This is a genomic window from Klebsiella pneumoniae subsp. pneumoniae HS11286, assembly GCF_000240185.1.
Taxonomy (GTDB): Bacteria; Pseudomonadota; Gammaproteobacteria; order Enterobacterales; family Enterobacteriaceae; genus Klebsiella; species Klebsiella pneumoniae.
The window spans coordinates 5,269,824-5,326,802 of sequence record NC_016845.1 but is presented as its reverse complement, the minus strand read 5'-3'; the positions used below and the strand labels follow the sequence as shown (position 1 = coordinate 5,326,802).

Here is a 56,979-nt window from a genome sequence, read left to right as displayed (position 1 = left end):
TCGCGCAGCAGTCTCTGGTTCTGTTCGCAGCAGAACGTGGTTACCTGGCTGATGTAGAACTGGCGAAAATCGGTAGCTTCGAAGCCGCTCTGCTGGCTTACGTCGACCGTGATTACGCTCCGCTGATGCAAGAGATTAACCAGTCCGGTGGCTATAACGACGAAATCGAAGGCAAGCTGAAAGGCATCCTCGATTCCTTCAAAGCAACCCAGTCCTGGTAACGTCTGGCGGTCTGTCTTAGGGCAGGCCGCAAGGCATTGAGGAGAAGCTCATGGCCGGCGCAAAAGAGATACGTAGTAAGATCGCAAGCGTCCAGAACACGCAAAAGATCACTAAAGCGATGGAGATGGTCGCCGCTTCCAAAATGCGTAAATCGCAGGAGCGCATGGCGGCCAGCCGTCCTTACGCAGATACTATGCGCAAAGTGATTGGTCACCTTGCGAACGGTAATCTGGAATATAAGCACCCTTACCTGGAAGAACGCGACGTTAAGCGCGTGGGCTACCTGGTGGTGTCGACCGACCGTGGTCTGTGCGGCGGCTTGAACATTAACCTGTTCAAGAAACTGCTGGCGGAAATGAAAGCATGGTCCGATAAAGGCGTTCAGTGCGACCTCGCAATGATCGGCTCTAAGGGCGTTTCTTTCTTTAACTCCGTGGGCGGCAACGTGGTTGCACAGGTGACCGGTATGGGGGATAACCCATCCCTGTCCGAACTGATCGGCCCGGTAAAAGTGATGTTGCAGGCCTATGATGAAGGCCGTCTGGACAAGCTGTACGTTGTCAGCAACAAATTTATTAACACCATGTCTCAGGTTCCGACGATCACTCAGCTGCTGCCGTTACCGGCATCAGAAGATGCTGATCTGAAACGTAAATCCTGGGATTACCTGTATGAGCCCGATCCGAAAGCGCTGCTGGATACCCTCCTGCGCCGCTACGTCGAATCTCAGGTTTATCAGGGCGTGGTTGAAAACCTGGCCAGCGAGCAGGCCGCCCGTATGGTGGCGATGAAAGCCGCGACCGATAATGGCGGCAGCCTGATTAAAGAGCTGCAGTTGGTATACAACAAAGCTCGTCAGGCCAGCATTACTCAGGAACTCACCGAGATCGTCTCGGGGGCCGCCGCGGTTTAACCAGGTTATTTCGTAGAGGATTTAAGATGGCTACTGGAAAGATTGTCCAGGTAATCGGCGCCGTGGTCGACGTCGAGTTCCCTCAGGATGCCGTACCACGCGTGTACGAAGCCCTTGAGGTACAGAATGGTAATGAAGTTCTGGTGCTGGAAGTTCAGCAGCAGCTGGGCGGCGGTATCGTACGTACCATCGCCATGGGTTCTTCTGATGGTCTGCGCCGCGGTCTGGATGTAAAAGACCTCGAGCACCCGATCGAAGTCCCGGTAGGTAAAGCAACGCTGGGTCGTATCATGAACGTACTGGGTCAACCGGTTGACATGAAAGGCGACATCGGCGAAGAAGAGCGTTGGGCTATCCACCGCGCGGCACCGTCCTATGAAGAGCTGTCCAGCTCTCAGGAACTGCTGGAAACCGGCATCAAAGTTATCGACCTGATGTGTCCGTTCGCGAAGGGCGGTAAAGTTGGTCTGTTCGGCGGTGCGGGTGTAGGTAAAACTGTAAACATGATGGAGCTGATCCGTAACATCGCGATCGAGCACTCCGGTTACTCTGTGTTTGCGGGCGTAGGTGAGCGTACTCGTGAGGGTAACGACTTCTACCACGAAATGACCGACTCCAACGTTATCGATAAAGTATCCCTGGTGTACGGCCAGATGAACGAGCCGCCGGGAAACCGTCTGCGCGTTGCGCTGACCGGCCTGACCATGGCTGAGAAATTCCGTGACGAAGGTCGTGACGTACTGCTGTTCGTCGATAACATCTATCGTTACACCCTGGCCGGTACTGAAGTATCCGCGCTGCTGGGTCGTATGCCTTCAGCGGTAGGTTATCAGCCGACCCTGGCGGAAGAGATGGGCGTTCTGCAGGAACGTATCACCTCCACCAAAACCGGTTCTATCACCTCCGTACAGGCGGTATACGTACCGGCGGATGACTTAACTGACCCATCCCCAGCCACTACCTTTGCTCACTTAGATGCAACCGTAGTACTGAGCCGTCAGATCGCATCCCTGGGTATCTACCCGGCCGTTGACCCGCTGGATTCCACCAGCCGTCAGCTGGATCCGCTGGTTGTTGGTCAGGAACACTACGACACCGCGCGTGGCGTTCAGTCCATCCTGCAGCGTTATCAGGAACTGAAAGACATTATCGCCATCCTCGGTATGGACGAACTGTCTGAAGAAGACAAACTGGTGGTAGCTCGCGCGCGTAAGATCCAGCGCTTCCTGTCCCAGCCGTTCTTCGTGGCAGAAGTCTTTACCGGTTCTCCGGGCAAATACGTGGCGCTGAAAGACACCATCCGTGGCTTTAAAGGCATCATGGAAGGCGAATACGATCACCTGCCAGAGCAGGCGTTCTACATGGTCGGTTCCATCGACGAAGCCGTGGAAAAAGCCAAAAAACTTTAACGCCTTAATCGGAGGGTGATATGGCAATGACTTACCACCTGGACGTCGTCAGCGCAGAGCAACAAATGTTCTCTGGTCTGGTCGAAAAAATCCAGGTAACGGGTAGCGAAGGTGAACTGGGTATTTACCCGGGCCACGCGCCGCTGCTCACCGCCATTAAGCCTGGTATGATTCGCATCGTTAAACAGCACGGTCATGAAGAGTTTATCTATCTGTCCGGCGGCATTCTTGAAGTGCAGCCTGGCAGCGTGACCGTCCTGGCGGATACCGCAATTCGCGGTCAGGACCTCGACGAAGCGCGAGCGCTGGAAGCGAAACGCAAAGCGGAAGAGCACATTAAGAGCTCTCACGGCGATGTGGATTACGCTCAGGCGTCTGCGGAACTGGCCAAAGCGATCGCTAAACTGCGCGTTATCGAGTTGACCAAAAAAGCGATGTAACACCGGCTTGAACGTAAAAAGCCAGTCTGGGTTCCAGGCTGGCTTTTTTTATTGCCCGCTGCTGACGAGCGGATGAAGTGAAAACAGTATTCACCCTTAATTGTTATTGATTAGTTAAATGATGAGGCGTAAACTCTTTTTATGTGATGTATATCACAAAAAGAGCGTTATAAACTGCACCTGCGTCAGGAAATCATCATGAAACTGTTCCATAAAATCATCGCTAAATTTAGCGTCCTGAGCTTCTAAGCTCCGCGCTATCTCGCCCGCTGACACGACGTATCGCCCATCAAAACGACAACACTGGCGATGTGAAACCGGGAAAAGAAGGTCACCTGATAGGTGGCCTTTCGTTTTTTATGGATAGCATCAATCACTTTACCGCCCTCCCCCGCCAGCGACTGGCGAATATTTATCCTGGTTCTTCCCGCTGTGGGTGCTGATAAACGTCTGCCGCTGCGGCTTTATTCAGGTGGCGAAAAAACAGCAAAAGCAGTGAGATAGTTAATGATTCTCCACCCCGCCCTCCTTTTTCAGCGTTAAACTGATTTGCAGTGGTTAAAAATAGCGTCATAAAATGGGGTAAAACAGTGAGCCTGGACGTTTTCTCCACGTCTCGTTTTATGATGAAAAATATGTAGAAATTTCAACGTGAAAGGCTTTTACTTTTCGTTCTAACTACCGTCAGGATGAGTATGTCAAATAGTGCGATGAGCGTGGTTATCCTTGCTGCAGGCAAAGGGACCCGCATGTATTCCGATCTTCCTAAGGTGCTGCATACCCTGGCCGGGAAGCCAATGGTGCAGCATGTCATTGATGCCGCTAACGATTTAGGCGCATGTGCGGTACACCTGGTATACGGCCACGGCGGCGATCTGCTGCGTCAGACTCTGCATGAAGACAACCTGAACTGGGTGCTGCAGGCCGAGCAGCTCGGAACCGGGCACGCTATGCAGCAGGCGGCGCCATTCTTCAATGATGATGAAGACATCCTGATGCTCTATGGCGACGTGCCGCTGATCTCCGTTGAGACGCTACAGCGCCTGCGCGCCGCGAAACCACAGGGTGGGATTGGTCTGTTAACGGTGAAGCTGGATGACCCAACCGGCTATGGCCGCATTACCCGTGAAAATGGCCAGGTGACGGGCATCGTTGAGCACAAAGATGCCAGCGAGGCCCAGCGCCAGATCCAGGAAATCAACACCGGGATCCTGATCGCCGGCGGAGCGGATCTAAAGCGCTGGCTGGCGAAACTCACCAATAACAACGCTCAGGGTGAATACTACATCACCGATATCATCGCCATGGCGCACCAGGAAGGACACCAGATCGTCGCAGTGCATCCGCAGCGCCTGAGCGAAGTCGAAGGCGTCAACAACCGCCTGCAGCTTGCGCGCCTGGAGCGCGTCTACCAGGCGGAGCAGGCGGAAAAGCTGCTGCTGGCGGGCGTGATGCTGCGCGATCCGGCGCGTTTCGATCTGCGCGGTACGCTGCAGCACGGGCGCGATGTAGAGATCGATACTAACGTTATTCTGGAAGGCAACGTGGTGCTGGGCGATCGAGTGAAAATCGGCGCCGGCTGCGTGATCAAAAACAGCACCATCGGCGATGACTGCGAAATTAGCCCCTACAGCGTGGTGGAAGATGCCCAGCTGCAGGCGGCCTGCACCATCGGTCCATTTGCCCGTCTGCGCCCGGGCGCCGAACTGCTGGCAGGCGCCCACGTTGGTAACTTCGTGGAAATGAAAAAAGCGCGTCTCGGGAAAGGCTCCAAGGCGGGTCATCTGACCTATCTGGGCGATGCGGAGATTGGCGATAACGTCAATATCGGCGCGGGCACCATCACCTGCAACTACGATGGTGCGAACAAGCATAAAACGATTATTGGCGATGATGTCTTTGTCGGCTCGGATACCCAGCTGGTGGCCCCGGTCACGGTAGGCAACGGCGTCACGATCGCCGCCGGCACCACCGTCACGCGCAATATCGCCGATAACGAACTGGTGTTGAGCCGCGTACCGCAGGTCCACAAACAGGGCTGGCAGCGTCCGGTGAAGAAGAAATAATTTGGATTATCGCCGGGGAAATTTTCCCGGCGAACTAGGATGAGAGGGTCAACATAGATCCCCGTCCGCAGGCAGTACCATAACAATAACCCCACTCTCTACAAGGCTCGGGGCGCCCGGAAAACGGGCAAATACAGGTCAGCGACAACGCATGGCATATCGCCATTATCAGGAAATTTAACTATGTGTGGAATTGTTGGCGCAGTCGCGCAGCGTGATATTGCTGAAATCCTTCTCGAAGGTTTACGTCGTCTGGAATACCGTGGCTATGACTCTGCCGGTCTGGCAGTGGTCGACAGCGAAGGTCATATGACCCGCGTGCGTCGCCTGGGTAAAGTTCAGATGCTGGCTCAGGCGGTAGAAGAGCAACCGTTACACGGTGGTACCGGGATCGCCCATACTCGTTGGGCGACGCACGGCGAACCGTCTGAGAGCAATGCGCATCCGCATGTTTCTGAACACATTGTGGTGGTCCATAACGGGATCATCGAAAACCATGAGCCGCTGCGCGCCCTGCTGCAGTCTCGCGGCTATGTCTTCGTCACCGAGACCGATACCGAAGTTATTGCCCATCTGGTGCACTGGGAGCTGGAACAAGGCGGTACCTTGCGTGAAGCCGTCCTGCGCGCTATCCCGCAGCTGCGCGGCGCTTACGGTACGGTGATCATGGATACCCGTGACCCGGGAACTCTGCTGGCGGCCCGCTCCGGTAGCCCGCTGGTAATTGGCCTGGGGATGGGTGAAAACTTTATCGCCTCCGACCAGCTGGCATTGCTGCCGGTTACCCGCCGCTTCATCTTCCTCGAAGAAGGCGATATCGCGGAAGTGACTCGCCGTTCGGTGGTGATTTTTGATAAGTCCGCTGCGCAAGTGAAGCGCCAGGAGATCGAATCCAATCTGCAGTATGACGCTGGCGATAAAGGTATCTACCGCCACTATATGCAGAAAGAGATTTTCGAGCAGCCGAACGCGATTAAGAACACCCTGACCGGGCGCATCAGCCATGGCGAAGTGGATCTCAGCGAACTGGGGCCGAACGCCAATGAAATGCTGGCTCAGGTTGAACATATTCAGATAGTTGCCTGCGGGACTTCCTATAACTCCGGGATGGTTTCCCGCTACTGGTTCGAAGCGTTAGCCGGCGTCCCGTGCGATGTGGAAATCGCCTCCGAATTCCGCTATCGCAAGTCCGCAGTGCGTCGCAATAGCCTGATGATCACCCTCTCCCAGTCCGGTGAAACTGCCGATACCCTGGCGGCGCTGCGTCTGTCGAAAGAGCTGGGCTATCTCGGCTCGCTGGCCATCTGCAACGTGCCGGGCTCGTCGCTGGTGCGCGAGTCCGATCTGGCGCTGATGACCAAAGCCGGAACGGAAATCGGCGTGGCCTCGACCAAAGCCTTTACCACTCAGCTAACCGTGCTGTTGATGCTGGTGGCGAAACTGGCGCGACTGAAAGGTCAGGATGCGTCTATCGAGCATGATATCGTGCACGGCCTTCAGGCTCTGCCGAACCGTATCGAGCAAATGCTCTCCCAGGACAAGCGTATTGAGCAGCTGGCAGAGCGCTTCTCTGATAAGCACCATGCGCTGTTCCTTGGCCGTGGCGATCAGTATCCGATCGCTATGGAAGGGGCGCTGAAGCTGAAAGAGATCTCCTACATTCACGCGGAAGCCTATGCGGCGGGCGAGCTTAAGCACGGCCCACTGGCGCTGATTGATGCGGAAATGCCGGTGATCGTGGTGGCGCCGAACAACGAACTGCTGGAAAAACTGAAATCCAACATCGAAGAGGTTCGTGCCCGCGGCGGTGAACTATACGTCTTCGCCCACGGTGAAGCCGGCTTCAACGGTAGCGATAACATGCACATCATTGAGATGCCGCATGTGGAAGAGACCATCGCCCCTATCTTCTATACGGTTCCGCTGCAGCTGTTGGCTTATCACGTCGCGCTGATCAAAGGCACTGACGTTGACCAGCCGCGTAACCTGGCGAAATCGGTAACGGTTGAGTAAAGCATCCTATCCTGCAAAGGGCTGCCGACGGCGGCCCTTTTTATTTGCACCTGCTGTTTTCCATCGATTACGTGCGCAATATTTTGGCTGGCGGTAGATGACAAACGATCGTTTTACGGTCCGATTTCGCCGTCATAAAAAGAAAATTATTTTGTCATTGCACGGTCATGATTAAAGATAACCATCTGAGTTATAAGCGTATTATTTGGCGTAAAATCCACTCTCCCGGCCTGTCATAAAACTGTCATAATTCGTACATTTTACTGTCACCTCTTTGACCTATTTTGCTCACCATAGCCTCGAAACAATGATTTACGAATCCCAGCAGGAGACATTATGAACGTTATGCGTACCACCGTCGCAACAGTTGTCGCCGCGACCTTATCGATGAGCGCTTTCTCTGCCTTCGCAGCAGCAAGCCTGACTGGCGCAGGCGCAACTTTCCCTGCGCCGGTGTATGCCAAATGGGCTGATACCTATCAGAAAGAAACCGGCAATAAAGTGAACTACCAGGGTATTGGTTCCTCTGGTGGCGTTAAGCAGATTATTGCCAACACCGTTGATTTCGGTGCTTCTGATGCTCCGCTGGCTGATGACAAACTGACCCAGGAAGGTCTGTTCCAGTTCCCCACCGTGATTGGCGGCGTGGTACTGGCGGTTAACCTGCCTGGCGTGAAATCCGGCGAACTGGTGCTGGATGGCAAAACCCTCGGTGATATCTACCTGGGTAAAATTAAAAAATGGGATGACGAAGCGATCGCTAAGCTCAACCCGGGCCTGAAGCTGCCGTCGCAGAACATCGCCGTGGTCCGCCGCGCCGATGGTTCAGGTACCTCCTTCGTTTTCACCAGCTACCTGTCCAAAGTGAATGAAGAGTGGAAATCGAAAATCGGCGCCGGCTCTACCGTAAACTGGCCAACCGGTCTGGGCGGTAAAGGCAACGATGGTATCGCCGCCTTTGTTCAGCGTCTGCCTGGCTCGATTGGTTACGTCGAATACGCTTACGCTAAGCAAAACAACCTGGCCTACACCAAACTGGTCTCTGCCGACGGCAAGCCGGTTAGCCCGACTGAAGACAACTTCGCTAACGCCGCAAAAGGCGTTGACTGGAGCAAGTCTTTCGCTCAGGACCTGACCAACCAGAAAGGCGAGAATGCATGGCCGATCACCTCAACCACCTTCATCCTGGTGCATAAGGCGACGAACAAGCCGGAACAGACCGCTGAAGTGCTGAAGTTCTTCGACTGGGCGTATAAAAACGGCGGGAAAGAAGCGAATGCGCTGGATTACGCGACGCTGCCGGAAAGCGTGGTAGAGCAGGTTCGCGCGGCATGGAAAACCAACGTCAAAGACAGCAGCGGTAAAGCGCTGTACTAACAGTAGATTTTTGACGAAGATGGCGGGGGCGTTCAGGCGCTGCCCGCCCTACGGTTCAGACTGTAGGCCCGGGAGCCAACGCCACCGGGCATTTATTCGAACAAGTTTTAATACGTAAAGAGTAATCTATGGCTGCAACCAAGCCTGCATTTACCCCTCCGGGGAAAAAGGGTGACATGATTTTCAGTGCGCTGGTAAAACTGGCTGCGCTGATTGTGCTATTGATGCTGGGCGGCATCATCGTTTCCCTGATCATCTCTTCCTGGCCGAGCATTCAAAAGTTTGGCTTTGCCTTTTTGTGGACCAAAGAGTGGGATGCGCCTAACGAGATCTTCGGCGCGCTGGTCCCGATTTACGGAACCCTGGTCACCTCTTTTATCGCGCTGCTGATCGCCGTTCCGGTGAGCTTCGGCATCGCGCTGTTTCTGACAGAATTGTCCCCCGCCTGGCTCAAGCGTCCGCTGGGCATTGCGATTGAGCTGCTGGCGGCAATCCCGAGCATCGTGTACGGCATGTGGGGCCTGTTTATTTTCGCCCCGCTGTTTGCGACTTACTTCCAGGAGCCGGTCGGCAACGTTCTGTCGACCATCCCGTTCGTCGGCGCGCTGTTTGCCGGCCCGGCGTTTGGTATCGGTATTCTCGCCGCTGGCGTCATTCTGGCCATCATGATCATCCCTTACATCGCCGCGGTCATGCGCGATGTTTTCGAACAGACCCCGGTGATGATGAAAGAGTCGGCCTATGGCATCGGCTGCACCACCTGGGAGGTGATCTGGCGCATTGTCTTACCGTTCACCAAGAATGGGGTGATCGGCGGGGTGATGCTCGGTCTGGGCCGCGCGCTGGGTGAAACCATGGCGGTCACCTTTATCATCGGCAACACCTACCAGCTCGACAGCATCTCGTTGTATATGCCGGGGAACAGTATTACCTCCGCGCTGGCTAATGAGTTCGCCGAAGCGGAAACCGGCCTGCACGTGGCGGCGCTGATGGAGCTGGGCCTGATCCTGTTCGTTATCACCTTTATCGTTCTGGCCGCGTCGAAGTTTATGATTATGCGCCTCGCGAAGAATGAGGGGGCACGCTAATGGCGACCATTGAATTGCAAACTACCGCCGAACTGGCGGAGTCCCGTCGCAAGATGCAGGCCAAACGCCGCATGAAGAACCGTATCGCTCTGGCGCTGTCGATGGCGACCATGGCGTTTGGTTTGTTCTGGCTTATCTGGATCCTGATGGCGACGATAACCCGCGGTTTCGACGGCATGAGTCTGGCGCTGTTCACCGAAATGACGCCGCCGCCGAATACGGCGGGCGGTGGACTGGCTAACGCCCTCGCCGGCAGCGGCCTGCTGATCCTGTGGGCAACCGTATTTGGTACGCCGCTGGGTATCCTCGCCGGAATTTATCTGGCGGAGTATGGCCGCAAGTCGGTGCTGGCGGAAATCATCCGCTTTATCAACGACATTCTGCTTTCCGCGCCGTCTATCGTGGTGGGTCTGTTCGTCTACACCATTGTGGTGGCGCAGATGCAGCACTTCTCGGGCTGGGCGGGCGTTATCGCGCTGGCGCTGCTGCAGGTGCCTATCGTTATTCGTACCACCGAAAACATGCTGAAGCTGGTGCCGGATAGCCTGCGTGAAGCGGCCTATGCGCTGGGGACGCCGAAGTGGAAGATGATCTCGGCGATCACCCTGAAAGCCTCCGTCTCAGGGATTATGACCGGGATCCTGCTGGCTATTGCCCGTATCGCCGGGGAAACGGCGCCGCTGCTGTTCACCGCGCTGTCCAACCAGTTCTGGAGCACCGACATGATGCAGCCGATTGCCAACCTGCCGGTGACCATTTTCAAATTTGCCATGAGTCCGTTTGCGGAGTGGCAGCAACTGGCATGGGCCGGGGTATTGATTATCACCCTGTGCGTCTTGCTGCTGAACATCCTGGCGCGCGTTATCTTCGCCAAGAAGAAACACGGTTAATTTTTTGCGGCGCAGCAACTGCTGCGCTGAATGAGGAAGAGATTGAGATGAGTATGGTGAATACAGCTCCGGGTAAGATTTCAGTTCGTAACCTGAACTTCTACTACGGCAAATTCCATGCCCTGAAGAACATCAACCTGGATATCACCAAAAACCAGGTGACGGCGTTTATCGGTCCGTCAGGCTGTGGTAAATCCACCCTGCTGCGCACGTTCAACAAGATGTTTGAACTGTATCCGGAGCAGCGCGCGGAAGGTGAGATCCTGCTGGATGGCGACAACATTCTGACTAACACCCAGGATATCGCCCTGCTGCGCGCTAAGGTTGGCATGGTGTTCCAGAAACCAACGCCGTTCCCGATGTCCATATACGACAATATCGCCTTCGGCGTGCGCCTGTTTGAAAAGCTGTCCCGTGCCGATATGGACGAGCGCGTGCAGTGGGCGCTGACCAAAGCCGCATTATGGAACGAAACCAAAGATAAACTGCACCAGAGCGGGTATTCTCTCTCCGGTGGTCAGCAGCAGCGTCTGTGCATTGCCCGCGGTATCGCGATCCGCCCGGAAGTGCTGCTGCTTGATGAGCCGTGCTCCGCGCTGGACCCGATCTCCACCGGGCGTATCGAAGAGCTGATCACCGAGCTGAAACAGGACTACACCGTCGTTATCGTGACTCACAACATGCAGCAGGCTGCGCGTTGCTCCGACCATACGGCATTTATGTATCTTGGCGAGCTGATTGAGTTCAGCAACACGGATGACCTGTTCACTAAGCCCGCGAAGAAACAAACTGAAGATTATATTACTGGCCGCTACGGTTGATTTGCCCTTGTGCTTTCAGGCTCTCACCAGTTGGGCAATCAGGAGACACCATGGACAACCTAAATCTTAACAAACATATTTCCGGCCAGTTCAACGCTGAACTGGAGTATATCCGCACCCAGGTGATGACCATGGGTGGGCTGGTGGAACAGCAGCTCTCTGATGCCATCACCGCCATGCATAACCAGGACAGCGATCTGGCGAAACGCGTCATCGACGGCGACAAGCAGGTCAACATGATGGAAGTGGCTATCGATGAAGCGTGCGTGCGCATCATCGCCAAGCGCCAGCCGACCGCCAGCGACCTGCGCCTGGTGATGGCGATCATCAAGACTATCGCTGAGCTGGAACGCATTGGCGACGTGGCGGATAAAATCTGCCGCACCGCGCTGGAGAAGTTTTCCCAGCAGCACCAGCCGCTGCTGGTGAGCCTCGAATCGCTGGGCCGCCACACGGTGCAGATGCTGCATGACGTACTGGATGCGTTTGCGCGTATGGATCTCGACGAAGCGGTACGTATCTATCGCGAAGATAAGAAAGTCGACCAGGAGTATGAAGGCATCGTGCGTCAGCTGATGACCTACATGATGGAAGACTCGCGCACTATCCCCAGCGTCCTGACCGCGCTGTTCTGTGCGCGCTCCATCGAGCGTATCGGCGACCGCTGCCAGAATATCTGCGAATATATTTTCTACTTCGTCAAAGGTCAGGATTTCCGTCACGTTGGCGGCGATGAGCTGGATAAACTGCTCGCTGGCAAAGATCCGAAAGAGTAATAATCATTCTGTCTAATTCTGGTAAATGGATTTATCAGAATTAGATATGTTTTACCCCGCGGCAGCGAGATTGCTGAGATTATCGTCACAATTAACAATCTGCCCGTTTGAGTTATTCATTTTATCGCGTAACAATCAGCTGCCACTCACTGAGTTTTAACGCTCAGGATGGTTTAAACGGATTGTGACTGCGACAGCAGGCAAAACCTGATATTGCTCCTGGGGGCGATATCAGGTTTTTTGTTTTATGCGGGCCAATAATGGCTGAATGAGGGTTGCTACCGCGATGCGCGGGCAAAACCTGAAGAGGATTATCTGCCAAGGCAGATGGTCTTCTTCAGGTTTTTTTGTTTTTGTCTAACCGCAAAAATAACAGCCGCCGCGACGTCAAACGGTATGGATACGGCTATTAGCACCGGCACGGAATAGGGTTGTTGTCGTGTTTTATTTACGCCAATGATTATATAAGGGAATATTATGATGAGAAAAAACAGGATCGCTTCGGCGATAGTCTTGCTGGCGCCACTTTGTTATTCAACTAATCTGCTAGCGAGCCAGTTGACGGTGGAACAACGGCTTGAGCTGCTGGAAAAAGCGCTCAAAGACACGCAAAAAGAGCTCAAAAAATATCAGGACCAGGAAAGAAAAAGAGACCAGATTTGGGCCTCATGGTCTCCTCCTGCGGAAGGTCAGAAGCGCAAGACCGGGGGGGCGACCGCCGGGCCGAAAACGGCGGTTAAACCGGATGCGGTGCTGGTTAAAAATCAACAACCTGTCACCGATGGCGCGCCAGCCTACAGCGCGATGACGCTGAAAGACTTTAGCAAGTTCGTGAAAGATGAAATTGGCTTTAGCTATAACGGCTACTTCCGTTCCGGCTGGGGGACCGCCTCGCACGGCTCGCCAAAATCATGGGCGATCGGTTCGCTTGGCCGCCTGGGCAATGAATATTCCGGCTGGTTCGATCTGCAGCTGAAGCAGCGGGTGTTTCAGGAAGGCGATAAACGCGTCGACGCCATCGTGATGCTCGACGGGAACGTCGGCCAGCAGTATTCCACTGGCTGGTTTGGTGACAATGCCGGCGGCGAAAACTACATTCAATTCTCGGATATGTATGTTAACACCAAAGGGTTCCTGCCGTTTGCGCCGGAAGCCGATTTCTGGGTCGGCAAACACGGGGCGCCAAAAATTGAAATCCAGATGCTGGACTGGAAAACGCAGAGAACCGATGCGGCGGCCGGCGTAGGGCTGGAAAACTGGCAGGTGGGCGCCGGGAAATTCGATATCGCGTTGATTCGCGAAGATGTCGATGATTATGACCGTTCTTTAAGCAATAAGCAGCAAATTAACACCAACACCCTGGACGTTCGTTACAAAGAGATTCCGCTGTGGGATAAAGCCAGCCTGATGGTTAGCGGACGCTATGTCGCCGCCAACCAAAGTTCCTCTGAGAAATATAAAGAGGGCAATGAAGGTTATTATCCGTGGAAAGATACCTGGATGGCTGGTACCTCGTTAACGCAGAAATTTGCTAACGGCGGCTTTAACGAATTCTCTTTCTTACTGGCCAATAACTCTATTGCCAGCAGCTTCTCACGCTATGCCGGATCCAGCCCCTATACCACCTTTAATGGCCGCTATTATGGCGATCATACCAATGGCACCGCCGTGCGCTTAACCTCGCAGGGGGAAACCTATTTACGCGATGACGTTATTATGGCGAATGCCATCGTCTACTCTTTTGGTAACGACGTCTATAGCTACGAAACCGGAGCCCACTCCGATTTTGAATCTATCCGTACGGTTCTGCGACCGGCTTATATCTGGGATAAATATAACCAGACCGGCGTCGAGCTGGGGTACTTCAAACAGCAAAACAAAGATGTTACCGGCAAGAAATATAACGAGTCCGGCTACAAGACCACGCTGTTCCATACCTTCAAAGTCAATACCAGTATGCTGACCTCGCGCCCGGAAATTCGTTTCTATGCCACCTATATTAAAGCGAAGGATATTGACCTGGATAAGGCCGTGAATAATACCACCAGCATTTTTGAAGACGGGAAGAACGATCAGTTTGCCGTGGGGGCGCAGGCGGAAATCTGGTGGTGAGACGATAACTGAACGGACACAACGAAAGAGGAACAACGATGAAACGACATGCAATTTATTTCGCCCTGGCGCTGGCGGGCGCGGCGTTTACCCTCCAGGCGGCGCCATTACCCGCGATGCCGGACCCAAGCCTGCCGGTGAGCCACTTTATCACCCAGGTTAACGCGGATAAGAGTATCACTTACCGCTTGTTTGCCCCTGATGCCCGGCGGGTCTCGATAGTGACTGGCGCCACGCCGGACTCCTTTGTCTCGCACGACATGACCAAAGCAGCGGACGGAGTCTGGACATGGAAAAGCGAGCCGATGAAGCCCAATCTCTATGAATACTATTTCGATGTGGATGGGTAGATACCGGCAGCCGCTATCAGAAGCCGCAGCGCCAGGTGAACACCAGTTTGATTCTGGTGCCGGGCAGTATTCTTGACGATCGGGAGGTTGCGCATGGCGATCTGCGCACCCTCACCTATCACTCGAAGGCTCTGAACGCCGAACGTCGTCTCTATGTCTGGACGCCGCCGGGCTATAGCGGAACCGGCGATCCGCTGCCGGTGCTCTATTTCTATCATGGCTTTGGCGACAGCGGCCTGTCGGCCATCGATCAGGGGCGGATCCCGCAAATCATGGATAACCTGCTGGCGGAGGGCAAGATTAAGCCGATGCTGGTGGTGGTCCCGGATACCGAAACCGATATCCCGGAAGCGGTCGCGGAAAACTTCCCGCCGCAGGAGCGGCGCAAAACCTTCTATCCACTTAATGCGCAGGCGGCGGATAAAGAGCTCATGCAGGATATTATTCCGCTGATCGATGCCCGATTTAACGTGCGTAAAGATGCCGACGGTCGGGCGCTGGCGGGCCTCTCGCAGGGCGGTTATCAGGCGCTGGTTTCCGGAATGAATCATCTGGAGAGCTTTGGCTGGCTCGCCACCTTTAGCGGCGTTACGACTACCACGGTGCCGAATGCCGGCGTGGAAGCGCAGCTGAAGCAGCCTGACGCGATCAATAAGCAGCTGCGTAACTTTACCGTGGTCGTCGGGGAAAAAGATTCTGTGACCGGTAAAGACATTGCTGGTCTGAAAAGCGAGCTGGAAAAACAGCAGATTAAATTTGATTACCACCAGTATCCCGGCCTGAACCATGAAATGGACGTCTGGCGCCCGGCCTACGCCGAGTTTGTGCAAAAACTGTTTAAATAACCTTTAGGGGGCCTTCAGCCCCCGTTTTGTGCTTGTGAAGGACGACAAGATGAAAATGATTGTGACCGAAGATTATGAAGAGATGAGCCTGGTCGCCAGCCATCATGTTCTGGGCTATATCACGGCGCCGCGGCGGGTGAATCTGGCGGTGACGGCGGGGAGCACGCCAAAGCGGATGTATAAGCATTTGACCGCCGCCGTGAAAGGCAAAGCATTCTATGATCGGGTGCACTATTACAACTTCGATGAGATCCCTTTTCGCGGCCAGTCGCGAGAAGGCGTCACGATATCTAATTTGCGCCAGCTGTTTTTTACCCCGGCGCAGATCAAAGAAGAGAACATTCACAAGCTGACGCTGGACAACGCCGCTCAGCACGATCGCCAGCTGGAAGAGGCTGGCGGTCTGGATCTGATGGTGCTGGGGCTGGGGGCCGACGGCCATTTTTGCGGCAACCTGCCGAATACCACCCGCTTTCATGATCAGACGGTCGAAGTGCCGATTCATGGGGAAATGATTGCTCTTATCGCTAACAGCGAGATGGGCGGGAATATCTCGGCAGTACCAGACAGCTATGTCACCATGGGGCCGAGAAGCGTGATGGCGGCGAAAAATTTATTGCTAATTGTCAGCGGTGCGGCAAAAGCGCACGCGTTAAAGCAAGTGGTGGAAGGTCCGGTCAGCGTGCAGGTGCCGGCTTCAGTGCTCAAATTGCACCCTTCACTGGTGATTATTGCCGATAAAGCGGCGGCGGCGGAATTGCAGCAATAAAAAGCCGCTAGTTCTATTCCCCGCTTACGCAGACGCATAGCGGGGGGGCATCGATGCCAACGTGCCGCTCACCAGGCCCTTAACGCGTGATATCCCAGCCGCGCGCCTGCCACAATGCCGGCAGCTCTGCCAGATCGGTAAAGGTCGTCACTTTGGGATGATCGATCGGCTGGTTGTGCGGATCGGCGCAGAAATAAAACACTTCCATGCCGGCGGCAATCCCCGACTGAGCGCCGGCGCTGGAGTCATCCACCAGAATACAGTTTTCAGCTTTTACCTGCATGGCCTCTGCCGCATGAAACATCAGCGCCGGGTCGGGCTTCCAGCGCTGAATATCGTAGCCGCTGTACAAGCGGTCAGTGAAATGGCGCAGCAGGCCGGTGCGTCCGAGCGAGTGCTGCATCTTACTGACCGGGCCATTGGAAACCACGCACATCGGGACGCTTACCGCATCCAGCAGCGCCTGGGCTCCGGGAATCACCTCCAGCTCGCTATCGAACAGGCGAGCGACCTCGGCCCGGTAAATCGGCTCCAGGGTGGCCTTTTGCAGATTAACGCCATACTCAGCGTTGATGGTGTCGATAATTTCGTACAGCTTCACACCTTTGAAGCGCTTAAAAATCTCGGCGAGGTCCAGCGTAATGCCGAATTCCTGAAACATGTGAACGTAGGCGCGGGAGCAAATCACCTCGCTGTCGACCAGCGTGCCGTCACAGTCAAAAAATACTGCTTCTGGTTGAGTCATAGCCTTTCCATATTAACAAGTTTAACGTTTTCGTAATGCTCAATGCCGCGACGCAATCGTTGCCGTATAAGCAAAATAAATGAAAAAAATTACCATACAACCGCGCCTGGTGCCGTAATTTGGTATAGGATAGCCTCGAATTTTCCCTCCTTACGTTCGGAAACCGATAATGAGTCAACAACAAACCAGCCAGTCTTCTGGCCAGGGTCTGCTGGAGCGCGTATTTAAGCTGCGCGAGCACGGCACCACGGTGCGCACCGAAGCCATCGCCGGTTTCACCACGTTCCTGACGATGGTGTATATCGTTTTTGTTAACCCACAAATTCTTGGCGTAGCGGGCATGGATACCAGCGCCGTGTTTGTGACCACCTGTCTGATTGCCGCTTTCGGCAGTATCCTGATGGGTCTGTTCGCGAACCTGCCGGTCGCCCTGGCGCCGGCGATGGGCCTGAACGCCTTTTTCGCCTTTGTGGTGGTGCAGGCGATGGGGCTGCCGTGGCAGGTGGGCATGGGCGCCATCTTCTGGGGCGCCGTGGGCCTGCTGCTGCTGACCATCTTCCGCGTACGTTACTGGATGATCGCCAATATTCCGCTTAGCCTGCGTGTAGGTATCACCAGCGGTATCGGCCTGTTTATCGGCATGATGGGCCTGAAAAACGCCGGGGTGATTGTCGCCAATCCGGAAACGCTGGTCAGCATTGGTCATTTGACTTCCCACAGCGTACTGCTGGGCGTGCTGGGCTTCTTTATCATCGCGATTCTGGCGTCGCGCAACATTCACGCCGCGGTACTGGTCTCTATCGTTGTGACCACCCTGCTGGGCTGGATGCTGGGCGACGTGCATTACACCGGGATCGTCTCGGCGCCGCCGAGCGTGGCTTCGGTGATTGGTCAGGTCGATCTGGCGGGCTCCCTGAACCTGGGCCTGGCCGGCGTGATCTTCTCCTTTATGCTGGTCAACCTGTTTGACTCCTCCGGGACGCTGATTGGCGTGACGGATAAAGCGGGTCTCGCGGATGCCAACGGTAAATTCCCGCGCATGAAGCAAGCGCTGTTTGTCGATAGCGTCTCGTCGGTGGCGGGCTCCTTCATCGGTACCTCGTCGGTGACGGCCTATATCGAATCTTCTTCCGGCGTTTCCGTGGGCGGGCGTACCGGCCTGACCGCCGTTGTCGTTGGTATCCTGTTCCTGCTGGTTATTTTCCTCTCTCCGCTGGCGGGGATGGTTCCTGGCTATGCCGCCGCGGGCGCGCTGATATACGTTGGCGTGCTGATGACCTCCAGCCTCGCGCGCGTGAAGTGGAGCGACCTGACCGAGGCGGTGCCTGCGTTCATCACCGCAGTGATGATGCCGTTTAGCTTCTCGATCACCGAAGGTATCGCCCTGGGCTTTATCTCTTACTGCGTGATGAAGATCGGTACCGGCCGGCTGCGCGAGCTCAGCCCGTGTGTGATTATCGTTTCGCTGCTGTTCGTGCTGAAAATTGTCTTTATCGATGCACATTAATCCGCACGCATGATGAAAAAGCCCGGCATCGCTGCCGGGCTTTTTTTATGCTTTAACCCGCCGAATATAGTCGCCGAAAGCGGTCAGTTGGCCGCGCAGATGGTCGAGGGTGCTTTGATCGACCACTTCACCCGCCTGCGGATCCACTTTGTTCTGGATGACGCCGCCCATAAATTCCGGTTTATTCATTACCATCGCATCAAGGAAGACCAGAATCTGCCGCAGATGATACTGGCAGCGCGCACCGCCGATGGCGCCCATTGAGCTGGTCTGAATCAGTACCGGTTTGCCGGACAGCGGCTGCTCGGGCAGGCGTGACAGCCAGTCGATGGCGTTTTTCAGGCCGCCAGGCACGGAATAGTTATATTCTGGAGTGACTATCACTACCCCATCCGCCTCGCGGATCTGTTGCGCAATCTCCTGCACGCGCTGCGGAAAACCTTCTTCCTCCTGCATATCAGCATCGTACAGCGGGATATCACCGATCGACGGCAGCGCGGAGATATCCATGCCCGCTGGCGCGATGCCGGGCAGGGTGCGCGCGACCATTCCATTAAACGACCCTTTACGCAGGCTGCCGAGTAACGTAACCACTTTCAAGGTATCTGACATGATTGCTCCTTTGGATCATGATGCCGGCAAGACCGGTCAATTGAGGGATAAGGTTTTTTCCATGGGTAAGCTGGTAAAGCGCATCAGGCGGGCTGACGGTTCGCGTGCGCGCTGCTGCGCATCTGCCAGGCTGCGCCAGTCACCTCCCTTAGCATCATATTCCCAGACCTTCAGCGAGCCGATGTTCGGGGTAGCGGCAATGGACCATACCAGCAGCGATTCGGCGTCACATACCGCTTCGATTGGCTGACTGCCGGCGGTGCGCAGGCGGCCAGAGCCGGGCAGCAGCTGCAGCTGCGTTGATGCTTCGCCGGTCAGCTTTAGCACGCTGCGGCGCAGCGCTACCAGCTGGCTGCGCGCTTCGTCCGGGTCATGCTGTATGTTAATCCACAGATTCTCATTGTTGCTGAAATTGTGCCGGTCGGCGTCGTGGCTGCGGACAGTGCGCTGCAGTTCCATGTCGAGGCCACAATCCCCCTCGGTGGTGAGGGCAACACCAACGATATTGCCAGTATAAGCGATCGAAAAGCGGGGCAGTTGGCGATCGCTAAAAACCGGTCGGCCATTCGCTTCGTTGATGATTTCAGGCAGCTCGCTGATGCCGTAAAGCATAAACAGCAGCTCGGCAAGCAGCGAGCGCGACGCGCAAAAGCGAGCCTGGCGATATGTCGGGAGAAGACGTGCGGATTGATGACAGGCCGCTGACAAACGTGTCGATAGCGGCTCCCCGGTACTGAGTATCCCTCTTGCAAAATGCGTTGCCATACGTCGCTCCGTGAGTAATGGTCTGGATAAAACTGCGGGCGCTATTATCGCCTGGTATTAACAGGTTTTAATGCCGAAATCCCCCATTGAAAAGGGAATTTGTTTGAATTTTACAAATTCTTGCGCAAATAAGGTGCTATGGGCACGAAACAAGGCTTAAAGCGTACCGGAATAGAGCGCTTTCAGCGTATCTCTAAGCCAGACAAGCTTCGGGTTGTAGCTGTTGCGCTTATGCCATAGCAGGGTGAAGGGAACGCGCAGCTTTTCCAGATGCTGCGCCTCCAGGGGGAGCGGCCGGGAGACGAGCGGCAGCTGGTGCTGCTGATTATAGTGCTGACAGTAGCGCGGCGCGGTGGCCAGCATGGTGTGCTGCGGCTGAGCGGCCATAAAAAGTGATTGCTCAAACCCCGGCACGGTCAGCGCCACGTTACGCTTATACCCCAGCTCCTGCAGCACGTCGTCCAGGGCCCAGGTATCGCGTTGTTCCCAGCAGATAGTGATATGCGGATAGCGTAAGAATGCCGCCAGATCCCACTCTTCCCTGAGCGCCGGATGATCGGCGCGCAGCCAGACCTGCGGCAGGTCGGTGAACAGCACCTCAAAATCGATATACCACGGCAGCAGGCTCAGCAGCTCACGCGACTGCGGATGGCTTTCGCGTCCGCAGAAGCCGATATCCACCTCACCGCGGATGATGGCGTCCAGGGAGTCGTAGTCCCAGTTGCGCAAACGAATCAATGCCTGCGGATAGCGCTGATAGATGCGCTGAGAGAGGGTGTTAAACAGGATCATCAGCAGCGGCGTTTCCGCCGCCAGTTCGAATTTGAGGCCGCTGGGCATGGTATGGTGCGGTTTATCGAGGATTTGGTTGCCCATCTGCATCCAGTCCGCCAGATCCTGCTCCATGCTGCTGACCAGCGGCGTGGGCGCCAGGCCCAGCGGGGTTTTCACAAACAGCGGATCGTCAAACCAGGCGCGCAGTTTGGCCAGCGACTTGCTCACCGCTGACGGCGAAACGTTCATCCGCTTCGCCGTACGGGTAACGCTGAGCTCCTGGGTCAGGAGCTGCAGGCAGAGGAGTAAATTAAGATCAAGACTCGACAGCGGCTTCTTCATCGTATTGCGCAACCCGCGGCGGGGTGACGACCAGTAACAAAACAAGGCTCACTATGCTACAGGCAATGAGTATCCCGATCAGCATATTCATTGCGCTGAGTCCGATGATGGCGGCGAGCCAAATCCACAGCGATGAACCGCACACCTGCGCGATGCCGAGGACCGAGCTGGCGACGCCCGCGCGCAGCGTGAACGGCCCCAGCGCCTGGCTCATCGCGACGCCGAACCCAACGGAGAAGCCGGCGCAAATCATGCCCAGCCCGATCAGGGTGACGGCCTGGCGAGTCGCGAGGCTCAGCGTCACGCCTGCCGCCAGAAACAGCACCTGTGAGGTCAGCATTAAGGTGCGGGGATTAAACAGCGACAGGGCGAACGGCGTTGAGAAGGAGACCGCCATGCTGATCATCGCCATCAGAGCCATCGCCATTGAGTAAGTTCCCCGGTCGAACCCCATCTCTTCCATCATTAGTACCGGCGAGACGTTAACGTAGGTCAGGATCACCGTCACGCTGAGGGTGGTAATGAGTAAGCGGCTGAGGAAAAAGCGGTTCAACAGCGATTCGCCAGCGTCATGCTGCGGTGACGCTGCCTGCGGAGGCGCCGTCGGCCGCGTTTCACGCAGGATAAAGACCGACAGCACAGCGACCATGACGCCCATGCCGGTCATCGTGTAGAACAGGCTCTGCCACGGATATTTCAGCATAATCAGGTGGCCAAGCACCGGCGCCAGGACGGGGATAATGCAGGTGATGCCGTTGAGCAACGACAGCACCTTGGCGCGGCGACGGTCGTCCAGCGTATCGCGCAGGATAGCGAAAGCCACCACGTAGCAGCTGCCGGCGCCGATCCCCTGGATAAAGCGTCCGATGAGGAAGTGGCTGCTGGTATGCGCCTGGGCGCAGAGCAGGGAGGCGATAACAAAGATCGCTGCACCTACAATAGCGACAGGCTTACGCCCCGAGCGGTCGGCGATGCGGCCAGCAAACAGCATCGCGGAGGCCATACCGGCCAGATAGACCGAGAAGGCGATATGTAATTGCGCCTCGCTGGCCCCCAGGTCCTGAGCAATACGCGGCAGGCCGACCAGATACATATCGATGCCGGAGGGGTAGAGCAGAACCAGGGCAAAGCTGCAGAGAAGAAAGCGTGTCATGGGATCCTCGCGATGTGAATGGCGTTCAGCATAGTGAGGAACGCGCCGTAAGACGAGTTGCCATTTGGACAACGCTCTTTTCCTGGCAGGAAATGCGAGCTAACGACTGCGGGTTCGCCAGACGCGGGCCATCCCCTCGCTCTCCGGGCGAACGCTTTCGAAGCCGAACTTCGCGTACAGTTCCGGCACATCCGCCACCAGCGTAACGTAGGCGCCATCAAAGGCGTTAGCGTCCAGCCAGGCGACCAGCTTCTCCATCACCAGCCGGCCAAGGCCTTTTCCCTGGTGAGCCGGATCGACGGCGACGTCGACAATATCGAAATTAATCGCTCCGTCGCCGACGATGCGTCCCATCGCGATCGGCGTCTCCTGCCAGAGGATATGTACGCCATAACAGCTATGCGGCAGTCCGGCTCTGGCGCCTTCCAGGGGGCGCGGCGACATGCCGGCGGCTACCCGCAGGTGGCAAAACGCTTCGGCGGAGGGCACCTTCTCGATCACGGTATATTCAACGGTCATGTTTTAGTCTCGCGGCAGAGGGGGAGATAAAAGTAGAGAACGTTGCGCCGCAAAGGGCAAGAAAAAACCCGCATTAACGCGGCGTTAATGCGGGTGAGTGAACGTTTACGGACTAAACGTTATTTGCCGATACAGAAGCTGGAGAAGATGCGGCCCAGCAGATCGTCGGAAGTGAACTCCCCGGTGATCTCGCTCAGCGCCTGCTGCGCGAGGCGCAGCTCTTCCGCCAGCAGCTCGCCGGCCCAGGCGCCCAGCAGCTGGGCTTTGCCTTGCTGCAGATGGTTCGCCGCCTCTTCCAGGGCCTGCAGGTGACGGCGGCGGGCGAGGAAGCCGCCTTCCATATTGGTATCGAAGCCCATGCTCTGCTTGAGGTGGTTACGTAGCACCTCCACGCCTTCGCCGGTACGTGCCGACAGGCGAATAAGTGAGTGGCCATTTACTTCGCTGATACCGAGCGCTTCGCCGGTGACATCGGCTTTATTGCGCACCACGGTAATCGGCAATTTAGCGGGCAGGCGCTCGATAAAGTCTGGCCAGATCTCCGCCGGGTCAACGGCGCCGGTGGTGGTGCCATCGACCATAAACAGCACCCGATCGGCCTGGGCAATCTCCTGCCAGGCGCGCTCGATGCCGATACGTTCCACTTCGTCATTAGCATCGCGCAGGCCTGCGGTATCGATGATATGCAGCGGCATGCCGTCGATATGGATATGCTCGCGTAGCACGTCGCGGGTGGTACCGGCGATATCGGTGACGATCGCCGCTTCGCGGCCCGCCAGGGCGTTCAGCAGGCTTGATTTACCGGCATTTGGCCGCCCGGCGATCACCACTTTCATCCCTTCGCGCAGCAGGCTGCCCTGACGAGCTTCCGCGCGGACGGCGTCGAGATCGGCCATCACCTCGTTCAGCTGGGCTTCAATTTTGCCGTCGGAAAGGAAATCGATTTCTTCATCCGGGAAGTCAATGGCCGCTTCCACGTAGATGCGCAGGTGAGTGAGCGCTTCCACAAGATGATTCACCCGCGCGGAGAACGCCCCCTGCAGCGAATTCAGCGCCGAGCGCGCCGCCTGCTCTGAACTGGCGTCGATAAGGTCGGCGATGGCCTCTGCCTGCGCCAGATCGAGCTTGTCGTTGAGGAACGCGCGCTCGGAAAACTCACCCGGCCTGGCGATGCGCAGGCCCGGCAGGGTCAGAATACGTTTAAGCAGCAGGTCGAGAATGACCGGGCCGCCGTGGCCCTGCAGCTCAAGCACATCTTCCCCGGTAAAGGAGTTCGGCCCGGGGAACCACAGCGCAATCCCCTGATCCAGCGGGGTACCGTCAACGTCGTTGAACGGCAGGTAGTCGGCATAGCGCGGCTTCGGCAGCTTGCCCAGCACCGCCTGCGCGACGTCGCGCGCCTTAAGGCCGGAGATACGCAGGATGCCCACACCCCCGCGTCCCGGAGGGGTTGCCTGGGCGACGATAGTGTCGTTATGGCTCATGGTGACTCTCTATGTAGATGTAAAAAAGGCGGTCCATTGACCGCCTTCTCTGGCATTAACGCTACCGTAGATACTCGAAATAATTCAAGTTGCAGAAAGGCGGCAAGTTAGTGAGGCCCCAGGAGCTTACTGTAGTAAGTGACTGGGGCGAACTAATGAAGCCAACGCATCTGCGGCTTGAAGAATGAAGAGTATCAGGATTTCTTCTTCTCGCGGCTATGCAGGCCACGTTTCTCCAGACCACGGTAAATCAGCTGCTGCTGAATAATGGTGACCAGGTTGCTGACGATGTAGTACACCACCAGGCCAGACGGGAACCACAGGAAGAACACCGTGAAGATGACCGGCATAAAGGTCATGATCTTCTGCTGCATCGGGTCGGTCACGGTGGTCGGCGACATCTTCTGGATGAAGAACATGGTCGCGCCCATGATGATCGGCAGGATGTAGTACGGGTCCTGAGCAGACAGGTCGTGGATCCACAGGATAAACGGCGCATGACGCAGTTCAACCGAGGCGCTCAGCATGTAGTACAGCGCAAGGAAGATCGGCATCTGAATAATCAGCGGGAAGCAGCCGCCCAGCGGGTTTACTTTTTCCGCTTTATACAGCGCCATCATCTCCTGGCTTTGACGTTGTTTATCGTCGCCCAGACGCTCACGCATGGCCTGAATCTTCGGCTGCAGCATGCGCATCTTCGCCATGGAGGTGTACTGCGCTTTGGTCAGCGGGTACATGATGCCACGAACGATAAAGGTGATAACGATGATCGAGAAGCCCCAGTTGCCGAGGAAGCTGTGGATGAATTTCAGCAGCTTGAACAGCGGTTGGGAGATGAACCACAGCCAGCCGTAGTCGACGGTCAGATCCAGGTGCGGCGCAACGGCAGCCATTTTGTCCTGAATAGCCGGGCCGACCCACAGCGTGCTCTGCAGTTTGTCGGTCTGGCCTGGCTGCACCAGTACCGGCTGCGATTTGTAGCCAATAGCGACAATGCCGTTGCCGAGGTTGGCGGTGTAGAAGTTATTCGTCCCGTTATTCCGCGGCACCCATGCGGTGGTGAAGTACTGCTGCAGCATGGCAACCCAACCGTTTTTGGTGCTGACGTTCAGGTTTTCGTTATCCAGAATGGTATCGAATTTATATTTTTCGTATTTCGAATCCGCAGTGGAGAACGCGGCGCCACGGAAAGTATGCATCGTGGACAGGCCACCGGTCTGCGTATCGCGACTGGTCGGCAGCGCAGCGGTCTGCTTCAGCTGACCGAAGGTCGAGACTTCCAGAGGCTTCTCGCTGGCATTCTGCACGCTGTAACCCACGTTCACCGCATAGCCACCGCGCTTCAGGGTGAAGGTTTTGGTGAAGACGTTGCCGGCTTTGTCAGTGTAGGTCAGCGGGATAACGAGCTCATCCTGGCCATCGGCCAACACAAACGCCTCTTTATCGACGTTGTACAGCGGACGCGGGCCGTTTGCCGGGTTATCCGGACCGTCACGGCCGGTTAAGCCGCTCTGCGCCTGGTAGACAAACTGCGGCGTGGTTTCCAGTAACTGGAACGGTTCGGTCGATTTCAGCGTTTTTGGATACGCCAGAAGCAGCGCCTGCTCAATATCGCCACCGTTGGTGTTGATAGTCAGCTCAAGCACGTCGGTTTTAACCGTAATCAGTTTCCCCTGGCCACTGGCCGGTACGCCCTGGTCGGCGGCGCTACCCGCTGCTGTGGTCGTAGTCTGCGTGGTCTGCTGCTGGGGCTGCGGATTTTTGTCCTGCTCCCAGGCTTGCCAGATCATGAAAGACACGAACAACAAAGCGATGATAAGAAGATTGCGTTGCGAATCCATCGTTAGTGTTCTCTGGTATCAAATGGTCCAGGCGGGACGGGATCGTCACCACCAGGGTGTAAAGGGTGGCATTTTAATACGCGTTTCATCGTCAACCAACTGCCTTTTATCACTCCAAACCTGCGTAAGGCCTCAATTCCGTATTGAGAACAGGTTGGGGTGAAACGACAATGCGGCCCGAGTAGCGGACTAATCAGGCGCTGATAAACTCGAATCAGGCCGATCAGGACCCGCGAGCCAGGCGACAATGGCGGCGCCATAATTTTTCCAACGCTTCCGAGAGAGCACGGTTATCGAGGTCGGCAACCCCTCTTTTCGCCACCACCACGAAATCCATTGGCGGGAGTTCATGTTGACGCAAACGAAAACTTTCACGCGTCAGACGTTTAATCCGATTGCGTTCATGTGCGCGTTTCACGTTTTTCTTGGCGACGGTGAGACCGATGCGGGGATGCCCCAGCGAATTCAGGCGGCCGAGGATGGTGATTTGCGGCGTGCCAGCCCGTTGTGGCTGCTGGAAGACGAAAGTGAAATGACTGGGAGTTAACAAGCGTAACTCCCTGGGAAATGCGAGCTTAACCACGCAGGGTTAGCTTTATTACTTGGAAACGGTCAGACGAGCGCGGCCTTTAGCACGACGACGTGCCAGAACCTGACGACCATTTTTAGTAGCCATACGAGCACGGAAGCCGTGAGAACGGTTGCGCTTCAGTACAGACGGTTGAAAAGTGCGTTTCATGGCGATTTCTACCTAAACTTGAATAAATTCACTGACTTTTGCGTAGACCCGAACGAACTTCGAACGGCTTACGCCTCAGCGTGGGTGATTAAAGAGGCCGGATTGTAATAATTGTACACTCCGGAGTCAATTCTCTTTCCTTATTTCTCGCACCTCGTCGCACAAAAAATAAGCTGAGACGCGTGACGAAAACGGGCATTACGCGCCGGGTGGGGGATTATACGGCCTGGCCAGTAAAGCGCAAGGATCCACAAGGATCTTTATTAGATCGTTTCCGCCCAAAAGCGGCATAGCTCATTAATTTTTCCAATATGCGGCGGAAATCGTGCTTCACTCCCCGCAGGATCGATTACACTTACCCGGTTTCGATCCTTCCTGTGGATAAATCGGGAAGAATCTGTTGAGAAACACAAGATCTCTTTCTCAGTTTAGGCTATGATCCCCGGTCCCGATCGCGATCCCCGGATCCGCAGCGGGTAATAACCGCAGATAGCGGTTCGCACGTCACCCCTTTTGTGCAGGGGCTTTTCGGCTAATGCAGGGTCTTGTCGACGTGTGCCAACAATCACGATTGTTTCAGTTTTTCTTTGATATCGATTTTATGTTCGAGTGGAGTCCGCCGTGTCACTTTCGCTTTGGCAGCAGTGTCTTGCCCGATTGCAGGATGAGTTACCAGCCACAGAATTCAGCATGTGGATCCGCCCATTGCAGGCGGAACTGAGCGATAACACGCTGGCACTGTATGCGCCAAACCGTTTTGTGCTCGACTGGGTAAGGGACAAATACCTCAATAATATCAATGGACTCCTCAATGATTTTTGCGGTGCGGACGCCCCGCAGCTGCGTTTTGAGGTGGGCGCTAAGCCCGCCAGCTCGCTGCAGAAAGGGGCGGTAAGCCCGGCTGCGGCGGCCATTCCGGCGGCGCAGGTGCAGACCGCGCGCGCGGCGCCGACGATCGTGCGCCCTGGCTGGGATAATGTCCCGGCGCCGGCGGAGCCGACCTACCGCTCTAACGTTAACGTGAAACACACGTTTGATAACTTCGTCGAAGGTAAATCTAACCAGCTGGCCCGCGCGGCGGCGCGTCAGGTGGCGGATAACCCGGGCGGCGCCTACAACCCCCTGTTCCTCTATGGCGGGACGGGTCTGGGTAAAACTCACCTGCTGCACGCGGTGGGGAACGGCATTGTGGCGCGTAAGCCGAACGCGAAAGTGGTCTATATGCACTCCGAGCGTTTCGTTCAGGACATGGTTAAAGCGCTGCAGAACAACGCCATCGAAGAGTTTAAGCGTTACTACCGCTCCGTTGACGCCCTGCTGATCGATGACATTCAGTTCTTTGCCAATAAAGAACGATCCCAGGAAGAGTTTTTCCACACCTTCAATGCGCTGCTGGAAGGTAATCAGCAGATCATCCTGACGTCGGATCGTTATCCAAAAGAGATCAACGGCGTTGAGGATCGTCTAAAATCCCGCTTCGGCTGGGGGCTGACGGTGGCGATCGAGCCGCCGGAGCTGGAAACCCGCGTCGCGATCCTGATGAAAAAAGCCGACGAGAACGACATCCGCCTGCCGGGCGAAGTGGCGTTCTTTATTGCCAAGCGTCTGCGCTCGAACGTGCGTGAGCTGGAGGGGGCGCTGAATCGCGTTATCGCCAACGCCAACTTCACCGGCCGGGCGATCACCATCGATTTCGTGCGCGAAGCGCTGCGCGATCTGCTGGCGCTGCAGGAAAAACTGGTCACCATCGACAATATTCAAAAGACGGTGGCGGAGTACTACAAGATTAAGGTAGCGGATCTGCTGTCCAAACGCCGCTCCCGTTCGGTGGCGCGTCCTCGCCAGATGGCGATGGCGCTGGCCAAAGAGCTGACCAACCACAGCCTGCCGGAAATCGGCGATGCGTTTGGCGGCCGAGACCATACCACCGTGCTGCACGCCTGCCGCAAGATTGAGCAGCTGCGTGAAGAAAGCCACGACATTAAAGAAGATTTTTCCAATTTAATCAGAACATTATCCTCGTGACGCTATGAAATTTACCGTAGAACGTGAACATTTATTAAAACCGCTGCAACAGGTGAGCGGTCCGTTAGGTGGTCGTCCGACGCTGCCCATTCTCGGTAACCTGCTGCTTCAGGTCGCGGAGGGCGCGCTGTCGCTGACCGGTACCGATCTTGAAATGGAGATGGTGGCGCGCGTGGCGCTGGTTCAGCCGCACGAAGCGGGCGCAACGACCGTTCCGGCACGGAAATTCTTTGATATCTGCCGCGGCCTGCCGGAAGGCGCGGAGATCGCGGTTCAGTTGGAAGGCGATCGCATGCTGGTGCGTTCCGGCCGCAGCCGCTTCTCGCTGTCGACCCTGCCCGCCGCCGATTTCCCGAATCTGGATGACTGGCAGAGTGAAGTGGAGTTTACCCTGCCGCAGGCGACCATGAAGCGTCTGATCGAAGCCACCCAGTTCTCGATGGCGCACCAGGATGTTCGTTACTACTTAAACGGCATGCTGTTTGAAACCGAAGGCAGCGAACTGCGCACGGTGGCCACCGATGGTCACCGCCTGGCGGTCTGTTCGATGCCGCTGGAAGCGTCGCTGCCGAACCATTCGGTGATCGTGCCGCGTAAAGGGGTGATTGAGCTGATGCGGATGCTCGACGGCGGGGATATCCCGCTGCGCGTGCAGATTGGCAGCAACAATATCCGCGCCCACGTTGGCGATTTTATCTTCACCTCTAAGCTGGTTGATGGCCGTTTCCCGGATTATCGCCGCGTATTGCCGAAAAATCCGGATAAACACCTCGAAGCGGGCTGCGATATTCTGAAGCAGGCTTTTGCGCGCGCGGCGATTCTCTCCAACGAGAAATTCCGCGGCGTGCGGCTGTACGTTAGCGAAAACCAGCTGAAAATCACCGCCAATAACCCGGAACAGGAAGAAGCGGAAGAGATTCTGGATGTGACCTACGCCGGAACGGAGATGGAGATTGGCTTCAACGTTAGCTATGTGCTGGATGTGCTGAATGCGCTGAAGTGCGAGAATGTACGCATTCTGCTGACGGATTCGGTGTCGAGCGTGCAGATTGAGGATGCGGCCTCTCAATCCGCAGCCTATGTCGTCATGCCTATGAGATTGTAGTGGAAAATATCGGGCTATCTTACTTGCCATTTTCAACCTGGGCTGTGCTCGCCCCTGTCACGTACTTTGTGTACGCTCCAGGGTCTGCGCGCAGTCCGCGTTGAAACTGGCTGCGCCGATAACGCCCTGGCCCAAAGAACGCTGATATGTCACTGACGCGCTTGCTCATCAAAGACTTCCGCAATATTGAAAGCGCGGATCTCGCTTTATCTCCCGGCTTTAACTTCCTGGTTGGCGCGAACGGCAGCGGCAAAACCAGCGTGCTGGAAGCTATCTACACGCTTGGCCACGGCCGGGCATTTCGCAGTTTGCAAATTGGCCGAGTGATCCGCCACGAGCAGGATGCGTTTGTTCTGCATGGGCGTTTACAGGGCGAAGAGCGGGAAACCGCCATCGGCCTGACCAAAGACAAACAGGGCGACAGCAAGGTGCGTATCGACGGCACCGACGGCCACAAAGTGGCGGAGCTGGCGCACCTGATGCCGATGCAGCTGATTACGCCGGAGGGGTTTACTTTACTCAACGGCGGCCCCAAATACAGAAGAGCATTCCTTGACTGGGGATGCTTTCATAACGAAGCCGGATTCTTCACCGCCTGGAGCAACCTGAAGCGCCTGGTCAAGCAGCGCAACGCCGCGCTGCGTCAGGTCAGCCGCTATGCCCAGCTGCGGCCTTGGGATCTGGAATTAATCCCGCTGGCGGAGCAGATCAGCCGCTGGCGTGCCGAATACAGCGCCGCTATCGTCGAAGACATGGCGGATACCTGTCAGCAATTTTTACCGGAATTCACGCTCACCTTCTCTTTCCAGCGCGGCTGGGAAAAAGAGACCGACTACGCGGAGGTGCTGGAGCGGAATTTCGAGCGCGACAGAATGTTAACCTACACCGCCCACGGCCCGCATAAAGCGGATTTTCGCATTCGCGCCGACGGAGCGCCGGTGGAAGATACCTTGTCGCGCGGGCAGCTTAAGCTGCTGATGTGCGCCCTGCGTCTGGCGCAAGGAGAGTTCCTCACCCGCGTCAGCGGGCGGCGCTGCCTGTACCTGATAGATGATTTTGCCTCGGAACTTGATGATGCCCGCCGCGGTCTGTTATCCAGCCGCCTGAAAGCGACGCAGTCGCAGGTTTTCGTCAGCGCGATCAGCGCTGAACACGTTATGGACATGTCGGACAAAAATTCGAAGATGTTCCGCGTGGAAAAAGGTAAAATAACGGATTAACCCAAGATTAAATGAGCGAGAAACGTTGATGTCGAATTCTTATGACTCCTCCAGTATCAAAGTCCTGAAAGGGCTGGATGCGGTGCGTAAGCGCCCGGGTATGTATATCGGCGACACGGATGACGGCACCGGTCTGCACCACATGGTATTCGAGGTTGTGGATAACGCTATCGACGAAGCGCTCGCGGGTTACTGCAAAGATATCGTTGTCACCATCCACAGCGATAACTCCGTCTCCGTCCAGGATGACGGCCGCGGCATCCCGACCGGCATTCACCCGGAAGAGGGCGTCTCCGCAGCGGAAGTTATCATGACCGTCCTGCACGCTGGCGGTAAATTCGATGATAACTCCTATAAAGTTTCCGGCGGTCTGCACGGCGTAGGCGTCTCGGTGGTTAACGCCCTGTCGCAGAAGCTGGAGCTGGTTATCCAGCGCGATAACAAAGTTCACAAGCAGATGTACGAACACGGTGTGCCGCAGGCACCGCTGGCCGTGACTGGCGAAACCGACAAAACCGGCACCATGGTGCGTTTCTGGCCAAGCCTGGAAACCTTCACCAATGTCACCGAATTTGAATATGACATCCTGGCGAAACGCCTGCGCGAGCTGTCGTTCCTGAACTCCGGCGTCTCTATCCGCCTGCGCGATAAGCGCGACGGCAAAGAAGACCATTTCCACTACGAAGGCGGCATCAAGGCGTTCGTTGAGTATCTCAACAAGAACAAAACGCCGATCCACCCGAATATTTTCTATTTCTCCACCGAAAAAGACGGTATCGGCGTGGAAGTGGCCCTGCAGTGGAACGACGGCTTCCAGGAAAACATCTACTGCTTTACCAACAACATTCCGCAGCGTGACGGCGGTACTCACCTCGCCGGCTTCCGCGCGGCGATGACCCGTACTCTTAACGCCTATATGGACAAAGAGGGCTATAGCAAAAAAGCGAAAGTCAGCGCCACCGGCGACGATGCGCGTGAAGGCCTGATTGCCGTGGTATCCGTGAAGGTGCCGGATCCGAAATTCTCCTCGCAGACCAAAGACAAGCTGGTCTCCTCCGAGGTGAAATCGGCGGTGGAGCAGCAGATGAACGAACTGCTGAGCGAATACCTGCTGGAAAATCCATCCGATGCGAAAATCGTGGTCGGCAAAATTATTGACGCCGCGCGCGCCCGTGAGGCCGCACGTCGCGCTCGTGAGATGACTCGTCGTAAAGGCGCGCTGGATCTGGCAGGCCTGCCGGGCAAACTGGCGGATTGCCAGGAGCGCGACCCGGCGCTGTCCGAACTGTACCTGGTGGAAGGGGACTCCGCGGGCGGCTCTGCTAAACAGGGTCGTAACCGCAAGAACCAGGCGATCCTGCCGCTGAAGGGTAAAATCCTTAACGTTGAGAAAGCCCGCTTCGATAAAATGCTCTCTTCCCAGGAAGTGGCGACGCTGATCACCGCGCTGGGCTGCGGTATCGGTCGCGATGAGTACAATCCGGATAAACTGCGCTACCACAGCATCATCATCATGACCGATGCGGACGTCGACGGCTCGCACATTCGTACCCTGCTGTTGACCTTCTTCTATCGTCAGATGCCGGAGATCGTCGAGCGCGGCCACGTCTACATTGCCCAGCCGCCGCTGTACAAAGTGAAGAAAGGCAAGCAGGAACAGTACATTAAAGACGACGAAGCGATGGATCAGTATCAGATCTCCATCGCGCTCGACGGTGCGACCCTGCACACCAACGCCAATGCGCCGGCGCTGGCGGGCGAACCGCTGGAAAAACTGGTTGCCGAGTTCAATGCCACCCAGAAAATGATTGGCCGCATGGAGCGCCGCTTCCCGAAAGCGCTGCTGAAAGAGCTTATCTATCAGCCGACCCTGACCGAGGCCGACCTGGCGGACGAGCAGAAGGTGACCCGCTGGGTGAACACCCTGGTCTCCGAGCTGAACGAGAAAGAACAGCACGGCAGCCAGTGGAAATTCGATCTCCACGAGAACAAAGAACTGCAGCATTTTGAGCCGGTTATTCGCGTACGTACCCACGGCGTGGATACCGACTATCCGCTGGATAACGAGTTCATTATGGGGCCGGAATATCGTCGTATTTGTGCCCTGGGCGAGAAACTGCGCGGCCTGATGGAAGAAGATGCTTACATCGAGCGCGGCGAACGTCGTCAGCCGGTAGCCAGCTTCGAGCAGGCCCTGGACTGGCTGGTGAAAGAGTCCCGTCGCGGTCTCTCCATCCAGCGCTATAAAGGTCTGGGCGAGATGAACCCGGATCAGCTGTGGGAAACCACCATGGATCCGGACAGCCGTCGCATGCTGCGCGTGACCGTCAAGGATGCCATCGCTGCCGATCAGCTGTTCACCACCCTGATGGGTGATGCCGTTGAGCCGCGTCGCGCGTTTATCGAAGAGAATGCCCTGAAAGCGGCGAATATCGATATTTAAGCCGCATGTTTCCCGGTAACGAGTTTTACCGGGGCAACAGGATGTATAAGCCCGGTCGCATCGCGCGATCGGGCTTTTCTTTTGCCGCTAAAAGAGGAATCCGCTGCTGTGGTTCCATCCCCCTTTCTGGCCGACACTTTTACTGTTTTTTGAGCGGAATCGCGTTAGCATGAGGGGAGACTCATCTTACCCGGGGACCCTATGGCTATTAAACTGATTGCAATCGATATGGACGGCACGCTGCTGCTGCCCGACCATACCATCTCTCCAGCGGTGAAAGCCGCCATCGCCGCGGCGCGCGAGCGCGGTGTTAACGTGGTGCTGACCACCGGTCGCCCTTACGCTGGCGTCCACAGCTATTTGAAAGAGCTGCATATGGAGCAGCCGGGTGATTACTGCATTACCTACAATGGCGCGCTGGTGCAGAAGGCTGGTGACGGAAGCACCGTCGCGCAAACCGCGCTGAGCTATGACGACTATCGCTTCCTTGAGCAGCTCTCCCGCGAGGTCGGCTCCCACTTCCATGCGCTGGATCGCAATACGCTGTATACCGCGAACCGCGATATCAGCTACTACACCGTCCACGAATCCTATGTGGCAACCATTCCGCTGGTGTTCTGCGAAGCGGAGAAAATGGATCCTGAGATCCAGCTGCTAAAAGTGATGATGATTGATGAGCCGGCAATCCTTGACCAGGCCATCGCCCGTATTCCGGCGGAAGTGAAAGAGAAGTACACCGTGCTGAAAAGTGCGCCTTACTTCCTCGAAATACTGGATAAACGCGTCAATAAAGGCACTGGCGTGAAGTCGCTGGCCGATGCGCTGGGCATCAAGCCGGAAGAGATTATGGCGATTGGCGATCAGGAAAATGATATCGCGATGATTGAATTTGCCGGCGTCGGCGTGGCAATGGATAACGCCATTCCTGCGGTCAAAGAAGCGGCGAACTTCATCACCAAATCGAACCTTGAAGATGGCGTTGCCTTCGCCATTGAAAAATACGTTTTAGCGTAAACTTCTTTCCGGCCCGGCGTTCGCCGGGTCTGTCTTCTCTTTTTTCATGAACAGATGTTAATCCGCATTTAAATCCCTCAATCCTTGCAGGGGATTCTATAAGCTACCCGCCCTCTTTTTAGCAACTCAGAACTAACATCATACTTTTCATGAATATATACCACCGTTTGATGTTGGTTACGCTGCCATTCGCCTCTGTTCAGATTTGCGCGGCCGCGGAACCAACGGCGCCGCTCGAACCGGCGTATGCCTATCACGGCGCAGAGCCTGCGGATCTGCCGGCGCCAGAAAGTCGCCAGCCTGCGGCCGCAGCATCGTCCTCGCTACTCCCTTTGCTAGGCGATGAGGCCAGAAAGCGCGGCTACGTCCTGCCGCTGCCGTTTGGCGTCAGCATTAACTATATGGATATGCGGCAGAATATTAATGTCGACAGCATTAACTTCACCGGGCTGTCGCTGGATGGCCGCAATATCGATTGCGGTAAGGATCCTGTCTGCAAGCACGCCGTGAATAACATTTTCGCTAATGGGCCGGTCTCGCTGGATAACGCTTTCCAGATTGGCGTTGGTCATACGCGGGAAAGCAGCAAAACCGAGACGCTCAAGCTGGATGCCTGGCTGCTGCCGTTTATGAACGTTTATGGCCTGGTGGGGCACACCGAAGGGCATTCAATTTCGCAGATAGCTGTCGGCCTGAAGGGACCGAACGGTAAAGTGGTGCCCCTGCCGGGGATGCAGGATCTCGACTTTCGTCTCGATTTTAAAGGTACTACCTACGGGATGGGCACCACCCTGGTGGGCGGCGTCGGCAATTGGTTTACCGTGCTGGACGCCAACTACACGCAAACGCGCTTTGATATCCTCGACGGCAGCATCGATGCGCTTACCTTTTCGCCGCGCGTTGGCTATCGTTTCAGTACGCCATCGGTCGATGCGCTGCATCTCCCCGCCGGAAAGCTAAATCTGTGGGTTGGCAGCATGTATCAGGATGTGCAGCAGGAGTTTAAAGGCAGCCTCAGCGATCTCTCGATGCCGTCGCCGATGCTGCAGAATATGGTTAATCTGGCCAACCAGGACAATAACGGTCGCTTCGATGTGAAGCAGCATCTGCAGTCGCCATGGAACGTTCTGGTGGGCGCGCAATACGAGCTGACGCAGAATTTTAATATTACTACCGAGTTTGGCTTTGCCGAACGTAACAGTTTCTTTATTGCCGGCGAGTATCGCTTTTGAGCCGACTGTTTATCACTTTTCTGCTGCTGATGGTCTGCCCGACAGGCAGCCAGGCCGAGGCGCTCAGCCGCGAGAAAATCGACGGCTGGCTGCAGCATCTCGGCGCCAGCGATAAGTTCGACGCCAGCAAAGGCATCGACTGGGGCGTGATGCCCGGTCCGTTCTATACGCCGGAACTAGGGTTGGGCATTGGCACCGCTGTCGTCGGCCTGTATCGTCCCGACCCGCAGGATACCACCAGCCAGAACTCGACCCTGACGCTCAGCGGCTACGCCAGCTCTACCGGCGCCTTTGGCCTCAGCGTGAAAAACTACACCTTTTTCGATCGTGATCTGTGGCGCGTTTTTGTCGACGGGTCGATAGCCAACACGCCCACTTATTATTGGGGGCAGGGTTTTCATGCCGGGGATAAAGACAATGAAAAAGAGAAGTATACCGCCCAGGTACTGACCCTGCGACCCACCCTTTATCGGCAGCTTATCGATCATGTTTATCTCGGGGCGGGATGGTCGCTGGCGGCGCAGAATGCCGATGAGATGGACCATGACGATCGGCCGAAGATAGAAAACACTCCACAGGGACCGTCGGTATTCAGCTCCGGCGCCAGCATCGATATCAACTGGGACGATCGCGACTTTGTCCCTAACCCGCGCCGGGGTCAGTATGCCAACCTCCGCTATACCCACTATGCGCCCGGATTAGGTAGCGATACCCGCTTTGAGGAATTTCAGCTGCACTATAGCCATTATCATGCCCTGAGCGAGAAAAGCGTGCTCGCCTGGGAGGCCGATGGCGCCTTCACCCAGGGCGAGGTACCGTGGAGCATGATGCCGCTGCTCGGCAGCGATGAACGGATGCGCGGCTACTACCAGGGGCGCTACCGGGATAAAAAGGTCGTCAGCGGCCAGCTGGAATACCGCCGGCAGCTCACCTGGCGGCACGGGATTGTCGCCTGGGCCGGGGCGGGAACCATGGGGCCCTCACTGTCGTCGCTGAATAATGGCCGCTGGCTGCCTTCGGCGGGCGTTGGCTACCGCTTTGAATTCAAACCTCGCGTTAATGTTCGCCTCGACTACGGTATCGGCAATGGCAGCAGCGGCTTTTACTTCCAGGTCGGCGAAGCGTTTTAACGCCTCCTCCCCTTAATTTTCTCTCTTATCGCCTCTTGTCAGGGCCGCTGCGCTTTAATTTTCATGAATTGTTCTTTTTGTGATCCAAATTGTAGTACAACACAATAATGTTGTACTACATTACGCTCATGTTGATAACGTACAGCATCACGTTAGTAGTACAAACATGAGGCGAAATTCAGCAGCGACGGTAAAGTAGAGCAGTACACATAGAGCACAAGGACTCTCCATGACTCTCAATAAGACCGATCGCATTGTGATCTCGCTGGGCAAACAGATCGTCAGCGGTAAATACGTCCCGGGTTCGGCGCTTCCGGCCGAAGCGGAACTCTGTGAGGAGTTTGAAACCTCGCGCAACATCATCCGCGAAGTGTTTCGTTCCCTGATGGCGAAGCGGCTGATTGAAATGAAGCGCTATCGCGGCGCGTTTGTCGCTCCCAGAAACCAGTGGAACTACCTCGACACCGAGGTGCTGCAGTGGGTACTGGAAAATGACTATGACCCGCGTCTTATCAGCGCGATGAGTGAAGTGCGCAACCTGGTTGAACCCGCCATCGCGCGTTGGGCGGCGGAACGCGCCACCTCAAGCGATCTGGCGGAAATCGAGTCGGCGCTCAATGACATGATCGCCAACAACCAAAACCGGGATGCCTTTAACGAAGCGGATATTCGCTACCACGAGGCGGTGCTGCAGTCAGTACATAACCCGGTTTTGCAGCAGCTTAGCGTGGCGATCAGTTCGCTGCAGCGGGCGGTATTTGAACGGACCTGGATGGGCGATGAAGGCAACATGCCGAAAACCCTCCAGGAACATAAAGCGCTATTTGACGCCATTCGGCATCAGGATAGCGACGCGGCGGAGCAGGCGGCGTTGACGATGATCGCCAGCTCGACACGAAGGCTTAAGGAAATCACATGACGGCTCGCTACATCGCAATAGATTGGGGATCGACGAATTTACGCGCCTGGCTTTATCAGGGCGAAGAATGCCTGGAAAGCAGGCAATCTGAAGCAGGCGTAACGCGCCTGAATGGTCGCTCTCCCGCTGCGGTGTTAGCGGAAATCACCCAGCACTGGCGCGATGGCGCCACACCGGTGGTGATGGCAGGGATGGTCGGCAGCAACGTGGGCTGGAAAATCGCCCCTTATTTGCCGCTTCCTGCCGCTTTCTCGGATATTGGCCAGCAGTTAACTGCCGTTGGCGACAATATCTGGATAATTCCCGGCCTTTGCGTTTCCCGTGACGATAACCATAACGTCATGCGTGGGGAAGAAACGCAGCTGCTGGGCGCACGCGCCTTAGCCCCTTCATCTGTCTACGTGATGCCGGGAACCCACTGTAAGTGGGTACTGGCCGATCGCCGGCAAATTCACGATTTTCGTACTGTTTTGACCGGTGAATTGCATCATTTGTTGCTTCAGCACTCGCTGGTGGGCGCCGGCTTACCGCCGCAGGAAACGTCCGCTGCCGCATTCGCGGCAGGTCTGCAGCGCGGTATCAACAACCCCGCCGTCCTGCCGCAGCTGTTTGAAGTTCGCGCTTCGCACGTGCTGGGCGCGCTGCCTCGCGAGCAGGTTAGCGAATTTCTTTCCGGCCTGCTGATTGGCGCTGAAGTTGCCACCCTCAGCGACACATTCGCCGGACAGCAGGCGATCAGTCTCGTCGCTGGGTCATCGTTAACATCCCGCTATCAGCAGGCATTCGCCGCCATTGGCCGCGAAGTCAGCGCGGTTGCGGGCGATACGGCATTTCAGACAGGAATAAGGAGCATCGCTTATGCAGTGGCAAACTAACCTTCCACTTATCGCTATCCTGCGCGGTATTACGCCAGACGAGGCGCTGGCTCACGTTGGCGCCGTTATCGACGCCGGTTTCGACGCGGTCGAAATCCCGCTGAACTCGCCGCAGTGGGAGAAAAGTATTCCGCAGGTCGTCGACGCTTACGGCGAGCAGGCGCTTATCGGCGCGGGCACGGTGCTGCAACCGGAGCAGGTCGACAGGCTGGCGGCCATGGACTGTCGGCTGATTGTGACGCCAAACATTCAACCGGAAGTGATCCGGCGAGCGGTGGGTTACGGCATGACCGTGTGTCCAGGCTGCGCCACCGCCAGCGAAGCCTTTAGCGCGCTCGATGCCGGCGCGCAGGCTCTGAAAATCTTCCCGTCATCGGCTTTTGGCCCGGATTACATCAAAGCGTTGAAAGCCGTGCTTCCGCCCGAGGTTCCGGTCTTTGCCGTTGGCGGCGTGACGCCGGAAAACCTGGCGCAGTGGATTAATGCCGGCTGTGTTGGGGCAGGATTGGGTAGCGATCTCTATCGTGCCGGCCAGCCGGTTGAACGTACCGCGCAGCAGGCAGCCGCATTCGTAAAAGCGTATCGAGAGGCAGTGAAATGAAAATAACCAATATCACCACGTACCGTTTACCTCCGCGTTGGATGTTCCTGAAGATTGAAACCGATGAAGGCATCGTCGGCTGGGGCGAACCGGTGATTGAAGGGCGCGCCCGTACGGTGGAGGCAGCCGTTCATGAATTTGGCGATTACCTGATTGGTCAGGATCCGGCGCGGATTAATGACCTGTGGCAGGTAATGTACCGCGGCGGCTTTTATCGCGGCGGCCCGATTATGATGAGCGCCATCGCCGGTATTGATCAGGCGCTATGGGATATTAAAGGTAAGGTCCTGAATGCCCCAGTGTGGCAACTGATGGGCGGGCTGGTGCGCGACAAAATTAAAGCCTACAGCTGGGTGGGCGGCGACCGCCCCGCCGAAGTGATTGACGGGATTAAGAAGCTGCGCGGCATTGGTTTTGACACCTTTAAATTAAACGGCTGCGAAGAGATGGGTATCATTGATAATTCCCGCGCGGTTGATGCCGCGGTGAATACCGTGGCGCAAATCCGCGAAGCGTTTGGCAATGAAATTGAGTTTGGTCTCGATTTTCACGGCCGCGTTAGCGCGCCGATGGCTAAGGTATTAATTAAAGAGCTGGAGCCATATCGCCCATTATTTATTGAGGAGCCGGTATTAGCCGAGCAGGCGGAATATTATCCGCGGCTGGCGGCGCAAACCCATATTCCCATTGCCGCCGGCGAACGTATGTTTTCGCGCTTTGAATTTAAACGGGTCCTGGAAGCGGGCGGGGTGGCTATTTTACAACCCGATCTGTCGCACGCAGGCGGTATTACCGAATGCTATAAAATTGCCGGCATGGCGGAAGCCTATGACGTTGGGCTGGCGCCGCACTGCCCGCTGGGGCCGATCGCGCTGGCGGCTTGTCTGCACGTTGATTTCGTTTCACATAACGCGGTCTTCCAGGAGCAGAGCATGGGGATCCACTACAACAAAGGCGCCGAACTGCTTGATTTTGTGAAAAACAAAGAAGATTTCAATATGGAAGGCGGCTTCTTTAAACCTCTGATGAAGCCGGGGCTGGGCGTGGAAATTGATGAGGCCCGCGTGATTGAGTTAAGTAAAAACGCGCCGGACTGGCGAAATCCGTTGTGGCGGTATGAGGATGGATCTGTCGCCGAATGGTAAATGCGCGTCATACTTCGCACTGGTGATGCGTTGGCTGCATTTTCTTACCCAGGTCACATACTATTGTATGCTCCCAGGGATGCGAAAATTTGCCGCCTTTCCCCAGCGCGAATTATTTAGCGCATCGCAACATAGTTATTAATAAAAACAAAAACACCCTCTGTAAATTACCGGGCATGGTGAGCGGCTTCGCTATGCCCAAAATCTGGAGACAGATTGCGATGGATATTTCAGTTACCGCTGTAAAAACCGGGCGCCGCCGTTATCTGACGCTCATCATGATCTTTATTACCGTGGTTATTTGTTATGTTGACCGCGCCAACCTCGCCGTCGCCTCGGCGCATATTCAGGAGGAGTTTGGTATTAGCAAAGCGGAAATGGGCTACGTATTTTCCGCCTTTGCCTGGCTGTATACCCTCTGCCAGATCCCTGGCGGTTGGTTCCTTGACCGCGTGGGATCCCGGCTTACCTACTTTATCGCTATATTTGGCTGGTCGGTGGCGACGTTGCTACAAGGCTTCGCCACCGGTTTAATGTCGCTCATTGGCCTGCGCGCTATCACCGGGATCTTCGAAGCGCCAGCCTTCCCGACCAACAACCGCATGGTGACCAGCTGGTTCCCGGAGCACGAGCGCGCTTCCGCCGTCGGGTTTTATACCTCGGGGCAATTTGTTGGCCTGGCTTTCCTCACGCCGCTGCTGATTTGGATCCAGGAGCTATTGAGCTGGCACTGGGTGTTTATCGTTACCGGCGGTATCGGCATTATCTGGTCGCTGATCTGGTTCAAGGTTTATCAACCGCCGCGCCTGACTAAAAGCATCAGTAAAGCCGAACTCGACTATATCCGCGACGGCGGCGGCCTGGTGGATGGCGATGCGCCGCTGAAGAAAGAGGCGCGTCAACCGTTATCGAAAGCGGACTGGAAGCTGGTTTTTCACCGCAAGCTGGTTGGCGTTTACCTTGGACAGTTCGCGGTAACCTCGACGCTGTGGTTCTTCCTGACCTGGTTTCCGAACTACTTAACCCAGGAAAAAGGCATCACCGCGCTGAAGGCCGGCTTTATGACCACGGTGCCCTTCCTCGCCGCGTTTTTTGGCGTCCTGCTGTCTGGTTGGCTGGCGGATAAGCTGGTGAAAAAAGGCTACTCGCTGGGCGTGGCGCGCAAAACGCCGATCATCTGTGGACTGTTGATCTCCACCTGCATCATGGGGGCAAACTACACCAACGACCCCATCTGGATCATGGCGCTGATGGCGCTGGCGTTCTTCGGTAACGGTTTTGCGTCTATCACCTGGTCGCTGGTCTCCTCCCTGGCGCCGATGCGCCTGATCGGCCTGACCGGCGGGGTGTTTAACTTTGTTGGCGGCCTGGGCGGCATCACCGTCCCGCTGGTGATTGGCTATCTGGCGCAGGATTACGGCTTTGGCCCGGCGCTGGTTTATATCTCCGTGGTGGCGTTGATAGGCGCGCTGTCTTATATCCTGCTGGTCGGCGATGTGAAACGTGTAGGCTAATTTTTTGCGATACGCTACCCTGATGCGTAAGTCTCGCATCAGGGTATCGTCATGAAACAAGTCACTTTTGCTCCCCGTCATCACCAGCTTACCAATATTAATACCTGGACTCCCGACAGCCAGTGGCTGGTATTCGACGTTCGTCCGTCCGGCGCATCGTTTACCGGCGAAACCATTGAGCGAGTGAACGTAAACAGCGGTACTGTGGAGACCATTTATCGTGCCACGCAGGGCGCGCACGTGGGCGTGGTAACCGTGCATCCAACCCAGGAGCGCTATGTGTTTATTCATGGCCCCGAGCGGCCGGATGCGCAGTGGCAGTATGATTTTCATCATCGCCGCGGGGTGGTGGCCTTTCAGGGGGCTGTCGAGAATCTGGACGCCATGGACATTACCCCCCCCTACACGCCCGGCGCACTGCGCGGCGGCAGCCACGTCCATGTCTATAGCCCCAACGGTCAGTTTGTCAGTTTTACCTACAACGATCACGTGCTGCACGAGCGCGATCCGGCGCTGGATCTGCGCAACGTCGGCGTGGCGGCGCCCTATGGACCGGTGACGCCGCAGGGACAGCATCCGCGCGAATATGGCGGCAGCCACTGGTGCGTGCTGGTAAGCCGCACGACGCCGGCACCCGCGCCGGGCAGCGATGAGATTAATCGCGCCTATGAGGAGGGCTGGGTCGGGAACCATACTCTGGCGTTTATTGGCGATACGCTGGCGGAAAATGGCGATAAAGTGCCTGAGCTGTTTATTGTCGATCTGCCGCAGGATGAAGCCGGCTGGAAGCAGCCTGGCGGGGCGCCGCTGGCCGGTACCGCAACCACAATGCTGGCGCCGCCGGCGGGCGTCAGCCAGCGTCGTTTGACCTTCACCCACCATCGCCGCTACTCGGGACTGGTGAACGTCCCGCGCCACTGGGTGCGCGCCAATCCCCAGGCGACGGCGATAGCCTTTCTGATGCGCGACGACGCCGGCGTAGTGCAGCTGTGGCTTATTTCCCCGCAGGGGGGCGAGCCGCGGCAGTTGACGCATCACGCGTCGGGTATCCAGTCGGCGTTTAACTGGCATCCGTCGGGAGAGTGGCTGGGTTTTGCGCTGGAGGATCGGATTGCCTGCTGCCATGCCGGTACGGGAGATATCACCTTTTTAACCGATACGCATGCGCCCTCGGCGGACGCGATCGTCTTTTCGCCAGACGGTAAACAGATTGCCTGGATGGAGGAGGTGGACGGTTATCGTCAGCTGTGGGTTACGCAGACCGGACGATAACTTACTGGGCAGGCATCGGCGCTGGCGGGATCACCGAGTTGGTCGCCAGCGTAGCCTTCTCGCTCTTTTCGACCCGAGATTTGATTGAGCTGTCGGTGCGGAACATATCCCACGGCAGCAGCAGGGTATCCATGACGGCGGTGAACGGCATGTCCAGCGCCACCAGCGATTTCACACCCCAGTTGGTATCGCTGTCCCCCAGCGTTTGCGCACTGGATCGCGTGCCCGGATAGGTTCCCTCTTTGCCACCGGTATGTGACATTACGCTGGAGCAACCGCTCAGGCTTATTATCCCGCTGAACAGGACCAGCTTTAACAGTCGTCTGCTTTTCATTGTTCTTCCATTGTCGTTTCGGGCGTTGAGATAACCTTTCAGCGGTTATATCGGGCCATCCCGTGAATGCATAGTGTTATTGCGCCGCACTGTGGCGGGCATCGCACTTTGCTTTTTGTGCTCCTCCACCCAGTCTAAGCAATCATCGATAAACTGCAAAAAAAATTGCCCTCAATCCCTTGAAAAGCACGGGGAGAAACCCATTTTATAGGTGTAACCCACTGAGAATACGCCTGAGGGGTATTCCGGATTACCGCGGCCTGTCCACGATGGAAGGTCATTTGATTCTCGCTGATTTTCAGGAGCTATTTACTATGCGTAACTTCGATCTTTCCCCGCTATATCGTTCAGCCATTGGTTTCGACCGCCTGTTCAACCTACTGGAAAACAATCAAAGCCAGAGCAACGGCGGCTACCCTCCGTATAACGTCGAGCTGGTAGACGAAAACCACTATCGCATCGCTATCGCGGTGGCTGGCTTTGCTGAAAGCGAGCTGGAGATCACTGCCCAGGACAATCTGCTGATCGTCAAAGGCGCCCACGCCGCCGAGCAGAAAGAGCGGACCTACCTGTATCAGGGGATCGCCGAGCGCAACTTCGAGCGCAAATTCCAGCTGGCGGAAAACATTCACGTCCGCGGCGCCAATCTGGTGAACGGCCTGCTGTATATCGATCTGGAACGGGTGATCCCGGAAGCGAACAAGCCGCGCCGCATCGAAATCAACTAATTGTCCGTTTCAGGCCGCGTGGCGGCCTGATGTAACAACCTGCTCGCCGTCAGGGAGCAGATGCGAATTTACAGAATTCGCAGGTATTCACTCGCTTCTTAGAAGGAGAAAACAGTATGCGTAACTACGATTTATCCCCCCTGCTGCGTCAATGGATCGGTTTTGACAAACTGGCCAGCGCCCTGCAAACCGCCGGTGAAAGCCAAAGCTTCCCGCCCTATAACATCGAAAAAAGCGACGATAACCACTACCGCATTACCCTTGCGCTGGCCGGTTTCCGTCAGGAAGATCTGGATATTCAACTGGAAGGCACCCGTCTGGTGGTGAAAGGCACGCCGCAGCAGCCGGAAAAAGAGACCACATGGCTGCACCAGGGGTTGGTGAGCCAGGCCTTCAGCCTGAGCTTCACCCTCGCCGACAACATGGAGGTCTCTGGCGCGACCTTCACCAATGGCCTGCTGCATATCGATCTGACCCGCAATGAGCCTGAGCAGATCGCCCCGCAGCGTATCGCCATCAGCGAACGACCGGCATTAAATAGTTAATTAAGCGAATAACTTATAAGGCCCCGATTTTCGGGGCTTTTTTGTGTGCGAGAGCACAATAAACTTCCTTGCTGCAACGGGTGTTTCAGTTTAAAAAACAATCATACTTTGGGACTCACTCAAACAAGGATACGTTATGAACGAACAGCAGCCATTTGAAGCGATTAGAAAGAGCGATGAGGCGGGGCGGGAGTATTGGTCTGCCCGCAACCTTGGTCCCCTGCTTGACTATAAAGAGTGGCGGAATTTTTATAAGGTCATTGCAAAAGCGATAATTTCATGTGAGGCGAGTGGTCATCCCTCGGCAGACCATTTTGTTGAAACCAACAAAATGGTCGAATTAGGTTCTGGCGCCAGCAGGAATCTTGAAGATTTCCACCTCTCACGCTACGCCTGCTATCTGGTAGTGCAAAATGGCGATCCGTCGAAACCGGTGATTGCTGCGGGGCAAACGTACTTTGCCTTGCAAACCCGGCGCCAGGAATTGCAAGATGATCAAATATTTAAGTCTCTACGAGAGGATGAAAAGCGACTGTTCCTGCACAATGAGCTCAAAGAGCATAATAAACATCTGGTTGAAACGGCCCAACGTGCTGGTGTTGAGACGACTCTTGATTTTGCTGTCTTTCAAAACCATGGTTATAAAGGTCTCTATGGTGGTCTTGACCAAAAAGCAATCCATGAGCGTAAGGGCCTAAAGAAAAGCCAAAAAATACTCGACTATATGGGATCGACTGAGCTCGCGGCCAACCTGTTTCGTGCTACCCAAACGGAAGAAAAACTACGTCGGGACGCGGTTGATTCGAAGCAACTCGCCAACAAAACGCATTATGACGTAGGGCAAAAAGTACGCCAGACTATTAAAGACCTGGGTGGCACTATGCCTGAAGCACTTCCTTCCCCGGAGAAAAGTATTCAGCAACTCACTATCGCAGCGAAAAATAAGAACGCGCCTGAGTAGCGTATCTTACTCCATGATTATTGTGCGCCAGGCGGCATACAATCCACCTGGCAGCGGTCATAATCCCTGTAGTTAATGGTGTTATTCACAGGGACGGTACCATGAGTGAGATAGCATTGACGGTCAGCGTGCTGGCGCTGGTGGCGGTAGTGGGGTTGTGGATCGGCAATGTCAAAATCCGCGGCGTCGGCTTTGGCATTGGCGGCGTCCTGTTTGGCGGGATTATTGTCGGCCACTTTGTCGATCAGGCAGGGGTCACCCTCAGCAGCCCGATGCTGCATTTTATTCAGGAATTCGGCTTGATCCTGTTTGTCTACACCATCGGTATTCAGGTGGGGCCGGGCTTTTTCGCCTCGCTGCGGGTCTCTGGCCTGCGGCTCAATCTGTTCGCTATTCTTATCGTTATCCTCGGCGGCCTGGTGACCGCGGTGCTGCATAAACTGTTCAATATTCCTCTCCCGGTGGTGCTCGGTATCTTCTCCGGTGCGGTGACCAACACGCCAGCGCTGGGGGCCGGGCAGCAAATTCTGCGCGATCTCGGCGTACCGTTCGAGGTGGTCGATCAAATGGGGATGAGCTACGCGATGGCGTATCCGTTCGGCATCTGCGGCATTCTGCTGACCATGTGGCTGGTGCGTCTGTTCTTTCGCATCAATGTCGAGAAAGAGGCCCAGCGGTTTGAGGAGAGCAGCGGTAACGGCCACGCCCATTTACACACCATCAACGTGCGGGTGGAAAACCCCAACCTCAACCAGATGGCGATTCAGGATGTGCCGATGCTCAACAACGACAACATCGTCTGTTCGCGGCTGAAACGCGGTGAGCTGTTGATGGTGCCTGCGCCGGGCACCCTTATCCAGGCTGGCGACCTGCTGCACCTGGTGGGGCGACCTGAGGATTTGCACAATGCGCAGCTGGTGATAGGCCAGGAGGTGGCGACCTCGCTGTCGACGCGCGGCACCGATCTGAAAGTGGAGCGGGTGGTGGTCACTAACGAAAAAGTGCTGGGAAAGAAAATACGCGATCTGCACGTCAAACAGCGCTATGACGTAGTGATCTCCCGGCTTAACCGGGCAGGCGTCGAGCTGGTAGCCAGCAGCAGCGCCAGCCTGCAGTTTGGTGACATCCTCAACCTGGTCGGCCGTCCGGAGGCAATTGACGCCGTGGCCGCCGAACTGGGTAACGCTCAGCAGAAGCTGCAGCAGGTCCAGATGCTGCCGGTGTTTATCGGCATCGGACTCGGGGTACTGCTGGGATCTATCCCGTTGTTTATTCCCGGCTTCCCTGCAGCATTGAAGCTGGGACTGGCCGGTGGGCCGCTGATTATGGCGCTGATCCTTGGGCGTATCGGCAGTATCGGCAAGCTGTACTGGTTTATGCCGCCGAGCGCCAACCTGGCGCTGCGCGAGCTGGGGATCGTGCTGTTTCTGGCGGTGGTCGGGCTAAAATCGGGGGGTGACTTTGTCGCCACCCTGACCCAGGGCGATGGTCTGAGCTGGATCGCTTACGGTATTTTCATCACCGCCATCCCGCTGCTGACGGTGGGCGTCCTCGCGCGCATGCTGGCGAAAATGAACTATCTGACGCTGTGCGGCATGCTGGCCGGCTCCATGACCGACCCGCCGGCGCTGGCCTTCGCCAACAACCTGCACGCCACCAGCGGCGCAGCGGCGCTCTCGTATGCCACCGTCTATCCGCTGGTGATGTTCCTGCGCATTATCACCCCGCAGCTACTCGCCGTGCTGTTCTGGGGGCTAAGCTAGCGGGCTTTGCGCCTGGACGCGGCGCAGGTGATAGTCCACCTGATACTCGCTGGCGTTGCGGAACATGACCGAATAGTTAAGAAACTCGCCGCTGTCGCTGTAGGAAAGGGAGGTAATACGCAGCAGCGGCGTCTGCTCCGGGACGTTCATTGAGCGCGCCAACTGCTTGTCCGCCAGCACCGGCGTCAGCGTTTCATAGTTCCCGCTGATGATGATCCCGCACTCTTTCTCAATATAATCAAATTTCGACCCTTCCAGATGACTCAGCGACAGGTTGCGGAACAGCTTCACCGGCATATAGCTATCCTCCAGCATCAGCGGCTTGCCGTCGACGTAGCGCACCCGCCGTGAGAAGTAGATCCGTTCATCAATTTTAATCCGCAGCAGACTGGCGATGGCCGGCGGGGCGGGCATCACCTCGAAGGCCAGCACCTGACTCACCACCTCTTTACCCTGCTTGCGCAGCACTTCCGCCAGGCCGGTCAGATTGCTGGTTTCATGATGGACGTCTTTACGCGCCACGTAAGTTCCCGAGCCGTGGCGACGCACAACCAATCCCCAGTCCACCAGCAGATCGATGGCTTTGCGAATAGTCATGCGCGCCACCCCGAACTCCTCGGCCAGTTTTTTCTCTCCTGGTAGCGGGCTGCCGATGGCGAAGTCGGCGGAATTCAGCCGCAGCCGCAGGCGGTCAGCAATGGATTTATAGATCACCAGTAGTCCTCTTGTGCAGGAAAAGGGGATGTCGCTTTGTGCTCTTTTTTCTAAAAAAATAGATTAATTACAATCAATTAAGACACATTCATTTAGTTAATTTCGCTGCCTGACTTATCGATGTCTAACTTTTGTTACCGAAGTAGACAACTTTGGCCAAATTAAAACCATGAATGGGATCACGAATCGCAACGGCGCGGCATGTTGTCGGACGGGCAAATTTTTATTCTCCAGTCAGGCCGGTAATCAAGAAAAAGAAGGCCACTCACCCTACGAGTTGTTACATGAGGATTTCCCAATGCTCAGTCAAATACAACGCTTTGGCGGCGCCATGTTTACCCCGGTTTTGTTGTTTCCTTTTGCCGGGATCGTGGTCGGTATCGCCATCATGCTGCGCAACCCGATGTTCGTCGGCGAAGCGCTGACCGCACCCGACAGCCTGTTTGCCCAGATCGTTCACATCATTGAGGAGGGCGGCTGGACCGTCTTTCGTAATATGCCGCTGATTTTCGCCGTCGGTCTGCCGATCGGCCTGGCGAAACAGGCCCAGGGCCGGGCCTGTCTGGCGGTGCTGGTGAGCTTTCTCACCTGGAACTACTTTATCAACGCCATGGGGATGACTTGGGGCCACTTCTTCGGCGTCGATTTTTCCGCTGAACCCACGGCCGGCAGCGGCCTGACGATGATTGCCGGGATTAAAACCCTCGACACCAGCATTATCGGCGCCATCGTCATCTCCGGTCTGGTGACGGCCCTGCACAATCGCTATTTCGATAAACCCCTGCCGGTATTCCTCGGCATCTTTCAGGGTTCATCGTTTGTGGTCATTGTCGCCTTCCTCGCGATGATCCCTTGCGCCTGGCTGACCCTGCTCGGCTGGCCAAAGGTCCAGCTGGGCATTGAATCACTGCAGGCCTTCCTGCGCTCAGCCGGGGCGCTTGGGGTGTGGGTTTACATCTTCCTTGAGCGCATCCTGATCCCCACCGGCCTGCACCACTTCGTCTATGGCCCGTTCATCTTTGGCCCGGCGGTGGTGGAGGGCGGACTGCAGGTCTACTGGGCAGAGCATCTGCAGGCGTTCAGTCAGAGTACGGAACCGCTGAAGACGCTGTTCCCGGAGGGCGGCTTTGCCCTGCACGGTAACTCGAAAGTGTTTGGGTCGGTGGGGATTGCGCTGGCGCTCTACTTCACCGCCGCGCCGGAAAACCGCGTCAAGGTCGCCGGTCTGCTCATCCCCGCCACCCTGACCGCGATGCTGGTCGGGATCACTGAGCCGCTGGAGTTCACCTTCCTGTTCATCTCGCCGCTGTTGTTCGCCGTTCACGCGGTGCTGGCGGCGACCATGGCGACGGTGATGTACATCTGCGGCGTGGTGGGCAACTTCGGCGGCGGCCTGCTCGATCAATTCTTGCCGCAAAACTGGATCCCGATGTTCCATCACCACGCTTCGATGATGTTCATTCAGATAGGCATCGGCCTCTGTTTCACCGCCCTCTACTTCGTAGTCTTCCGTACCCTGATCCTGCGTCTGAACCTGAAGACGCCTGGCAGGGAAGAGAGCGAAATCAAGCTCTACAGCAAGGCCGATTACCAGGCGGCACGAGGTAAAACCACGGCCGCCGCCGCGCCAGAGACCCGGCTGGGTCAGGCCGCTGGCTTCCTGCAGGCCCTCGGCGGCGCCGACAACATTGAAAGCATCAACAACTGCGCCACCCGACTGCGCATCGCGCTGGTCGATATGGCGAAAACGCAAAGTGACGACGTCTTTAAAGCGCTGGGCGCCCACGGGGTAGTACGCCGCGGCAACGGGATTCAGGTCATCGTCGGCCTGCACGTTCCCCAGGTGCGCGACCAGCTGGAAAACCTGATGAAAGATTCTCTTTCGACCGAACATACCACCATGACGGAGGCAGTATCATGAAAAAATTCTCAGTTGTTATCGCAGGCGGCGGCAGCACCTTCACCCCGGGCATTGTCCTGATGCTGCTGGCAAACCAGGATCGTTTTCCGCTGCGGTCGCTGAAATTTTATGACAACGACGGCGCGCGCCAGGAGACCATCGCCGAGGCGTGCAAAGTGATCCTCAAAGAGCAGGCGCCGGAGATTGAGTTCAGCTATACCACCGATCCGCAGGCGGCGTTTACCGATGTTGATTTTGTCATGGCGCATATCCGCGTCGGGAAATATCCGATGCGTGAACAGGATGAGAAAATCCCGCTTCGCCACGGCGTGCTGGGCCAGGAGACCTGCGGACCGGGCGGGATCGCCTACGGTATGCGCTCTATCGGCGGCGTGCTGGAGCTGGTGGATTATATGGAAAAATATTCGCCGAACGCCTGGATGCTTAACTACTCCAACCCGGCGGCGATTGTGGCGGAAGCCACTCGTCGTCTGCGGCCGAACGCCAAAATCCTCAACATCTGCGATATGCCGATCGGCATTGAAGGGCGGATGGCGCAGATTGTCGGCCTCAAAGACCGTAAACAGATGCGCGTGCGCTACTACGGCCTCAACCACTTCGGCTGGTGGACGTCGATTGAGGACCTCGACGGCAATGATTTGATGCCGAAACTGCGCGAATATGTGGCGAAATACGGCTATGTGCCGCCCTCGAACGATCCGCACACCGAGGCCAGCTGGAACGACACCTTTGCCAAAGCGAAAGATGTGCAGGCGCTGGATCCGCAGACCATGCCGAACACCTACCTGAAATATTATCTGTTCCCGGACTATGTGGTAGCCCACTCCAACCCGGAACGCACCCGCGCCAATGAGGTGATGGATCATCGGGAGAAAAACGTCTTCAGCGCCTGCCGGGCGATCATCGCCGCCGGGAAATCCACCGCCGGCGATCTGGAGATTGACGAGCATGCCTCCTATATCGTCGATCTGGCGACGGCTATCGCCTTTAACACGCAGGAAAGGATGCTGCTGATTGTGCCGAACAATGGCGCGATCCATAACTTTGACGCCGACGCGATGGTGGAGATCCCTTGTCTGGTAGGCCACAACGGACCGGAGCCGCTGACGGTAGGCGACATCCCGCATTTCCAGAAAGGGCTGATGAGCCAGCAGGTGGCAGTGGAAAAACTGGTGGTCGATGCCTGGGAACAGCGCTCTTACCACAAGCTGTGGCAGGCGATTACCCTGTCGAAAACCGTGCCGAGCGCCTCGGTGGCGAAAGCGATCCTCGACGACCTCATTGCCGCCAACAAAGATTATTGGCCTGAGCTGCATTAATCCCCGTTGTACTACCGGCGCCCTGCGGGGCGCCGGTTCTTCTCCCCGGTTCCTGATTTACGCTATGCTGAAGCCTGCAGCGCGATGAACAAGGAACTGTAATGAAAATCTCCCGCCTCGGCGAAGCGCCGGATTACCGCTTTTCGCTGGCTAACGAACGCACCTTTCTGGCATGGATCCGCACGGCGCTCGGTTTTCTCGCCGCCGGCGTCGGCCTTGACCAGTTAGCGCCGGACTTTGCCACGCCGCTGATCCGTGAAATTCTCGCCCTGCTGCTGTGTCTCTTTGCCGGCGGCATGGCCATCTATGGCTATCTGCGCTGGCTGAATAACGAGAAGGCGATGCGTCTCAAGCAGGACCTTCCCTATACCCGCACGCTGCTGGTGATTAGCATTCTGCTGCTGGCGGTGGTGGCCGCGGTGATGCTGCTGGTGGTGTATGGCGGATAAACGCCGGGCGCGGCGGGAAAGCGATCCCGGTCTTCAGCCAGAGCGCACCTCGCTGGCCTGGTTTCGCACCCTGTTGGGCTACGGCGCGCTGATGGCGCTGGCGATTAAGCACAGCTGGCACCGCGCCGGCCTGCCGTTCTGGCTGTCGATCGGCGTGCTGGCGATTGTGGCGGTGATCCTCTGGGGCTATACCCGCCGTCGTCATCTGATGGATGTCGACGATAGCGATTTTTTACAGCCGCGGGCGGTTCGTGACAAATTTTTGATCGCACTCGCAGTACTTTCTCTGGCATTCCTGTTTGCTGTTACTCACCTTCAACCGATCGTTTTATTCATTAGGGATATGTCATGACAGGATGTCCGGCGAATTTGCCTCTCACTCATGCCCCCGGCCAGCAACATGACACTCCCTTTCAGGCTGTCGTGGTGGAGGCGCATCATTGCCATCAACCGCAGGCGTTCTATGCACAGCTTCGTCAACAGGGGCTCACCGCTATCCATTTTATTCCGCAGCTGGCGGCCGGCGACGCCGCGCTTTGGGGAGAGTTTCTCTGCGCAGTCTTTCACCGCTGGGTGCGGGAAGATATTGGGCGCATCAATATTTTACTGTTTAGCGAGACGCTGAGCGCCTGGTGTGGGGAGACGCTGACCCAGCCAGGCGCGCCGGCGGCCAACAGCACCTGCTACGGCTGCCCGTGGCTGCGCCTGTGCCGCTGTGGCGAACAGGAAGACCCGCTGTGCGCGGGTTACCGGCAGTTCTACGATTTTAGCGGGCCCTATATGCGAGTGATGCGGGACCTGCGACGACAGCAGCGGCCACCAGAGGCGCTGATGCCGCTGCTGCGCTAAAGATTAGCGCCCCTTCGCCAGGTACTGCGCCATCTCCTCTTCCGGCACCATGCCGCCGCCGGTGGCCCACACCAGGTGGGTGGCCTGCTGCAGCTGTTGCTCACTCAGCCCCTGCAGCTGATGGTACGCTTTGCTGGCGCAGACCCGCTGCGCTCCGGCCATCCCGGCCAGCGCGGAGGGTTCAAGGCGGATATTTTCCGCTGCCGCCAGCCAGCCCAGCATGTCATACATCGTCTGGTCGTCAAGGGTATAGAACCCGTCGAGCAGGCGCTCCATTGCCCGGCCAACGAACCCGGACGCCCTGCCGACCGCCAGACCGTCGGCCGCGGTCAGGTTATCAATACCTAAATCCTGCACCGCTATCTGGTCGTGGAGCCCGGTATAGACGCCGAGCAGCATGCATGGCGAATGGGTCGGTTCGGCGAACAGGCAGTGAACGTGGTCGCCGAAGGCCAGCTTCAGGCCAAATGCCACGCCGCCGGGGCCGCCGCCGACGCCGCACGGCAGATAGACGAACAGCGGGTGATCGGCATCGACCACGCGCCCTGCTTTGGCAAACTGCGCCTTCAGGCGCTCGCCGGCTACGGCATAGCCGAGGAACAGCGTGCGTGAGTTTTCATCATCAATGAAAAAGCAGTTCGGATCGGATTCCGCTGCCTTGCGCCCCTGTTCGACCGCCACGCCATAGTCCTCTTCATACTCAACCACCGTTACGCCGTGGCTGCGCAGTTTGGCTTTTTTCCACGCCCTGGCATCGGCGGACATATGCACCGTGACTTGAAAACCAATGCGCGCGCTCATGATGCCTATCGACATCCCAAGGTTGCCGGTGGAGCCGACGGCGATGCTGAACTGGCTAAAGAACTGTTTAAACTCCGGCGTCAGCAATTTGCGATAATCGTCTGCGGTCGTCAGCAGCCCGGCTTCCAGCGCCAGCTTTTCCGCATGGGTCAGCACTTCATAAATCCCACCGCGCGCTTTGATTGAGCCGGAGATTGGCAGATGGCTGTCTTTTTTCAGCAGCAGTTCGCCGCTAATTGGCTGGCCGAATTTTTGCTCAAGGCTGCGTTTCATTGCCGGAATGGCAACCACTTCTGATTCGATAATCCCGCAGCTCGCGGCGGTTTCCGGGAAGGCTGCCGCCAGATAGGGCGCGAAGCGCTGAAGGCGGGCATGGGCGTCTTGCACATCGTCGGCGGTCAGACCGACGTAAGGCAACCCCTCCGCCAGGGTGGTGGTTGCCGGGTTAAACCAGGTAGTTTCTTTCAGGGCGATCAGATCCTGCACAAGCGGGAAGGTCGCGGTTAAGGTGGTCAGGTCAGCGTTTTTCATATTACGTCTCGTTCGCTTAGATGATGAAAGAAAGCAGGAAGGTGGCGGCCAGTGCAAGTAGCGACGCGATAAATGTCGCTGTCGTGTAGTACTTGAACGTTTCACTGAGGCTGGCGCCGCAGTACTGTTTTACCAGCCAGAACAGGGAATCGGTGACGATCGTGCAGCCAATGGCGCCGGAACCGATGGCAATGGCGATGATCTCCGGGCTTACGCCGGGATAAAGCGGCAGCATCGGGGCAACGATGGCGGTAGCGCCCATCATCGCCACGGTGGCGGAGCCAACGGCGGCGTGCAGGATAAGCGCCACCAGCCAGGCCAGCAAAATCGGGTGCATATCAAGGTTCGACAGGATCACCGCGAGGCTATCGGCCAGGCCGCTGGATTTCAAAATCGCGTTGAATGCGCCGCCGGCGCCGATAATCAGCAGGATGTTGGCGATGGACCCAAAGCCGTTTTCGGTATGAGTCAGCAGAACGCCCATCCCCATTTGCCGACGGATGCCGAGCATGTAATAGGCGACAAAGACGGCGATAAACATCGCGGTGATGGGGTTGCCGATAAATTCCAGCACTGTATACAGCGTGCCGCCTTTCGCCATATTCAGTTCAGCGACGGTTTTCACCAGCATCAGGCCAATCGGTAACAGCACGGTAAACAGCGTAGCGCCGAGCGACGGCAGCGTCGATTCTTCGCGAACGTCGAGGTTGGAAAACTCGGCTGGCACTGGTTTAAACGGCAGGCGGTTGCCGAGCAGCCTGAGGAACAGCGGGCCGCCGACCAGCGAGGCGATCAGACCGACCAGCAGGCCATAGACGATAACCGTCCCGATATCAGCCCCCAGTTTATTCGCCACGAACAGCGCGGCCGGATGCGGCGGTACCACGCAGTGCACCACCATCAGCGCGGAACACAGCGGAATAGCCAGCTTCAGCAGCGAAGTATTGGTTTTTTTGGCGATGGAGAATGCCAGCGGGATCAGCAGCACCACCCCGACTTCGACAAACAGGGTAATGCCGCAGATCAGGCCGACCAGCACCATAATCACGTCCGCCGACAGCCAGCGGCAGCGCTGGAGCGTCAGGCCGATGCGCTCCGCCGCGCCGGAGACCTCCATCATCTTGCCGAGAATGGTGCCGAGACCGATCACCGCCGCCAGGAAGCCCAGCGTACCGCCGATCCCGCTCTCAATGGCGTTGACCATCTCCAGCGGGCCCATTCCCATCATCGCCCCGACGAAAAAGCTCGCCAGCAGCAGCGCCAGAAACGGATGAAACTTCAGTTTGACGATGGTTAATACAATTAACACGATGCTAATCAGCAATGTGCTCACAACCCAAATTTGCGATTCCATACCCCACCTCGCCGTAAGTAACGTGTGGTTATTGAACAGAAACTCGGCATGGGCTGACAAACGATATAAATAACCTTTCAGATGAGCCAAATTGAATCAAAAAGGTGATTTAGCTCTAAAAGTGACCTCTAAATATGCTATGGGTCAAATTAACTCATCCTTTAGCGGAAGTTCCGGCGTTATTTTTTTATCATCCAGACTCCCTTTTATCGCCAGGAGCGCATAGTGGATGTGCTAATAACCTTAGGTACCCGGTTGCTGAACGGCTGGCAACTCTCCAGGCTGTCGACGTTTGAGGTGGCGGCGCGGCACGAGTCGTTCGCCCTTGCCGCCGACGAGCTGGCGCTCACCCCAAGCGCCGTCAGTCACCGGATTAATCAGCTGGAAGAGGAGCTGGGGATCCAGCTCTTTGTCCGCTCGCACCGCAAAGTGGAGCTGACGCGTGAAGGGAAGCGCGTTTACTGGGCGCTGAAGGCGTCGCTGGATGGTCTCAATCAGGAGATTCTGGACATCAAAAACCAGGAGCTCTCCGGCAGTCTGACGGTCTACTCGCGGCCCTCTATCGCCCAGTGCTGGCTGGTGCCGGCGCTGGGGGATTTCAGTCGCCGCTACCCGGCCATCTCGCTGACCGTGCTGACCGGCAACGATAACGTCAACCTGCAGCGGGCGGGTATCGATCTGGCAATCTATTTTGATGACGCGCCGTCGTCGCAGCTAAGCCACCATTTTCTGATGGATGAGGCGATCGTGCCGGTATGTACGCCGTATTACGCCCGCCAGCTGCAGTTAACGTCAAATCCTGCCAGTCTGCGCCACTGTACGCTGCTTCACGATCGCCAGGCATGGAGCAATGATTCCGGCACCGATGAATGGTTCAGTTGGGCACAACAATTTGGGATTGAACTGCCGCAATCGTCGGGCATCGGCTTCGATCGTTCTGATTTAGCGGTGATTGCGGCGATGAATCATGTCGGGGTAGCGATGGGGCGTAAGCGGCTGGTGCAGAAGCGGCTGGAGAGTGGGGAGTTGATCGCCCCGTTCGGCGATATGACGCTGAAATGCCACCAGCACTACTATGTGACCACCCTGCCGGGCCGCCAGTGGCCGAAAATCGACGCCTTTATCGAGTGGCTGCATAGCCTGACCTGAAAAAGAGCCGGGCTATCCCTCGGAGTTGTTAGGGAGGCCGGGTAGGGCGTGCGCCGCCACCCGGCAAAATGACGGCACTGCGCTTGCGCGGGCCGGCAGACGACCAGTCCGGTAGCCCGGATAAGGCGTCAGCCGCCATCCGGGGAACGGCCGCCGCGCTTATACCGGCTGCTGATGGTGGGTAAAGCGCGAGGCCAGCGGCAGCCAGCACAGCAGAATCAACAGGCCCATCAGCATCATCAGCAGGCCGAGGCTGCCCTGACCGGTTTGCGGCATCATCGCCGACAGCCAGGCCAGCACGCCGGAGCCGATATTCTGCAAGCCGCCCACCAGCGCCCCGGCGGTTCCGGCGAGGAACGGGAACGGCTCCATCGCGCCGCTGGTGGCCAGCGGGAACAACATCCCGGCGCCGAAGAAGAACAGCGCCGCAGGCACCAGCAGGGTCCAGACGGTCATGATGCCCAGCAGCCCTGGGATCCACATCATCAGACCCG

General features: G+C 56.5%; 60 protein-coding genes and 1 other annotated feature (2 of these 61 running past the window's edge). Of the genes, 41 read left to right on the top strand and 19 right to left on the bottom strand.

Features of this window, described 5'->3' with window-relative positions; translation table 11 throughout:
* The 4 genes in view from KPHS_53090 to KPHS_53060 are tightly spaced (at most 50 nt apart) and all read left to right on the top strand, a layout consistent with a single transcriptional unit that may run on beyond the window.
* Positions 1-221: the end of a F0F1 ATP synthase subunit alpha gene (locus KPHS_53090; protein ID YP_005229609.1), read on the top strand. Its footprint begins 1,321 nt before the window's first position; 221 of the gene's 1,542 nt are visible here — the last part of the coding sequence; the start codon falls outside the window, past its left edge; its stop codon occupies positions 219-221.
* 50 nt (positions 222-271) lie between these two features.
* A complete protein-coding gene (locus tag KPHS_53080; protein YP_005229608.1) occupies positions 272-1,135 on the top strand; it encodes a F0F1 ATP synthase subunit gamma in 864 nt (287 codons plus the stop codon).
* Positions 1,136-1,161: 26 nt separating this feature from the next.
* Positions 1,162-2,544: a F0F1 ATP synthase subunit beta gene (locus KPHS_53070; RefSeq protein ID YP_005229607.1), complete on the top strand. Its 1,383-nt coding sequence runs from the start codon at positions 1,162-1,164 to the stop codon at positions 2,542-2,544.
* A 26-nt stretch (positions 2,545-2,570) separates the two neighbouring features.
* A complete protein-coding gene (locus KPHS_53060; protein ID YP_005229606.1) occupies positions 2,571-2,984 on the top strand; it encodes a F0F1 ATP synthase subunit epsilon in 414 nt (137 codons plus the stop codon).
* A 153-nt stretch (positions 2,985-3,137) separates the two neighbouring features.
* Here KPHS_53060 and KPHS_53050 read toward each other — a convergent pair whose 3' ends face one another.
* Genes KPHS_53050 through KPHS_53030 form a run of 3 tightly spaced genes read right to left on the bottom strand, consistent with a single transcriptional unit; the run spans position 3,138 to position 3,558 of the window.
* Positions 3,138-3,260, bottom strand: coding sequence for a hypothetical protein (locus tag KPHS_53050; protein ID YP_005229605.1), 123 nt, complete (start codon positions 3,258-3,260; stop codon positions 3,138-3,140).
* A complete protein-coding gene (locus tag KPHS_53040; RefSeq protein YP_005229604.1) occupies positions 3,242-3,361 on the bottom strand; it encodes a hypothetical protein in 120 nt (39 codons plus the stop codon). Before KPHS_53040 ends, KPHS_53050 begins: the two co-directional genes overlap by 19 nt.
* Before the next feature lie 35 nt (positions 3,362-3,396).
* Positions 3,397-3,558, bottom strand: coding sequence for a hypothetical protein (locus tag KPHS_53030; RefSeq protein ID YP_005229603.1), 162 nt, complete (start codon positions 3,556-3,558; stop codon positions 3,397-3,399).
* Positions 3,559-3,679: 121 nt separating this feature from the next.
* Here KPHS_53030 and KPHS_53020 point away from each other — a divergent pair, with 121 nt between their 5' ends.
* The 12 genes from KPHS_53020 (at position 3,680) to KPHS_52910 (ending at position 16,091) form a co-directional block, all read left to right on the top strand.
* Positions 3,680-5,050, top strand: a complete 1,371-nt coding sequence (locus KPHS_53020; RefSeq protein ID YP_005229602.1) for a bifunctional N-acetylglucosamine-1-phosphate uridyltransferase/glucosamine-1-phosphate acetyltransferase — start codon at positions 3,680-3,682, stop codon at positions 5,048-5,050.
* A 183-nt stretch (positions 5,051-5,233) separates the two neighbouring features.
* Complete coding sequence (locus KPHS_53010) at positions 5,234-7,063, top strand: glucosamine-fructose-6-phosphate aminotransferase (RefSeq protein ID YP_005229601.1); 1,830 nt, start codon at positions 5,234-5,236, stop codon at positions 7,061-7,063.
* 336 nt (positions 7,064-7,399) lie between these two features.
* A complete protein-coding gene (locus KPHS_53000; RefSeq protein ID YP_005229600.1) occupies positions 7,400-8,440 on the top strand; it encodes a phosphate transporter subunit in 1,041 nt (346 codons plus the stop codon).
* A 176-nt stretch (positions 8,441-8,616) separates the two neighbouring features.
* Complete coding sequence (locus KPHS_52990; RefSeq protein ID YP_005229599.1) at positions 8,617-9,528, top strand: phosphate transporter permease subunit; 912 nt, start codon at positions 8,617-8,619, stop codon at positions 9,526-9,528.
* Positions 9,528-10,418: a phosphate transporter permease subunit gene (locus KPHS_52980; protein YP_005229598.1), complete on the top strand. Its 891-nt coding sequence runs from the start codon at positions 9,528-9,530 to the stop codon at positions 10,416-10,418. The genes KPHS_52990 and KPHS_52980 overlap by 1 nt, the downstream gene beginning before the upstream one ends.
* A 47-nt stretch (positions 10,419-10,465) precedes the next feature.
* Entirely contained in the window at positions 10,466-11,239 is a 774-nt protein-coding gene (locus tag KPHS_52970) for a phosphate transporter subunit (RefSeq protein ID YP_005229597.1), read from the top strand.
* A 50-nt stretch (positions 11,240-11,289) separates the two neighbouring features.
* Positions 11,290-12,015: a transcriptional regulator PhoU gene (locus KPHS_52960; protein YP_005229596.1), complete on the top strand. Its 726-nt coding sequence runs from the start codon at positions 11,290-11,292 to the stop codon at positions 12,013-12,015.
* Between the two features lie 25 nt (positions 12,016-12,040).
* Positions 12,041-12,175 carry a hypothetical protein gene (locus KPHS_52950; RefSeq protein YP_005229595.1) on the top strand — a complete coding sequence of 45 codons (135 nt, stop codon included), beginning with the start codon at positions 12,041-12,043 and terminating at the stop codon, positions 12,173-12,175.
* A gap of 317 nt (positions 12,176-12,492) precedes the next feature.
* On the top strand, positions 12,493-14,127 hold the full coding sequence (locus KPHS_52940; RefSeq protein ID YP_005229594.1) for a carbohydrate-specific outer membrane porin: 1,635 nt from the start codon (positions 12,493-12,495) through the stop codon (positions 14,125-14,127).
* Between the two features lie 38 nt (positions 14,128-14,165).
* A complete protein-coding gene (locus KPHS_52930; protein ID YP_005229593.1) occupies positions 14,166-14,477 on the top strand; it encodes a putative xylanase in 312 nt (103 codons plus the stop codon).
* Positions 14,166-15,322: a sequence feature (potential frameshift: common BLAST hit: gi|238897226|ref|YP_002921974.1| putative xylanase), on the top strand. (Overlaps the previous gene by 312 nt.)
* Complete coding sequence (locus tag KPHS_52920) at positions 14,525-15,322, top strand: putative xylanase (RefSeq protein YP_005229592.1); 798 nt, start codon at positions 14,525-14,527, stop codon at positions 15,320-15,322. Its footprint overlaps the feature before it by 798 nt.
* 49 nt (positions 15,323-15,371) lie before the next feature.
* Positions 15,372-16,091, top strand: a complete 720-nt coding sequence (locus KPHS_52910; RefSeq protein ID YP_005229591.1) for a glucosamine-6-phosphate deaminase — start codon at positions 15,372-15,374, stop codon at positions 16,089-16,091.
* Positions 16,092-16,170: 79 nt separating this feature from the next.
* Here KPHS_52910 and KPHS_52900 read toward each other — a convergent pair whose 3' ends face one another.
* Positions 16,171-16,836, bottom strand: coding sequence for a 6-phosphogluconate phosphatase (locus KPHS_52900; RefSeq protein ID YP_005229590.1), 666 nt, complete (start codon positions 16,834-16,836; stop codon positions 16,171-16,173).
* Positions 16,808-17,014, bottom strand: coding sequence for a hypothetical protein (locus KPHS_52890; RefSeq protein YP_005229589.1), 207 nt, complete (start codon positions 17,012-17,014; stop codon positions 16,808-16,810). The genes KPHS_52900 and KPHS_52890 overlap by 29 nt, the downstream gene beginning before the upstream one ends.
* On the opposite strand from KPHS_52890, the gene KPHS_52880 reads away from it, so the two are divergent.
* Positions 17,006-18,343 carry a putative membrane / transport protein gene (locus KPHS_52880; RefSeq protein ID YP_005229588.1) on the top strand — a complete coding sequence of 446 codons (1,338 nt, stop codon included), beginning with the start codon at positions 17,006-17,008 and terminating at the stop codon, positions 18,341-18,343. The two genes, KPHS_52890 and KPHS_52880, sit on opposite strands and share 9 nt — an antisense overlap.
* 45 nt (positions 18,344-18,388) lie before the next feature.
* Here the strand turns inward: KPHS_52880 and KPHS_52870 are convergent, their stop codons facing one another.
* From KPHS_52870 to KPHS_52790, 9 genes are all read right to left on the bottom strand, one after another.
* On the bottom strand, positions 18,389-18,955 hold the full coding sequence (locus KPHS_52870; RefSeq protein YP_005229587.1) for a putative oxidoreductase, flavoprotein: 567 nt from the start codon (positions 18,953-18,955) through the stop codon (positions 18,389-18,391).
* Positions 18,956-18,991: 36 nt separating this feature from the next.
* The gene (locus tag KPHS_52860; RefSeq protein ID YP_005229586.1) at positions 18,992-19,567 is read right to left on the bottom strand and encodes a hypothetical protein; all 576 of its coding nucleotides are present in this window, start codon (positions 19,565-19,567) and stop codon (positions 18,992-18,994) included.
* 309 nt (positions 19,568-19,876) lie between these two features.
* Positions 19,877-20,836, bottom strand: coding sequence for a LysR family transcriptional regulator (locus tag KPHS_52850; RefSeq protein ID YP_005229585.1), 960 nt, complete (start codon positions 20,834-20,836; stop codon positions 19,877-19,879).
* The gene (locus tag KPHS_52840) at positions 20,811-21,989 is read right to left on the bottom strand and encodes a putative membrane transport protein (RefSeq protein YP_005229584.1); all 1,179 of its coding nucleotides are present in this window, start codon (positions 21,987-21,989) and stop codon (positions 20,811-20,813) included. The genes KPHS_52850 and KPHS_52840 overlap by 26 nt, the downstream gene beginning before the upstream one ends.
* 99 nt (positions 21,990-22,088) lie before the next feature.
* A complete protein-coding gene (locus KPHS_52830) occupies positions 22,089-22,508 on the bottom strand; it encodes a GNAT family N-acetyltransferase (RefSeq protein YP_005229583.1) in 420 nt (139 codons plus the stop codon).
* A 119-nt stretch (positions 22,509-22,627) separates the two neighbouring features.
* Positions 22,628-23,938: a tRNA modification GTPase gene (locus KPHS_52820; RefSeq protein YP_005229582.1), complete on the bottom strand. Its 1,311-nt coding sequence runs from the start codon at positions 23,936-23,938 to the stop codon at positions 22,628-22,630.
* Between the two features lie 248 nt (positions 23,939-24,186).
* Positions 24,187-25,782, bottom strand: a complete 1,596-nt coding sequence (locus KPHS_52810; protein YP_005229581.1) for a putative inner membrane protein translocase component YidC — start codon at positions 25,780-25,782, stop codon at positions 24,187-24,189.
* A gap of 274 nt (positions 25,783-26,056) precedes the next feature.
* Positions 26,057-26,170 (bottom strand): ribonuclease P protein component, encoded by a 114-nt coding sequence (locus tag KPHS_52800; RefSeq protein YP_005229580.1) that lies wholly within the window; start codon positions 26,168-26,170, stop codon positions 26,057-26,059.
* 261 nt (positions 26,171-26,431) lie between these two features.
* Entirely contained in the window at positions 26,432-26,572 is a 141-nt protein-coding gene (locus tag KPHS_52790; RefSeq protein ID YP_005229579.1) for a 50S ribosomal protein L34, read from the bottom strand.
* A 621-nt stretch (positions 26,573-27,193) separates the two neighbouring features.
* On the opposite strand from KPHS_52790, the gene KPHS_52780 reads away from it, so the two are divergent.
* From KPHS_52780 to KPHS_52660, 13 genes are all read left to right on the top strand, one after another.
* A complete protein-coding gene (locus KPHS_52780) occupies positions 27,194-28,597 on the top strand; it encodes a chromosomal replication initiator protein DnaA (protein ID YP_005229578.1) in 1,404 nt (467 codons plus the stop codon).
* A gap of 4 nt (positions 28,598-28,601) precedes the next feature.
* Complete coding sequence (locus tag KPHS_52770; RefSeq protein ID YP_005229577.1) at positions 28,602-29,702, top strand: DNA polymerase III subunit beta; 1,101 nt, start codon at positions 28,602-28,604, stop codon at positions 29,700-29,702.
* 146 nt (positions 29,703-29,848) lie between these two features.
* Entirely contained in the window at positions 29,849-30,922 is a 1,074-nt protein-coding gene (locus KPHS_52760) for a recombination protein F (RefSeq protein ID YP_005229576.1), read from the top strand.
* A gap of 25 nt (positions 30,923-30,947) precedes the next feature.
* Entirely contained in the window at positions 30,948-33,365 is a 2,418-nt protein-coding gene (locus KPHS_52750) for a DNA gyrase subunit B (protein YP_005229575.1), read from the top strand.
* A gap of 201 nt (positions 33,366-33,566) precedes the next feature.
* Positions 33,567-34,379, top strand: a complete 813-nt coding sequence (locus KPHS_52740; protein ID YP_005229574.1) for a sugar phosphatase — start codon at positions 33,567-33,569, stop codon at positions 34,377-34,379.
* A 149-nt stretch (positions 34,380-34,528) separates the two neighbouring features.
* A complete protein-coding gene (locus tag KPHS_52730) occupies positions 34,529-35,611 on the top strand; it encodes a hypothetical protein (protein YP_005229573.1) in 1,083 nt (360 codons plus the stop codon).
* Positions 35,608-36,741, top strand: coding sequence for a putative outer membrane protein (locus KPHS_52720; protein YP_005229572.1), 1,134 nt, complete (start codon positions 35,608-35,610; stop codon positions 36,739-36,741). Before KPHS_52730 ends, KPHS_52720 begins: the two co-directional genes overlap by 4 nt.
* A gap of 229 nt (positions 36,742-36,970) precedes the next feature.
* A complete protein-coding gene (locus KPHS_52710; protein ID YP_005229571.1) occupies positions 36,971-37,660 on the top strand; it encodes a galactonate utilization transcriptional repressor in 690 nt (229 codons plus the stop codon).
* A complete protein-coding gene (locus KPHS_52700) occupies positions 37,657-38,535 on the top strand; it encodes a 2-oxo-3-deoxygalactonate kinase (RefSeq protein ID YP_005229570.1) in 879 nt (292 codons plus the stop codon). The genes KPHS_52710 and KPHS_52700 overlap by 4 nt, the downstream gene beginning before the upstream one ends.
* Positions 38,519-39,136 (top strand): putative keto-hydroxyglutarate-aldolase/keto- deoxy- phosphogluconate aldolase, encoded by a 618-nt coding sequence (locus KPHS_52690; protein YP_005229569.1) that lies wholly within the window; start codon positions 38,519-38,521, stop codon positions 39,134-39,136. Before KPHS_52700 ends, KPHS_52690 begins: the two co-directional genes overlap by 17 nt.
* A complete protein-coding gene (locus KPHS_52680) occupies positions 39,133-40,281 on the top strand; it encodes a putative mandelate racemase/muconate lactonizing enzyme (protein ID YP_005229568.1) in 1,149 nt (382 codons plus the stop codon). The genes KPHS_52690 and KPHS_52680 overlap by 4 nt, the downstream gene beginning before the upstream one ends.
* An 89-nt stretch (positions 40,282-40,370) precedes the next feature.
* Positions 40,371-41,795, top strand: a complete 1,425-nt coding sequence (locus KPHS_52670) for a D-galactonate transport (RefSeq protein YP_005229567.1) — start codon at positions 40,371-40,373, stop codon at positions 41,793-41,795.
* 51 nt (positions 41,796-41,846) lie between these two features.
* Complete coding sequence (locus tag KPHS_52660) at positions 41,847-43,067, top strand: DUF3748 domain-containing protein (RefSeq protein ID YP_005229566.1); 1,221 nt, start codon at positions 41,847-41,849, stop codon at positions 43,065-43,067.
* Position 43,068: 1 nt separating this feature from the next.
* Here KPHS_52660 and KPHS_52650 read toward each other — a convergent pair whose 3' ends face one another.
* Complete coding sequence (locus KPHS_52650; RefSeq protein ID YP_005229565.1) at positions 43,069-43,401, bottom strand: putative lipoprotein; 333 nt, start codon at positions 43,399-43,401, stop codon at positions 43,069-43,071.
* Positions 43,402-43,715: 314 nt separating this feature from the next.
* Here KPHS_52650 and KPHS_52640 point away from each other — a divergent pair, with 314 nt between their 5' ends.
* From KPHS_52640 to KPHS_52610, 4 genes are all read left to right on the top strand, one after another.
* Positions 43,716-44,129 carry a heat shock protein IbpA gene (locus KPHS_52640; RefSeq protein ID YP_005229564.1) on the top strand — a complete coding sequence of 138 codons (414 nt, stop codon included), beginning with the start codon at positions 43,716-43,718 and terminating at the stop codon, positions 44,127-44,129.
* Between the two features lie 116 nt (positions 44,130-44,245).
* The gene (locus KPHS_52630) at positions 44,246-44,674 is read left to right on the top strand and encodes a heat shock protein (protein YP_005229563.1); all 429 of its coding nucleotides are present in this window, start codon (positions 44,246-44,248) and stop codon (positions 44,672-44,674) included.
* A 136-nt stretch (positions 44,675-44,810) separates the two neighbouring features.
* Positions 44,811-45,635: a DNA-damage-inducible protein D gene (locus KPHS_52620; protein ID YP_005229562.1), complete on the top strand. Its 825-nt coding sequence runs from the start codon at positions 44,811-44,813 to the stop codon at positions 45,633-45,635.
* 101 nt (positions 45,636-45,736) lie between these two features.
* Entirely contained in the window at positions 45,737-47,398 is a 1,662-nt protein-coding gene (locus tag KPHS_52610; protein ID YP_005229561.1) for a putative transporter, read from the top strand.
* On the opposite strand, the gene KPHS_52600 is transcribed toward KPHS_52610, so the two are convergent.
* Entirely contained in the window at positions 47,390-48,112 is a 723-nt protein-coding gene (locus KPHS_52600; protein ID YP_005229560.1) for a GntR family transcriptional regulator, read from the bottom strand. The two genes, KPHS_52610 and KPHS_52600, sit on opposite strands and share 9 nt — an antisense overlap.
* Before the next feature lie 298 nt (positions 48,113-48,410).
* Here KPHS_52600 and KPHS_52590 point away from each other — a divergent pair, with 298 nt between their 5' ends.
* The 5 genes from KPHS_52590 (at position 48,411) to KPHS_52550 (ending at position 52,650) form a co-directional block, all read left to right on the top strand.
* Positions 48,411-50,033, top strand: coding sequence for a PTS system alpha-glucoside-specific EIICB component (locus KPHS_52590; RefSeq protein YP_005229559.1), 1,623 nt, complete (start codon positions 48,411-48,413; stop codon positions 50,031-50,033).
* Positions 50,030-51,352, top strand: coding sequence for a maltose-6'-phosphate glucosidase (locus KPHS_52580; RefSeq protein YP_005229558.1), 1,323 nt, complete (start codon positions 50,030-50,032; stop codon positions 51,350-51,352). Before KPHS_52590 ends, KPHS_52580 begins: the two co-directional genes overlap by 4 nt.
* Before the next feature lie 101 nt (positions 51,353-51,453).
* A complete protein-coding gene (locus KPHS_52570; protein ID YP_005229557.1) occupies positions 51,454-51,801 on the top strand; it encodes a DUF202 domain-containing protein in 348 nt (115 codons plus the stop codon).
* A complete protein-coding gene (locus KPHS_52560) occupies positions 51,791-52,153 on the top strand; it encodes a DUF202 domain-containing protein (RefSeq protein YP_005229556.1) in 363 nt (120 codons plus the stop codon). Before KPHS_52570 ends, KPHS_52560 begins: the two co-directional genes overlap by 11 nt.
* Positions 52,154-52,227: 74 nt before the next feature.
* Positions 52,228-52,650, top strand: coding sequence for a hypothetical protein (locus tag KPHS_52550; RefSeq protein YP_005229555.1), 423 nt, complete (start codon positions 52,228-52,230; stop codon positions 52,648-52,650).
* Between the two features lie 3 nt (positions 52,651-52,653).
* Here KPHS_52550 and KPHS_52540 read toward each other — a convergent pair whose 3' ends face one another.
* Positions 52,654-53,982, bottom strand: coding sequence for a D-serine deaminase (locus tag KPHS_52540; protein YP_005229554.1), 1,329 nt, complete (start codon positions 53,980-53,982; stop codon positions 52,654-52,656).
* Positions 53,983-53,998: 16 nt separating this feature from the next.
* Positions 53,999-55,336, bottom strand: coding sequence for a putative Gnt-family transport protein (locus KPHS_52530; RefSeq protein YP_005229553.1), 1,338 nt, complete (start codon positions 55,334-55,336; stop codon positions 53,999-54,001).
* A 91-nt stretch (positions 55,337-55,427) separates the two neighbouring features.
* On the opposite strand from KPHS_52530, the gene KPHS_52520 reads away from it, so the two are divergent.
* Both KPHS_52520 and KPHS_52510 read left to right on the top strand, forming a co-directional pair.
* A complete protein-coding gene (locus tag KPHS_52520; protein YP_005229552.1) occupies positions 55,428-55,562 on the top strand; it encodes a hypothetical protein in 135 nt (44 codons plus the stop codon).
* On the top strand, positions 55,562-56,485 hold the full coding sequence (locus tag KPHS_52510) for a DNA-binding transcriptional regulator DsdC (RefSeq protein YP_005229551.1): 924 nt from the start codon (positions 55,562-55,564) through the stop codon (positions 56,483-56,485). Before KPHS_52520 ends, KPHS_52510 begins: the two co-directional genes overlap by 1 nt.
* A 159-nt stretch (positions 56,486-56,644) precedes the next feature.
* Here KPHS_52510 and KPHS_52500 read toward each other — a convergent pair whose 3' ends face one another.
* A protein-coding gene (locus KPHS_52500) for a multidrug MFS integral membrane transporter (RefSeq protein ID YP_005229550.1) crosses the window boundary here: on the bottom strand, positions 56,645-56,979 show its end. Its footprint extends 850 nt past the window's final position; only the last 335 of its 1,185 coding nucleotides appear in the window; the start codon falls outside the window, past its right edge; its stop codon occupies positions 56,645-56,647.

Coding starts and splice junctions, on each gene's coding strand:
- KPHS_53080 (YP_005229608.1), top strand. CDS start 272: ATGGCCGGCGCAAAAGAGATACGTAGTAAGATCGCAAGCGTCCAGAAC.
- KPHS_53070 (YP_005229607.1), top strand. CDS start 1,162: ATGGCTACTGGAAAGATTGTCCAGGTAATCGGCGCCGTGGTCGACGTC.
- KPHS_53060 (YP_005229606.1), top strand. CDS start 2,571: ATGACTTACCACCTGGACGTCGTCAGCGCAGAGCAACAAATGTTCTCT.
- KPHS_53030 (YP_005229603.1), bottom strand. CDS start 3,558: ATGACGCTATTTTTAACCACTGCAAATCAGTTTAACGCTGAAAAAGGA.
- KPHS_53020 (YP_005229602.1), top strand. CDS start 3,680: ATGTCAAATAGTGCGATGAGCGTGGTTATCCTTGCTGCAGGCAAAGGG.
- KPHS_53010 (YP_005229601.1), top strand. CDS start 5,234: ATGTGTGGAATTGTTGGCGCAGTCGCGCAGCGTGATATTGCTGAAATC.
- KPHS_53000 (YP_005229600.1), top strand. CDS start 7,400: ATGAACGTTATGCGTACCACCGTCGCAACAGTTGTCGCCGCGACCTTA.
- KPHS_52990 (YP_005229599.1), top strand. CDS start 8,617: ATGATTTTCAGTGCGCTGGTAAAACTGGCTGCGCTGATTGTGCTATTG.
- KPHS_52980 (YP_005229598.1), top strand. CDS start 9,528: ATGGCGACCATTGAATTGCAAACTACCGCCGAACTGGCGGAGTCCCGT.
- KPHS_52970 (YP_005229597.1), top strand. CDS start 10,466: ATGAGTATGGTGAATACAGCTCCGGGTAAGATTTCAGTTCGTAACCTG.
- KPHS_52960 (YP_005229596.1), top strand. CDS start 11,290: ATGGACAACCTAAATCTTAACAAACATATTTCCGGCCAGTTCAACGCT.
- KPHS_52950 (YP_005229595.1), top strand. CDS start 12,041: ATGGATTTATCAGAATTAGATATGTTTTACCCCGCGGCAGCGAGATTG.
- KPHS_52940 (YP_005229594.1), top strand. CDS start 12,493: ATGATGAGAAAAAACAGGATCGCTTCGGCGATAGTCTTGCTGGCGCCA.
- KPHS_52930 (YP_005229593.1), top strand. CDS start 14,166: ATGAAACGACATGCAATTTATTTCGCCCTGGCGCTGGCGGGCGCGGCG.
- KPHS_52910 (YP_005229591.1), top strand. CDS start 15,372: ATGAAAATGATTGTGACCGAAGATTATGAAGAGATGAGCCTGGTCGCC.
- KPHS_52900 (YP_005229590.1), bottom strand. CDS start 16,836: ATGACTCAACCAGAAGCAGTATTTTTTGACTGTGACGGCACGCTGGTC.
- KPHS_52880 (YP_005229588.1), top strand. CDS start 17,006: ATGAGTCAACAACAAACCAGCCAGTCTTCTGGCCAGGGTCTGCTGGAG.
- KPHS_52870 (YP_005229587.1), bottom strand. CDS start 18,955: ATGTCAGATACCTTGAAAGTGGTTACGTTACTCGGCAGCCTGCGTAAA.
- KPHS_52860 (YP_005229586.1), bottom strand. CDS start 19,567: ATGCTTTACGGCATCAGCGAGCTGCCTGAAATCATCAACGAAGCGAAT.
- KPHS_52850 (YP_005229585.1), bottom strand. CDS start 20,836: ATGAAGAAGCCGCTGTCGAGTCTTGATCTTAATTTACTCCTCTGCCTG.
- KPHS_52840 (YP_005229584.1), bottom strand. CDS start 21,989: ATGACACGCTTTCTTCTCTGCAGCTTTGCCCTGGTTCTGCTCTACCCC.
- KPHS_52830 (YP_005229583.1), bottom strand. CDS start 22,508: ATGACCGTTGAATATACCGTGATCGAGAAGGTGCCCTCCGCCGAAGCG.
- KPHS_52810 (YP_005229581.1), bottom strand. CDS start 25,782: ATGATCTGGCAAGCCTGGGAGCAGGACAAAAATCCGCAGCCCCAGCAG.
- KPHS_52800 (YP_005229580.1), bottom strand. CDS start 26,170: ATGGATTTCGTGGTGGTGGCGAAAAGAGGGGTTGCCGACCTCGATAAC.
- KPHS_52790 (YP_005229579.1), bottom strand. CDS start 26,572: ATGAAACGCACTTTTCAACCGTCTGTACTGAAGCGCAACCGTTCTCAC.
- KPHS_52770 (YP_005229577.1), top strand. CDS start 28,602: ATGAAATTTACCGTAGAACGTGAACATTTATTAAAACCGCTGCAACAG.
- KPHS_52760 (YP_005229576.1), top strand. CDS start 29,849: ATGTCACTGACGCGCTTGCTCATCAAAGACTTCCGCAATATTGAAAGC.
- KPHS_52740 (YP_005229574.1), top strand. CDS start 33,567: ATGGCTATTAAACTGATTGCAATCGATATGGACGGCACGCTGCTGCTG.
- KPHS_52730 (YP_005229573.1), top strand. CDS start 34,529: ATGAATATATACCACCGTTTGATGTTGGTTACGCTGCCATTCGCCTCT.
- KPHS_52710 (YP_005229571.1), top strand. CDS start 36,971: ATGACTCTCAATAAGACCGATCGCATTGTGATCTCGCTGGGCAAACAG.
- KPHS_52700 (YP_005229570.1), top strand. CDS start 37,657: ATGACGGCTCGCTACATCGCAATAGATTGGGGATCGACGAATTTACGC.
- KPHS_52690 (YP_005229569.1), top strand. CDS start 38,519: ATGCAGTGGCAAACTAACCTTCCACTTATCGCTATCCTGCGCGGTATT.
- KPHS_52680 (YP_005229568.1), top strand. CDS start 39,133: ATGAAAATAACCAATATCACCACGTACCGTTTACCTCCGCGTTGGATG.
- KPHS_52660 (YP_005229566.1), top strand. CDS start 41,847: ATGAAACAAGTCACTTTTGCTCCCCGTCATCACCAGCTTACCAATATT.
- KPHS_52650 (YP_005229565.1), bottom strand. CDS start 43,401: ATGAAAAGCAGACGACTGTTAAAGCTGGTCCTGTTCAGCGGGATAATA.
- KPHS_52640 (YP_005229564.1), top strand. CDS start 43,716: ATGCGTAACTTCGATCTTTCCCCGCTATATCGTTCAGCCATTGGTTTC.
- KPHS_52630 (YP_005229563.1), top strand. CDS start 44,246: ATGCGTAACTACGATTTATCCCCCCTGCTGCGTCAATGGATCGGTTTT.
- KPHS_52620 (YP_005229562.1), top strand. CDS start 44,811: ATGAACGAACAGCAGCCATTTGAAGCGATTAGAAAGAGCGATGAGGCG.
- KPHS_52610 (YP_005229561.1), top strand. CDS start 45,737: ATGAGTGAGATAGCATTGACGGTCAGCGTGCTGGCGCTGGTGGCGGTA.
- KPHS_52590 (YP_005229559.1), top strand. CDS start 48,411: ATGCTCAGTCAAATACAACGCTTTGGCGGCGCCATGTTTACCCCGGTT.
- KPHS_52580 (YP_005229558.1), top strand. CDS start 50,030: ATGAAAAAATTCTCAGTTGTTATCGCAGGCGGCGGCAGCACCTTCACC.
- KPHS_52570 (YP_005229557.1), top strand. CDS start 51,454: ATGAAAATCTCCCGCCTCGGCGAAGCGCCGGATTACCGCTTTTCGCTG.
- KPHS_52560 (YP_005229556.1), top strand. CDS start 51,791: ATGGCGGATAAACGCCGGGCGCGGCGGGAAAGCGATCCCGGTCTTCAG.
- KPHS_52540 (YP_005229554.1), bottom strand. CDS start 53,982: ATGAAAAACGCTGACCTGACCACCTTAACCGCGACCTTCCCGCTTGTG.
- KPHS_52530 (YP_005229553.1), bottom strand. CDS start 55,336: ATGGAATCGCAAATTTGGGTTGTGAGCACATTGCTGATTAGCATCGTG.